Origin of the sequence: Geobacillus sp. B4113_201601 (assembly GCF_001587475.1) — a bacterium.
GTDB classification, from domain to species: Bacteria; Bacillota; Bacilli; order Bacillales; family Anoxybacillaceae; genus Geobacillus; species Geobacillus icigianus.
In genome coordinates this window covers 1-57671 of sequence record NZ_LQYX01000041.1, presented here as the reverse complement: position 1 = coordinate 57671, position 57671 = coordinate 1, and the positions used below count along the sequence as shown (strand labels likewise).

59 protein-coding genes and 1 pseudogene are annotated in these 57671 nt (G+C 52.1%); 52 read left to right on the top strand and 8 right to left on the bottom strand.

Annotated features, from left to right (window positions below; genetic code table 11):
- The first annotated feature begins 311 nt into the window (after positions 1–311).
- The 4 genes from sigK to ytvI all read left to right on the top strand — a co-directional run bounded on the left by sigK (position 312) and on the right by ytvI (position 4603).
- Positions 312–1025, top strand: a complete 714-nt coding sequence (gene sigK, locus B4113_RS06485; RefSeq protein ID WP_033018020.1) for an RNA polymerase sporulation sigma factor SigK — start codon at positions 312–314, stop codon at positions 1023–1025.
- 294 nt (positions 1026–1319) lie between these two features.
- Positions 1320–2588: a glutamate/aspartate:proton symporter GltP gene (gene gltP, locus B4113_RS06480; protein ID WP_061912319.1), complete on the top strand. Its 1269-nt coding sequence runs from the start codon at positions 1320–1322 to the stop codon at positions 2586–2588.
- A 293-nt stretch (positions 2589–2881) separates the two neighbouring features.
- A complete protein-coding gene (locus B4113_RS06475; protein WP_033019286.1) occupies positions 2882–3475 on the top strand; it encodes a DedA family protein in 594 nt (197 codons plus the stop codon).
- Positions 3476–3577: 102 nt separating this feature from the next.
- Positions 3578–4603, top strand: a complete 1026-nt coding sequence (ytvI, locus tag B4113_RS06470; RefSeq protein WP_033844204.1) for a sporulation integral membrane protein YtvI — start codon at positions 3578–3580, stop codon at positions 4601–4603.
- Positions 4604–4931: 328 nt separating this feature from the next.
- Here the strand turns inward: ytvI and motB are convergent, their stop codons facing one another.
- From motB to pssA, 3 genes are all read right to left on the bottom strand, one after another.
- On the bottom strand, positions 4932–5714 hold the full coding sequence (gene motB, locus B4113_RS06460; RefSeq protein WP_033844202.1) for a flagellar motor protein MotB: 783 nt from the start codon (positions 5712–5714) through the stop codon (positions 4932–4934).
- The gene (gene motA, locus B4113_RS06455) at positions 5707–6507 is read right to left on the bottom strand and encodes a flagellar motor stator protein MotA (protein WP_033019279.1); all 801 of its coding nucleotides are present in this window, start codon (positions 6505–6507) and stop codon (positions 5707–5709) included. Before motA ends, motB begins: the two co-directional genes overlap by 8 nt.
- 170 nt (positions 6508–6677) lie before the next feature.
- Entirely contained in the window at positions 6678–7217 is a 540-nt protein-coding gene (pssA, locus tag B4113_RS06450) for a CDP-diacylglycerol--serine O-phosphatidyltransferase (RefSeq protein WP_033019277.1), read from the bottom strand.
- 124 nt (positions 7218–7341) lie between these two features.
- Here pssA and B4113_RS06445 point away from each other — a divergent pair, with 124 nt between their 5' ends.
- Entirely contained in the window at positions 7342–8181 is an 840-nt protein-coding gene (locus B4113_RS06445; protein ID WP_051962724.1) for a phosphatidylserine decarboxylase, read from the top strand.
- A gap of 652 nt (positions 8182–8833) precedes the next feature.
- On the opposite strand, the gene B4113_RS06440 is transcribed toward B4113_RS06445, so the two are convergent.
- The gene (locus B4113_RS06440) at positions 8834–8974 is read right to left on the bottom strand and encodes a sporulation histidine kinase inhibitor Sda (RefSeq protein WP_008879941.1); all 141 of its coding nucleotides are present in this window, start codon (positions 8972–8974) and stop codon (positions 8834–8836) included.
- Positions 8975–9312: 338 nt separating this feature from the next.
- On the opposite strand from B4113_RS06440, the gene B4113_RS06435 reads away from it, so the two are divergent.
- The 15 genes from B4113_RS06435 (at position 9313) to B4113_RS06365 (ending at position 22769) form a co-directional block, all read left to right on the top strand.
- Positions 9313–9828 (top strand): YqeG family HAD IIIA-type phosphatase, encoded by a 516-nt coding sequence (locus B4113_RS06435; RefSeq protein WP_033844201.1) that lies wholly within the window; start codon positions 9313–9315, stop codon positions 9826–9828.
- 2 nt (positions 9829–9830) lie between these two features.
- Positions 9831–10940 carry a ribosome biogenesis GTPase YqeH gene (gene yqeH / locus B4113_RS06430; protein WP_033844969.1) on the top strand — a complete coding sequence of 370 codons (1110 nt, stop codon included), beginning with the start codon at positions 9831–9833 and terminating at the stop codon, positions 10938–10940.
- Positions 10941–10962: 22 nt separating this feature from the next.
- Entirely contained in the window at positions 10963–11793 is an 831-nt protein-coding gene (gene aroE / locus B4113_RS06425) for a shikimate dehydrogenase (RefSeq protein ID WP_033844200.1), read from the top strand.
- 3 nt (positions 11794–11796) lie between these two features.
- Entirely contained in the window at positions 11797–12090 is a 294-nt protein-coding gene (yhbY, locus tag B4113_RS06420; protein WP_033844199.1) for a ribosome assembly RNA-binding protein YhbY, read from the top strand.
- Positions 12091–12274: 184 nt separating this feature from the next.
- Positions 12275–12925 carry a nicotinate-nucleotide adenylyltransferase gene (locus B4113_RS06415; protein WP_033844198.1) on the top strand — a complete coding sequence of 217 codons (651 nt, stop codon included), beginning with the start codon at positions 12275–12277 and terminating at the stop codon, positions 12923–12925.
- A complete protein-coding gene (yqeK, locus tag B4113_RS06410) occupies positions 12834–13403 on the top strand; it encodes a bis(5'-nucleosyl)-tetraphosphatase (symmetrical) YqeK (RefSeq protein WP_033844197.1) in 570 nt (189 codons plus the stop codon). Before B4113_RS06415 ends, yqeK begins: the two co-directional genes overlap by 92 nt.
- Before the next feature lie 5 nt (positions 13404–13408).
- Positions 13409–13765, top strand: a complete 357-nt coding sequence (rsfS, locus tag B4113_RS06405; protein WP_033844967.1) for a ribosome silencing factor — start codon at positions 13409–13411, stop codon at positions 13763–13765.
- On the top strand, positions 13762–14505 hold the full coding sequence (locus B4113_RS06400) for a class I SAM-dependent methyltransferase (RefSeq protein WP_033844196.1): 744 nt from the start codon (positions 13762–13764) through the stop codon (positions 14503–14505). The genes rsfS and B4113_RS06400 overlap by 4 nt, the downstream gene beginning before the upstream one ends.
- A gap of 593 nt (positions 14506–15098) precedes the next feature.
- Complete coding sequence (locus tag B4113_RS06395) at positions 15099–16217, top strand: ABC transporter permease (protein WP_033844195.1); 1119 nt, start codon at positions 15099–15101, stop codon at positions 16215–16217.
- A gap of 174 nt (positions 16218–16391) precedes the next feature.
- On the top strand, positions 16392–17528 hold the full coding sequence (locus tag B4113_RS06390) for an ABC transporter permease (protein ID WP_235597966.1): 1137 nt from the start codon (positions 16392–16394) through the stop codon (positions 17526–17528).
- A 2-nt stretch (positions 17529–17530) separates the two neighbouring features.
- Complete coding sequence (locus tag B4113_RS06385) at positions 17531–18220, top strand: ABC transporter ATP-binding protein (RefSeq protein ID WP_033844193.1); 690 nt, start codon at positions 17531–17533, stop codon at positions 18218–18220.
- Positions 18217–18627 (top strand): hypothetical protein, encoded by a 411-nt coding sequence (locus tag B4113_RS06380; RefSeq protein WP_033844192.1) that lies wholly within the window; start codon positions 18217–18219, stop codon positions 18625–18627. The genes B4113_RS06385 and B4113_RS06380 overlap by 4 nt, the downstream gene beginning before the upstream one ends.
- A gap of 711 nt (positions 18628–19338) precedes the next feature.
- Positions 19339–21270 carry a hypothetical protein gene (locus B4113_RS06375; protein ID WP_153017135.1) on the top strand — a complete coding sequence of 644 codons (1932 nt, stop codon included), beginning with the start codon at positions 19339–19341 and terminating at the stop codon, positions 21268–21270.
- Positions 21271–22134, top strand: a complete 864-nt coding sequence (locus B4113_RS06370; protein ID WP_033844190.1) for an ABC transporter ATP-binding protein — start codon at positions 21271–21273, stop codon at positions 22132–22134. It abuts the gene before it with no gap.
- Positions 22131–22769 (top strand): hypothetical protein, encoded by a 639-nt coding sequence (locus B4113_RS06365; RefSeq protein WP_033844189.1) that lies wholly within the window; start codon positions 22131–22133, stop codon positions 22767–22769. Before B4113_RS06370 ends, B4113_RS06365 begins: the two co-directional genes overlap by 4 nt.
- Before the next feature lie 416 nt (positions 22770–23185).
- Here the strand turns inward: B4113_RS06365 and comER are convergent, their stop codons facing one another.
- Positions 23186–24007 (bottom strand): late competence protein ComER, encoded by an 822-nt coding sequence (gene comER / locus B4113_RS06360; RefSeq protein ID WP_033018904.1) that lies wholly within the window; start codon positions 24005–24007, stop codon positions 23186–23188.
- Positions 24008–24120: 113 nt separating this feature from the next.
- Between comER and B4113_RS06355 the strand changes: the two genes are divergently transcribed.
- The 5 genes and pseudogenes from B4113_RS06355 (at position 24121) to B4113_RS06340 (ending at position 29516) form a co-directional block, all read left to right on the top strand.
- Positions 24121–24738: a helix-hairpin-helix domain-containing protein gene (locus B4113_RS06355; RefSeq protein ID WP_172418797.1), complete on the top strand. Its 618-nt coding sequence runs from the start codon at positions 24121–24123 to the stop codon at positions 24736–24738.
- A 400-nt stretch (positions 24739–25138) separates the two neighbouring features.
- Positions 25139–25347, top strand: a pseudogene (locus B4113_RS18595) (IS607 family transposase); the annotation flags it as partial.
- 83 nt (positions 25348–25430) lie between these two features.
- Positions 25431–26615 carry an RNA-guided endonuclease TnpB family protein gene (locus tag B4113_RS06350; RefSeq protein ID WP_033844188.1) on the top strand — a complete coding sequence of 395 codons (1185 nt, stop codon included), beginning with the start codon at positions 25431–25433 and terminating at the stop codon, positions 26613–26615.
- A 184-nt stretch (positions 26616–26799) separates the two neighbouring features.
- On the top strand, positions 26800–27270 hold the full coding sequence (locus B4113_RS06345) for a ComE operon protein 2 (protein WP_033018905.1): 471 nt from the start codon (positions 26800–26802) through the stop codon (positions 27268–27270).
- Complete coding sequence (locus B4113_RS06340) at positions 27267–29516, top strand: DNA internalization-related competence protein ComEC/Rec2 (protein ID WP_033018906.1); 2250 nt, start codon at positions 27267–27269, stop codon at positions 29514–29516. The genes B4113_RS06345 and B4113_RS06340 overlap by 4 nt, the downstream gene beginning before the upstream one ends.
- Positions 29517–29598: 82 nt before the next feature.
- On the opposite strand, the gene B4113_RS18590 is transcribed toward B4113_RS06340, so the two are convergent.
- Entirely contained in the window at positions 29599–29733 is a 135-nt protein-coding gene (locus tag B4113_RS18590; RefSeq protein WP_011231993.1) for a YqzM family protein, read from the bottom strand.
- A 286-nt stretch (positions 29734–30019) separates the two neighbouring features.
- Between B4113_RS18590 and holA the strand changes: the two genes are divergently transcribed.
- The gene (holA, locus tag B4113_RS06335; protein WP_033018907.1) at positions 30020–31060 is read left to right on the top strand and encodes a DNA polymerase III subunit delta; all 1041 of its coding nucleotides are present in this window, start codon (positions 30020–30022) and stop codon (positions 31058–31060) included.
- Between the two features lie 51 nt (positions 31061–31111).
- Here holA and rpsT read toward each other — a convergent pair whose 3' ends face one another.
- Positions 31112–31381 (bottom strand): 30S ribosomal protein S20, encoded by a 270-nt coding sequence (gene rpsT / locus B4113_RS06330; RefSeq protein WP_011231991.1) that lies wholly within the window; start codon positions 31379–31381, stop codon positions 31112–31114.
- A gap of 178 nt (positions 31382–31559) precedes the next feature.
- Here rpsT and gpr point away from each other — a divergent pair, with 178 nt between their 5' ends.
- The 13 genes from gpr (at position 31560) to deoC (ending at position 47056) form a co-directional block, all read left to right on the top strand.
- Positions 31560–32678 (top strand): GPR endopeptidase, encoded by a 1119-nt coding sequence (gene gpr / locus B4113_RS06325; RefSeq protein WP_033018908.1) that lies wholly within the window; start codon positions 31560–31562, stop codon positions 32676–32678.
- Positions 32679–32751: 73 nt separating this feature from the next.
- The gene (gene spoIIP / locus B4113_RS06320) at positions 32752–33951 is read left to right on the top strand and encodes a stage II sporulation protein P (protein WP_033018910.1); all 1200 of its coding nucleotides are present in this window, start codon (positions 32752–32754) and stop codon (positions 33949–33951) included.
- Positions 33952–33963: 12 nt separating this feature from the next.
- Positions 33964–34302, top strand: a complete 339-nt coding sequence (locus B4113_RS06315; protein WP_033018911.1) for a DUF3679 domain-containing protein — start codon at positions 33964–33966, stop codon at positions 34300–34302.
- A 256-nt stretch (positions 34303–34558) separates the two neighbouring features.
- Positions 34559–36388, top strand: coding sequence for a translation elongation factor 4 (lepA, locus tag B4113_RS06310; RefSeq protein ID WP_033018913.1), 1830 nt, complete (start codon positions 34559–34561; stop codon positions 36386–36388).
- Between the two features lie 67 nt (positions 36389–36455).
- Positions 36456–37595 (top strand): radical SAM family heme chaperone HemW, encoded by a 1140-nt coding sequence (hemW, locus tag B4113_RS06305; RefSeq protein WP_033018914.1) that lies wholly within the window; start codon positions 36456–36458, stop codon positions 37593–37595.
- A gap of 83 nt (positions 37596–37678) precedes the next feature.
- Entirely contained in the window at positions 37679–38713 is a 1035-nt protein-coding gene (gene hrcA, locus B4113_RS06300; protein WP_033018915.1) for a heat-inducible transcriptional repressor HrcA, read from the top strand.
- Positions 38714–38899: 186 nt separating this feature from the next.
- Complete coding sequence (grpE, locus tag B4113_RS06295) at positions 38900–39553, top strand: nucleotide exchange factor GrpE (protein ID WP_033018916.1); 654 nt, start codon at positions 38900–38902, stop codon at positions 39551–39553.
- Between the two features lie 23 nt (positions 39554–39576).
- Entirely contained in the window at positions 39577–41382 is a 1806-nt protein-coding gene (dnaK, locus tag B4113_RS06290; RefSeq protein WP_033018917.1) for a molecular chaperone DnaK, read from the top strand.
- A gap of 132 nt (positions 41383–41514) precedes the next feature.
- On the top strand, positions 41515–42678 hold the full coding sequence (dnaJ, locus tag B4113_RS06285; protein ID WP_033018918.1) for a molecular chaperone DnaJ: 1164 nt from the start codon (positions 41515–41517) through the stop codon (positions 42676–42678).
- A gap of 5 nt (positions 42679–42683) precedes the next feature.
- The gene (gene prmA / locus B4113_RS06280) at positions 42684–43622 is read left to right on the top strand and encodes a 50S ribosomal protein L11 methyltransferase (protein WP_033018919.1); all 939 of its coding nucleotides are present in this window, start codon (positions 42684–42686) and stop codon (positions 43620–43622) included.
- An 81-nt stretch (positions 43623–43703) separates the two neighbouring features.
- Positions 43704–44456 (top strand): 16S rRNA (uracil(1498)-N(3))-methyltransferase, encoded by a 753-nt coding sequence (locus B4113_RS06275; protein WP_033018920.1) that lies wholly within the window; start codon positions 43704–43706, stop codon positions 44454–44456.
- Positions 44457–44531: 75 nt separating this feature from the next.
- Positions 44532–45881 carry a tRNA (N(6)-L-threonylcarbamoyladenosine(37)-C(2))-methylthiotransferase MtaB gene (gene mtaB / locus B4113_RS06270; protein WP_033018921.1) on the top strand — a complete coding sequence of 450 codons (1350 nt, stop codon included), beginning with the start codon at positions 44532–44534 and terminating at the stop codon, positions 45879–45881.
- A 503-nt stretch (positions 45882–46384) separates the two neighbouring features.
- A complete protein-coding gene (gene deoC, locus B4113_RS06265) occupies positions 46385–47056 on the top strand; it encodes a deoxyribose-phosphate aldolase (RefSeq protein WP_033018922.1) in 672 nt (223 codons plus the stop codon).
- Positions 47057–47125: 69 nt separating this feature from the next.
- Here deoC and B4113_RS06260 read toward each other — a convergent pair whose 3' ends face one another.
- Complete coding sequence (locus B4113_RS06260; RefSeq protein ID WP_033018924.1) at positions 47126–48055, bottom strand: Na/Pi symporter; 930 nt, start codon at positions 48053–48055, stop codon at positions 47126–47128.
- Positions 48056–48223: 168 nt separating this feature from the next.
- On the opposite strand from B4113_RS06260, the gene rpsU reads away from it, so the two are divergent.
- From rpsU to B4113_RS06200, 13 genes are all read left to right on the top strand, one after another.
- Positions 48224–48397 (top strand): 30S ribosomal protein S21, encoded by a 174-nt coding sequence (gene rpsU / locus B4113_RS06255; protein WP_008879912.1) that lies wholly within the window; start codon positions 48224–48226, stop codon positions 48395–48397.
- A 29-nt stretch (positions 48398–48426) separates the two neighbouring features.
- Complete coding sequence (locus tag B4113_RS06250; RefSeq protein WP_033018926.1) at positions 48427–48873, top strand: GatB/YqeY domain-containing protein; 447 nt, start codon at positions 48427–48429, stop codon at positions 48871–48873.
- Between the two features lie 104 nt (positions 48874–48977).
- Positions 48978–49262, top strand: a complete 285-nt coding sequence (gene yqfC / locus B4113_RS06245; RefSeq protein WP_033018927.1) for a sporulation protein YqfC — start codon at positions 48978–48980, stop codon at positions 49260–49262.
- Between the two features lie 15 nt (positions 49263–49277).
- Complete coding sequence (gene yqfD / locus B4113_RS06240) at positions 49278–50465, top strand: sporulation protein YqfD (RefSeq protein ID WP_033018929.1); 1188 nt, start codon at positions 49278–49280, stop codon at positions 50463–50465.
- Between the two features lie 2 nt (positions 50466–50467).
- The gene (locus tag B4113_RS06235; RefSeq protein WP_033018930.1) at positions 50468–51430 is read left to right on the top strand and encodes a PhoH family protein; all 963 of its coding nucleotides are present in this window, start codon (positions 50468–50470) and stop codon (positions 51428–51430) included.
- A 51-nt stretch (positions 51431–51481) separates the two neighbouring features.
- Entirely contained in the window at positions 51482–53584 is a 2103-nt protein-coding gene (locus tag B4113_RS06230) for an HD family phosphohydrolase (protein ID WP_033018931.1), read from the top strand.
- On the top strand, positions 53581–54051 hold the full coding sequence (gene ybeY / locus B4113_RS06225) for an rRNA maturation RNase YbeY (protein WP_033018932.1): 471 nt from the start codon (positions 53581–53583) through the stop codon (positions 54049–54051). The genes B4113_RS06230 and ybeY overlap by 4 nt, the downstream gene beginning before the upstream one ends.
- Before the next feature lie 2 nt (positions 54052–54053).
- Positions 54054–54407, top strand: coding sequence for a diacylglycerol kinase family protein (locus B4113_RS06220; RefSeq protein ID WP_033018934.1), 354 nt, complete (start codon positions 54054–54056; stop codon positions 54405–54407).
- Positions 54408–54532: 125 nt separating this feature from the next.
- Positions 54533–54931: a cytidine deaminase gene (locus tag B4113_RS06215; protein ID WP_033018936.1), complete on the top strand. Its 399-nt coding sequence runs from the start codon at positions 54533–54535 to the stop codon at positions 54929–54931.
- Positions 54924–55832, top strand: coding sequence for a GTPase Era (era, locus tag B4113_RS06210; protein WP_033018938.1), 909 nt, complete (start codon positions 54924–54926; stop codon positions 55830–55832). Before B4113_RS06215 ends, era begins: the two co-directional genes overlap by 8 nt.
- A gap of 100 nt (positions 55833–55932) precedes the next feature.
- The gene (locus B4113_RS18585) at positions 55933–56076 is read left to right on the top strand and encodes a YqzL family protein (RefSeq protein ID WP_081897238.1); all 144 of its coding nucleotides are present in this window, start codon (positions 55933–55935) and stop codon (positions 56074–56076) included.
- A 31-nt stretch (positions 56077–56107) separates the two neighbouring features.
- Positions 56108–56896, top strand: coding sequence for a DNA repair protein RecO (gene recO / locus B4113_RS06205; RefSeq protein WP_033844186.1), 789 nt, complete (start codon positions 56108–56110; stop codon positions 56894–56896).
- Positions 56897–56966: 70 nt separating this feature from the next.
- A complete protein-coding gene (locus B4113_RS06200) occupies positions 56967–57593 on the top strand; it encodes a helix-turn-helix transcriptional regulator (RefSeq protein WP_255358701.1) in 627 nt (208 codons plus the stop codon).
- The last annotated feature ends 78 nt before the right edge of the window (positions 57594–57671 follow it).

The window sequence follows — 57671 nt, the reverse complement described above, 5'->3', positions numbered from 1 at the left end:
TGGCGCAAGCGTTCCTCGTTTCCTTTGGTAAAATAAAAACAAACGAGTCAAGGAGGGAACGGGGATGTTCACCATCGTCATGGCAGTGGTGATTACAGTGTCCATCGCGCTCGTCATCGCTGCGGAAGTGAGCGTCGAGGCGGAGGCTTAAGCGGACGGTTGGTTCGTTCAGCGCCTAGAGCGGTGTTCCACGAGTGCCGGCTTGTTTTAAGAGCCGGCGCTATTTTTTTGTCCAGACACGGACAACGTCGCTCCCGCATATACATCATCATAGACGGTTTCCGTCAATGACAGCAGGCAGGGGTGAGAGCATGTCCGGCATTGTTTCGGTGTTTGCGTTTTTGCTGAAAGAGCTGACGTTTCTTGTTTCGTATATTAAAAACAATGCATTTCCCCAGCCGTTAAGCGCTAAAGAAGAGGAAAACTATTTGGCACTGATGGCGAAAGGCGACGAACAAGCTCGCAACCGGCTCATCGAACATAACTTGCGCCTTGTCGCCCATATTGTGAAAAAGTTTGAAAATACCGGTGAAGAAGTGGATGATTTGATTTCGATTGGCACGATCGGCCTCATTAAAGCCATTGAGAGCTATTCGCCGGGAAAAGGGACGAAACTGGCAACGTACGCTGCCCGCTGCATCGAAAATGAAATCCTTATGCACTTGCGCTCGTTGAAAAAAACGCGCAAAGATGTCTCGCTGCATGAACCGATCGGCCAGGACAAGGAAGGAAACGAAATCAGCCTGCTTGATATTTTAAAGTCCGAAGGCCAAGATATTGCCGACGAAATTCAGCTGAACATGGAGATCGAACAGGTGAAAAAATATATCGAGGTGCTCGATGAGCGCGAAAAAGAAGTGATCATCAGCCGGTTTGGCCTCGGCCGCCAGCGCGAGAAAACGCAGCGGGAAATCGCCAAAGAGCTCGGCATCTCAAGAAGCTACGTTTCGCGCATCGAAAAGCGGGCCTTGATGAAAATGTTTCATGAGTTTTACCGTCAGGAAAAAGAAAAGCGACGGACATAGAGGGCTGGATATGGCTTTACCATTTCCTTTTTCAATTAGAAAAACCTTGTTACATCGTTCCCGATTTTCACACGTTCCCCACTGATAAGGGGAATCATCGGTTTTTCCCCAGCCGGATCGAGGGAAGCGCTGTTTCGTTCGGCAGCGCTTTTTTTATTTTAAGAAAATTATAAAATAACAATGAACCTTGGAGTAAAGCGAATTCATTCAATGATATTGACATTTTTTATTTTTAATAGTAAAATAATTTTGTCGCTTTTTGTCTAATTTTGTCTAAAGGAGGCGAAACAGATCGTGAAAAAAATCGGGTTGGCATGGCAGATTTTTATCGGCCTGATTCTCGGGATTGTCGTAGGGGCTCTGTTTTACGGAAACCCGAAAGTCGCGGTGTATTTGCAGCCAATTGGAGACATTTTTCTCCGTTTAATTAAGATGATCGTCATTCCGATCGTCGTGTCAAGCTTAATCGTCGGCGTCGCCAATGTCGGTGACGTGAAAAAACTCGGGAAGCTCGGTGTCAAAACGATCATTTACTTTGAAATCATCACGACGATCGCTATTGTTGTTGGGCTTTTAGCGGCGAATATTTTCCAGCCGGGCACCGGCGTCAATATGAAGTCGCTCGAGAAAACGGATATTCAGTCGTACATTGATACGACGAACGAAGTGCAGCACCATTCGATGGCGGAAACGTTTGTCAACATTGTGCCGAAAAACGTGTTTGAGGCGCTGTCAACAGGGAATATGCTGCCGATTATTTTCTTCTCCGTGATGTTTGGTTTGGGAGTGGCGGCGATCGGGGAAAAAGGGCAGCCGGTGCTACGCTTTTTCCAAGGCACCGCGGAAGCGATGTTTTATGTGACGAACCAAATCATGAAATTCGCGCCGTTTGGTGTGTTTGCTCTCATTGGGATGACGGTGTCCAAATTTGGTGTCGCGTCGCTGCAGCCGCTCAGCAAGCTTGTCATTCTCGTCTATGCAGTGATGGCGTTTTTCGTCGTTGTCGTGCTCGGCATCACCGCGAAATTGGTAGGAATCAATATTTTCCATATCATAAAAATTTTAAAAGACGAACTCGTGTTGGCGTACAGCACGTCCAGTTCGGAAACGGTATTGCCAAAAATCATGGAAAAAATGGAGAAGTTCGGCTGTCCGAAAGCGGTCACATCGTTTGTCATTCCAACCGGCTATTCCTTTAACCTTGATGGATCAACGCTGTATCAGGCGCTGGCGGCGATTTTTATCGCCCAGCTGTATGGCATCGATATGCCGCTGTCCCAGCAAATTTCGCTAGTGCTCGTGTTGATGGTGACGTCAAAAGGCATCGCTGGCGTTCCGGGCGTTTCGTTCGTCGTCTTATTGGCGACGCTCGGCACGGTCGGCATTCCGGTTGAAGGATTGGCGTTTATCGCTGGCATCGACCGCATTTTGGACATGGCGCGCACGGCCGTCAATGTCGTAGGCAACTCGCTGGCGGCAGTGGTCATGTCGAAATGGGAAGGGCAGTATGACGAAGAGAAAGGGAAACGATACATGGCGGAGCTACAGAAGCAAAGCGCTTAACCGAAAAGCGGCTGACGAGGCAGCCGCTTTTTCTTTTGATCGCTAGCCATGTGTAGTATAATAAAATAGATTGGAAGGCTCGGAAAACCGCATCCACGAGTCAATCACCGGCCCCCTAGATGGGGAAAACAACGCCATATCAAATTATGAGCCAAAAAAATATCGGCGCGCTTCCGGTTGAGATGGGGAAAACAACGCCATATCCCGTCTTTGGACAAATCGGGGTGGTGACACGAAAAGCGGACAATGCCATGTGAAGCAATACAGCCACTTCATAGCAAGGAGGGACAACGGTGCACGAAGCCATTCAATCGCTGTTTTCATTTTTGGTCGGTTTAGGCTATGCCGGTATCGCTCTGGCCTTGATGGTCGAGGTGATTCCTAGCGAGATCGTGCTCGCTTATGCCGGCTATTTGGTGGCTCGGGGCGAGATCACCTTTGCCGGGGCGGTGGCGGCTGGAACCTTCGGCGGCGCGGTGGCGCAGCTGTTTTTATATTGGATGGGGGTTTACGGCGGCAGGCCGTTTTTAGACCGATACGGGAAATATATTGGCATTCAGAAAAAACATTTGGATGTGGCAGAACGTTGGTTTGCGAAATTCGGCCCTGGCGTCATTTTCAGCGCCCGCTTCATACCGGTCGTCCGCCATGCGATTTCCATCCCCGCTGGCATCGCCCGAATGAAGTGGCTGCCGTTTCTCATTTACACGGTGCTGGCCATCGTTCCATGGTCCATCTTGTTTATTTGGCTCGGGGAGCAGCTGGGCCGCCGCTGGCGGCAGATTGATGAAATGGCGGCCCCGTACGTTCAGCCGGCGATCGCAGCGGCAGCGGTGGCAACAGTGATTTACATCGTTTGGAAATGGCGGCGCCGCGCTGCCGAATAAAAACCGAGCGCGTCAAATAGTTGCTCGTTTTGTATGCGGTCCGCTATAGTTATACATGAGCCCATCGCGTGGCTCAAATTTGATAAAAAATGAGGGAAGAACGTGAAACGTTGGCTTTTGATCGTGCTGCTGCTCGCTGTGGGGATATGGCTTGTGCCATACAGCGTACCGCTTCTGTTGGCGCTCGCTACGGCGCTGTTGCTCGAGCCGTCCATCCGCCGCTTGCAACAAACGTATCGGCTGAAGCGCGTTCATGCCGTTACGGCCATTTTTTCGCTGTTTATCGTCATCGTCGGTGTTTTGCTTTATGTCCTCATTGTCATTTTTGTCGAGCAGGTGATGGCGCTCTCGCAAAAGCTGCCTGCCTTCCTCAGCGAAGCGACGAAAGTGTTGGATCGTCTCATTCAAACATGGCAGTCGTATTCGAGCTCGATTCCGCGTGAAATCATTGAATCGTTAGAGCGCGGCGTCAATACGGTGCAACAAATGTTGCTGTCGTTTGCGAGCAGTTTGACGCAGTCGCTCGTTCATTATATTGCCGCAGTACCTGCGTTTTTGATTCATTTTTTGGTGTATATCGTCGCTTTGTTTCTCATTTGCCTCGATTTGCCGCGGCTGAAGCAAGGGGTGCGCCGCCATTTATCGGAGCGCACGGAACAGCGGCTGGGAATGATCGTCACCCAGCTCAGCAAAGCGGCGGTCGGTTTTATCAAAGCGCAGTTTCTGCTCAGCGTCATCACGTTTTTCCTCGCCTTGGCCGGCTTGGTGGTGCTAGGGATTGATTACGCCGCCCTTATGGCGCTCGTCATTGTGATTGTCGATATTTTGCCGATTTTGGGAACCGGGTCGGTATTGGTGCCGTGGGGGATCATCAGCATAGCGAACGGGGATAAAGCGCTCGGCATCGGTCTGATCGTGTTGTTTGTCGTCATTACGGTGGTGCGGCGGATCATCGAGCCAAAAGTGTTTTCGACCAATTTGGGCATTTCCCCGCTTGCGGCGTTAGTCAGCGTTTATCTCGGCTTTCAGCTGCTCGGCTTCATCGGGCTGTTTGTTGGGCCGGTCGTTGTCATTTTGGTCGAGGCGCTTGCCAAAGCTGGGGTTATTCGATGGACGATCAAACTTTGAGGAACGAAAAACGGGGTTGGCAACGGATCGTCTCAGCAACGGGGGCGGGAACGGCCGCCAAAAAAACGAGGGTGTCCAAGAAAGCGGGACACCCTCGTTCCTGTGTCAAGCGCTGTGCGCCTGCGATCTCGGTTTGCGCCACAGCGGGCGATTTGGGGCTGACCTCGAGGCCGGCGAAAAGGACGATGTCATAAAGCGGCCGCCTCTTGTGTGTCGAGAAAAGCAGCATTGGTAAAGGTCGTGAACTGCTCCCACTTAGCTTTGCTTGAAGTGGGAGACTTCTTTTCGGAATGATGTCAAATGGCAAAAGCGAGATGAGCCTTGCCGGTCAGCGAGCGGATGCCGATGACGGAGAAGTGTCAGAGCGCGGCAAAATCAAAATTTCCACGCGCCGGTTTTTCATCCGCCCGGCGGCCGTCGCGTTGGAAGCGATCGGTTTGTATTCGCCGTACCCTTTCGCGCTGAAGCGGCGCGGGTCCAACTGTTTGTTTTCGAGCAGCACTTTCATGAAGTTCACGGCGCGCATCACGCTCAGCTCCCAGTTGGAAGCGAATTGGGCGTTGTGGATCGGCACGTTGTCCGTGTGACCGCTGATAATGATATCGCGCGGCGGGTTCATGACGAGCAGCTTGGAGATTTCTGCCGCCAAACGCCGATCTTTAATGCGCACATCGGCGCTGCCGGAGTCAAACAAAATGTCGTCTAAGATCGTGATGGCGAGTCCTTCATCGTCCAGTGATGTCTGCAGCTTTCCCCCGAGTTCGTTTTGGCGGATGTAGGCATCGATTTTCGCTTTGATTTCCGCCAGTTCTTCTTTTTCCTGTCCGCTGACCGAACGCGAAGGGGAGGATGGTCGCTCTTGCCCTTTTTCATTTTGGTCGGGCGGTGCGATCGGCTGCACAGGGCTCTGAAAGTCGAGCACCCCGGTTCCGCCGGCGAAGGCGGTGTTGAACGAGCGAGCGATTTCCTGAAATTTTTTCTGATCGATTTGGCTGCTGGCGAACAAAACGATGAACAAGGCAAGCAGCAACGTCAACAAATCTGCGTACGGAATAAGCCATGATTCATTGATATGTTCCTCATGGCCGCCCTTTTTTTTCTTGTTAGCCATTGACGGCTTCCCCTTCGTTTTGCGGTTCGATCAAGTGCTCCCGTTCGCTCTCCGACAAATACGAAGCGAGCTTTTGTTCGATCGTCCGCGGGGCTTGTCCTTCCAAAATGGACAACACGCCCTCAATCATGATGTAGCGCACCTTCGCCTCTTCTTTCGATTTTCGCCGCAGCTTATTGGCAAACGGATGCCAAAGAACATAACCGGTAAAAATCCCGAGCATTGTCGCCACGAACGCCGCGCTGATGGCATGGCCCAGCTCGGCGATATTTTCTAAGTTGCCGAGCGCAGCGATCAAACCGATAACGGCGCCAAGCACTCCGAGCGTCGGCGCATACGTGCCCGCTTGGGTGAAAATAGCGGCGTTCGCTTCGTGGCGCTCTTCCATCGCCGCAACTTCTTCTGTCATGACGTCGCGGATGAATTCTTGCGTTTGGCCGTCAATCGCCATGCTGAGCCCGTTGCGCAAAAACGGGTCATCAACATCATCCAATTTGGCCTCAAGCGCCAGCAGCCCTTCGCGGCGGGCGATGTTGGCCCACTCGACAAAAAGCGGGATCAATTGCTCCACCGTCGGCGTGGACGATTCAGTAAAAATAATTTTCAATAGCTTCGGCACTTTTTTAATTTCGCGCGTTGGGAAGGCGATGGTAACGGCAGCGGCCGTTCCGACAAGAATGATGAGAATGGCGGCCGGATTGATTAACACAGCCGGCGACACACCCTTAAAATACATTCCTAATCCAATGCCGATGATCCCAAGAATGAGACCGATGATCGATGTTTTGTCCAACTGGATCCCCCCGTTTTTTCTCCAACGATCTATGCTATGGGCGTTTGATGAAGAAACCATATTTATCATATACTGAATAGAGAAGGTTGAAAAGGGAAAATGGTGTGACTTTGGGCATAAAAAAAGCCGCCCAGTCGATAGGCCATCGGCAAGGGGCAGCCATGACATGGTCAGATTTTTTTCAACTTAAACGTTCCAACCATTAAAAACGATAACATGAGCGCCAAAAACATGAACGACTGCGGCGGAACGTACGGGATGGCCAAATAGCCGAGCGTCATCAGCACACCGGCGGCTGTGATCGGCAGTCCGGAGAAATAGCCGTTGTTTTCCGTGATGTTAAAGCGGGCGAGCCGGAAGGCCCCGCAGGCGACATACAAAATCGTGAACACCGCCCCAGGCGCGCCGAATTCATGGAACAATCCTTGATACATCAATAAGGCCGGCGCAACGCCGAACGAAATGATGTCGCTCATCGAGTCGAGCTGCTTGCCGAGCTCGGATTCGATGTTCAGCCGGCGGGCGACCGCGCCGTCAAAACGGTCGACAAAGGCGGCCAAAAAAATGAGAAGCACGCTCATATGCAGCTGACCTTTGAGCGTAGCGAGCACGGAAAAGCCGCCAAGCGATAAGTTCGTCAACGTCAAAATATTGGCCACGTTGGCTTTCAACTTTTTTAGCGTATAATCCAAATAATCCGATAAGAACAATTCTCCTCACTCCTTTTCCAGCCAAAAGCGCCAAAAGAAAATTCTACTACCATTATACTCGTTTTGACGGTAATATGGAAGGTAGTAACGACCTAGCAACGTTGCGTAACTGGAGGGAATCTGTTTGCGAAAATGGCTGTATCGTTTGTTCATTGAATTGACCAATCATTGGCTTTCTTCCAAGCTGCTTGCTTCGTTTGCCAAATCGCGCCTGAGTGCGCTGTTGATTCCATCCTATGCAAAAGTTTATCATATTAACCAAGAAGAGATGGAAAAAAGTTTAAAAAATTATAAGACGCTGCAGCAGCTGTTCATCCGCCGGCTGAAGGCGGGAACGAGGCCCATCGACGCCGATGAGCGGGCCGTGGTCAGCCCCGTGGACGCCGTGATTGAAGCGATGGGAATCATCGAAGAACCGTGGGAAATGACCGTGAAAGGAAAGCGGTATTCCATCGCGGAAATGCTCGGCGGCGAAGAAGCGGCGCAGCCGTACGTGAACGGGTTCTTTTTTATTCTGTATTTGAGCCCGAGCCATTATCACCGCATTCACAGCCCAATATCTGGCGTGATCGAAAAACAGTGGACGCTTGGCCGCAAGTCGTATCCGGTCAATCGGCTTGGCTTAAAATATGGAAGGCGGCCGCTCGAAAAAAATTACCGTCTTATTACGGAAGTCAAGGCTGATGGCAAGCGCTTGGCGATCGTGAAAATCGGCGCCATGTTTGTCAACAGCATCGAATTGACACATGAGGGCGACCAATTGATCAAAGGCGAAGAAATGGCGTACTTTTCGTTTGGGTCAACGGTCGTTTTGCTGTTTGAGCGCGGCAGCTTTACTCCTGATCCGAACGTTGCGGCGCCGATGCCGATCAAAGTCGGTGAACGGCTCGGCTACTGGTGCCAACAGTCGGATGGAAAGGGAAACGAAGGCGGTCGCGGCCGCCGGAACCTGTCTACCCTTTAGAAACGTTCCAAGGACAGGTGATACACTAACTGGAATTGTGAAAAAGTATGGAAGTCTATCCTTATAAAAATGTTCCAAGGACAGCCCGGTTCCCGGATCTAGGGATGAAAATGACCGCTTGACGACGGGATTGCCACGGTAAGTTCCGTGGGCAGCGGTCTTCCCTTCCCCCGGGGATAAGCGTCTAGCGTGAGTTTGGCATTGTTCACGGCAAGTTCCGTGGGCAGCGTGATCGGCCCTCCACCCGGGGATGAACATCCGCGCCAAGTCGGCATGTTTACGGAAGAGGAGGAAAAACAGAGGCTTTCTCGAAAGCACGGGCGGGCGTGTAAAAAGAAGCATCAATAGTCGCAAGGCTTCTCTACATGCGAAATAAGGCCGGAAAGCAGCACGCGTTCGATCGGCGCCCCTCTAGGGAGCTGGTGATTTAAGGTGCAAGCTATTGATCAAGCCTGTTTCTCAAATAGAAAATCCTGTTTCATCAGTATTGTTCAGGAGAAACAACCAATTGGCTCGATTGGGGAGAAGTCACAAGGAATGAAATGATGACGTTGCAACGTTTTTTGGTTTGGGAACACTGTCGGAGAGCAGTATTTCTCCTTAAATCACCGGCCTTCTAGGGAAAAAACAAAAAAAGCCCGAAGGCCTTCGGTTAGGATGACAACTTGATTTTATGAGTCAACGACCGGCGCTGAATTTCCTTTTCGATGAGCTCGATGAATTCGGGGCTTAAATTGAGTTCTTTCGCCTTGAAGTACGACTCGATGAGCAATTCATCGGACAGATGCTTCATCGGGAAGCCTCCTTTTTTTGATGGAATATAACGAGCCATCCATACATATACTGGTAGGTTACTTTCACTGTACCACGATTTGCAAAAGAGAACAACCGTTCTGTTATCCACAGACATCCGTGGATAACGTGTGGAAAAGGTGTTTATAACCTAGCTAGGACCTTGTCACTAGCATGTGTATAATGTGGGCAATAGTTATCCACAATCGGCAGGGGCGCAAAATTTGTCGAAAATTTTTTCGCTTGGCCAGTTCAACCGATGACTGGCAAACTTTGTTTTGAAACGAAAGGGAAAATCCGCTATGATGGGAAAAGCAGAGCGAAAGGCAGGTGGACGATATGCTTCATTACTTTTTGCCTAGCCAGTTTGTCAAGCGGGTGATCGACATTGCTCCTGATGAGCTGAAGGAAAAAGGGGTGAAAGGGATCATCACCGACTTGGACAATACGCTCGTTGAATGGGATCGGCCGAGCGCCACCCCGGAGCTAGCCGCTTGGTTTGATGCCATGAAGCAAGCGGGCATTAAGGTCGTCATCGTATCCAATAATAATAAACGACGTGTCCAGTCGTTTGCCGAGCCGCTCGGCATTCCGTTCATTTTCGAAGCGCGCAAACCGTTGACGCGCGCGTTTTTGCGGGCGCTGCACATGATGGGGCTGAACAAGGAGGAGGTCGTCGTCATCGGCGATCAGCTGTTGACCGATGTGCTCGGTGGCAATCGCCTTGGCTTGAACACGATTTTAGTCGTCCCAGTTTCGGAAACGGACGGTTGGTGGACGCGGTTCAATCGAAAAATGGAACGGAGAATTTTAAACGCCATGCGGAAAAAAGGGATGATTTACTGGGAGGAATGATCGTGGAGCCACAACTGCGTTGCATCGGCTGCGGGGCCGCCATTCAGGTGGAAGATCCAAAAAAAGCGGGCTACGCCCCGAAAAGCGTGCTTGAAAAAGAGGCGGAAGGAATCGTTTGCCAACGTTGCTTTCGTCTGAAACATTATAATGAGGTGCAAGACGTGCCGCTTGATGACAGCGACTTTGTCAACATGCTGCACCGCATCGGGGAATCGAAGGCACTTGTCGTGTACATCGTCGACATTTTTGATTTCAACGGCAGCTGGATTCCGGGATTGCCGCGGTTTGCCGCTGACAATCCGATTTTGCTTGTCGGCAATAAGGCCGATTTATTGCCGCGTTCGGTTAACTATTTGAAACTGGTGCAATGGATGCGGCGGATGGCGGAAGAGCTCGGGCTGCGCCCGGTCGATGTCTGTCTCGTCAGCGCGGCGAAAGGGATTGGCATGGGGAAGGTAATGGAGGCGATGGAGCGCTTTCGCAAGGGCGGCGATGTCTATGTGGTCGGCTGCACGAATGTCGGCAAATCGACGTTCATCAACCGGGTGATCGAAGAAGCGACGGGCAAAGGAAATGTCATTACAACATCGTATTTCCCGGGAACGACGCTGGATATGATTGAGATTCCGCTTGAAGGCGGCTCATCGTTGTATGATACGCCCGGGATCATCAACCATCATCAGATGGCACATTTCGTGGATGCGCGCGATTTGAAAATCATCACACCAAAGCGGGAAATCCATCCGCGCGTGTACCAGCTCAATGAAGGGCAGACGCTCTTTTTCGGCGGTTTGGCCCGCCTCGATTACGTCAAAGGTGGGCGCCGCTCGTTCGTCTGCTATATGGCCAACGAGCTGACGATCCACCGGACGAAGCGGGAAAAGGCGGATTCCTTGTACGCCAGCCAGCTCGGCCAGTTGCTATCGCCGCCAAACAAGCGATACGCCGCTGACTTTCCGCCGCTTGTGCCCCGGACGCTGTCGGTGAAAGAGCGGAAGACGGACATTGTCTTTTCCGGGCTCGGCTGGGTGACGTGCAACGACCCCGGCGCTCAGCTCGTCGTTTATGCGCCGAAAGGAGTCGACGTGTTGATTCGCCAGTCGCTGATTTGAGAGAAGCGGGAGGGGAAGAACGATGGAAAACGTATACGGGCTGTTCGGTTTTCCGGTCGAGCATTCGCTGTCGCCGCTCATGCACAACGATGCGTTTGCCTGTTTGGGCATTCCGGCGCGCTATCATTTGTTTCCCGTCAAACCGGGGCAAGTCGGCGCGGCCCTCGCCGGCGTGCGGGCGCTTGGCATCGCCGGGGTGAACGTGACGATTCCGCATAAAATGGCGGTCATGCCGTTTTTGGATGAAATCGATGACCACGCGCGCCGCATCGGGGCGGTCAACACGATCGTCAACCGGGATGGCCGGCTCGTCGGCTACAATACGGACGGGCCTGGTTATGTCCGCGCCTTGGAAGAGGAACTCGACGTTTCGTTTGCCGGAAAGCGGATTTTAGTGATCGGCGCGGGCGGCGGAGCGCGCGGCATTTATTTTTCGCTGCTTTCGACCGCGGCCGCGCGCATTGATATGGCCAACCGGACGATCGAGAAAGCGGCGCAGCTTGTGGGGGAGGGGAAGGACGACCGCTCCGCTTTTTTCTCGCTCGCCGAGGCTGAAAAACGGCTGGCTGAATATGATATCGTGATCAATACAACGGCGGCCGGCATGCATCCGCAAGAGGAAGAACAGCCGCTTTCGCTCGAGCGGCTGCGGCCGGGAACGATCGTTTCCGACATCATTTACAACCCGTTGGAAACGAAGTGGTTAAAAGAAGCGAAAGCGCGCGGCGCCCGCACGCAAAACGGCGTTGGCATGCTCGTCTATCAAGGGGCGCTGGCGTTTGAAAAATGGACCGGCCAATGGCCGGATGTCAAGCGTATGAAACAGCTTGTCATCGAAGCGTTGAGGAGGTAACATATGTTAACTGGGAAACAAAAACGGTTTTTGCGCGCCCAAGCCCATCATTTGAAACCGATTTTTCAAGTCGGCAAAGGCGGGGTGACGGAAGCGATGACCGAACAAATCGCTGCCGCGCTCGAAGCGCGTGAACTGCTGAAAGTCAGCGTCTTGCAAAACTGTGAGGACGACCGCGACACCGTCGCCGAACAGCTAGCGGCGGGAACGGGGGCAGAAATCGTGCAAGTGATCGGCAACACGATCGTCTTGTATAAAGAGTCAAACGAACATAAGCGCATCGTCTTGCCTAAGTAACCGCCGGCATGGTTGAGGCGGGCGCATCAAGCGGTTGCCACGATGGGTTTGCTTGTTTGATGGCAGAGGGCGGGATCGAGGCGAGCGCTTCGTTTCTCGCTAAGCGTTCCGGGCGAGGCCGATCTGATTGGTCGTCCGCCTTTAGCAAGCAACATCCTAGGACAGAGCGGCGGGAGGAAGGAAGATGAGGAAAATTGGGATTTTGGGCGGCACGTTCGATCCCCCCCATTGCGGGCATTTACTGATGGCCGATGAAGTGCTGGATGCTTTAGAGCTGTCACAAATTTGGTTTTTGCCCAACCGCATTCCTCCCCATAAGCAGCATGAGCAAGTGACAAGAAGCGAAGACCGGCTGCGCATGCTCGAGCTGGCGATCGCCGGACATCCGCGCTTTCGCATTGAGACGATCGAGCTTGAACGCAAAGGGCCGTCGTATACGTACGATACGCTCCGCCAGCTCACCGCGGCGCACCCAGACGATGAATTTTATTTTATCATCGGCGCCGATATGGTCGAATATTTGCCGAATTGGCACCGCATCGATGAGCTCGTCCAATTGGTGACGTTCGTCGGCGTCAAGCGGCCGGGATTTTCGCTGGAAACGCCGTATCCGGTCATCGAAGTGGAAGCGCCGCAGTTTGCCGTCTCGTCCTCGCTCATCCGCGAGCGGGTGCGGCGCGGGCAGACGATTCGCTACCTCGTGCCGGAAGCAGTAAGACTTTATATTGAGGAGAAGGGGTTATATGGAACGGGAACAAGCGTTGCAAATCGTGAAACAGCAGCTGACCGAGACGCGCTACGAGCACACGCTTGGCGTTGTCGCGACCGCCGTTAAGCTCGCTAAACAATACGGCGCTGACGCGAAAAAGGCGGAACTGGCTGCGATTTTCCACGACTATGCGAAATTCCGCCCCGTCGAGGAAATGAAACAAATCATTTTGGCGCAAAATATGCCCAACGATTTGCTTGCGTATAACAGTGAATTATGGCATGCGCCCGTTGGCGCGTATTTGGTGCAGGCAGAAGTCGGCCTTGACGACCCGGAAGTGCTCGATGCCATCCGTTACCACACGTCTGGCCGCGCCGGCATGACGTTGCTGGAAAAAATTATTTATTTGGCCGACTACATTGAACCAGGGCGGCGCTTCCCGGGCGTCGATGACGTGCGGCGCTTGGCGGAAGAAGATCTTAACCGGGCGCTTTGGCAGGCGGTGAAAAACACGATCGCCTTTTTGCTTGAGAAGCGCCAGCTCATCTATCCGGACACGATTCACGCATACAATTCGCTCTTGCGCGAGGTGAAGGGGGAATGAAGCCGGTGAATGAACAAGAAGCATTGCAGCTTGTCGTCCGCGCCGCGGATGACAAAAAAGCGGAAAACATTGTTGTCTTAAATATGAAAGGCATTTCGCTTGTGGCTGATTATTTTGTCATCTGCCATGGCAATTCGGACAAACAAGTGCAGGCGATCGCCCACGAAATTCAAGACCAAGCCGAGGAACACGGTCTGGCGGTCAAACGGATCGAAGGATTTCACGAGGCAAAATGGGTGCTTGTTGATTTGGGGGATATCGTCGCTCACGTGTTTGCGAAAGAGGAGCGTGACTATTACGGCCTTGAGCGGCTTTGGGGGGACGCCCCGACGGAAGACGTCGCGGCCGTGTTGCAGCCATGACGTACGGACGGTTTGCCGATTGGTATGATGTGCTGATGGCTGACGCGCCGTACGGCGAGTGGCAGTCGTTTGTCGAGCGCTCCTTCGACCGCTACGCCCGACGGCCGGGGCGGCGGGTCATCGATATCGGCTGCGGGACAGGAGAGCTGGCCATCCGTCTTGCGAAGGACGGGTGGCAAGTCGCGGGTGTTGATTTGTCCGCGCAGATGCTCTCCATCGCCCAAGAGAAAGCGGAGGCAGCTGGCGTTCATGTGCCGCTGTTTGAACAAAACATGGCCGAACTCGACGGGTTTTCAGACCTTGACGGCGCGCTGGTGTTTTGCGACGCCCTCAATTACCTCATGAATGAGGAGGACGTCCAAACCACCTTCGCCGCCGTTTCCCGCGCCCTTGGCGCCGGCGGCTTGCTTTTGTTTGACGTCCATTCCGTTTATAAAATGGACGTTTTGTTTCGTGACGCCGTGTTTGCTGACCAAGGAGAGGACATCAGCTACATATGGACGTGCCATCCGCTCGATTGGCCGCACAGCGTCGGGCATGAACTGACGTTTTTCGTCCGCCGCGGCGATCGGTACGAACGTTTCGACGAATGGCATGAGCAGCGCACGTTCGAGCAAGCCGTTTACGAACAGTGGCTCGATGCCGCCGGCTTCGAGGTGCTTGAAGTGACCGCCGATTTCACCGATGCCCCGCCGACCGAGACGGCCGAGCGGCTGTTTTTCGTCGCGCGGAAGCGGTGAGGCACATGGTCTGCATGTAGAGAGAACGTGCCGCTCGTTCCCCTGTTATCAGCAAAAAACGGAATCACAAGTTCCCATTCTCCATTGATACCACGCATTGGCGAGATGTTCGCCATCCCTATGGATGGCTAAGATCTCGTCATTTTTTGCTGTTCACCCCCGCACTCGATAGATTGGACGCTGCTGAAACGTCAAAACAACATGTTTTTTCAGACCACCGTCCTCGTTGATATAGCATTTATTCAATTAATATATTTTTGGTATTTAATAAAAAAAATAGAAAATTACCCTTTCTTTCGTTTGGTTGTTGTGATATACTAGTTTCGAATCGGCCGGCCGTCAATTTTACTATTTTGAAAAAATCAGAGAATGACGGCTATGTCCCTAGCGGGGCGGTGATTTCGTACGAAATCGTGCCGTTCCATCTGTTTCTCAGTTAGAGAGCGAAATCAGTCTTCTTTTTTGGAAAAATGCGGTTCATTTGCTCTAGCCGTTTACCGGCCTCTTAGGAATAGGGTTCCCTTTATTGGCTGGTGCTAATATATTGCGGCGACTCAACTAGGTACTTTCGTGTTATGAGAGAAGGTGTCCCATTGATTTTTTCTTCGATCAAAAATCAGATCAAAGCCCATCCTATTACCACTTTTTTTATTGTATTAGGGTTGTCGTTGTCGGTGTTGATGATTTCGGTGGGGATTTCTAGCATGAATTATTCAAAGCTCCTTGAGCAAGAACAAGAACATTATCAGCCGCGGCACGCCGTCAGCGTAGGCATCACCTTTGCCGAAGAGCCGAATTGGCAGCGGGTGTTAGGATTATTTAAAAATATCCATGCCCAAACGGGGGTGATTTTGGAAGAGGTGACATTGTCACATGGCGATGCGATGATGGCGGTTACGCCAGAATATTGGACAAAAAAAGTGGTCGAGCGCTTTCCGCTAGTGGAAGGGCGATATTTTACCATCAACGAAATACAAGAAGGAAAAAAAGTGGCGCTTGTTGGAAAAGATAGAATGAAAGATGTTCGCGTTGAAGGCAGTGATCGATATTTGACAATGGGACATGACCGGTACAAGGTCATCGGAATCATTGGGGTCAAAGGAAAACGAACGAGGGTGATCGATTACCAAGTGGTTATTCCAATGACCTCTCTTCCTGTTGCTGCAATCAATAAACTGACCAGTGCGAAGCAGCTACATTTCACTATTCATAATCCAGTGAAGGATCCGTATGAGGATGAAAAAATGATTCGGCAGAATATGGAACGGTTGTTTCCTGCCGCACAAATGGATGTTTCTCCTTATACGAGTAACATCATGCTTCATGTTGATTTCGGCGAACAGCTCGCGTTGATGATCATGATCTATTTGTTAGCTATTGTCAATGCCGTTAACCTTACTTCATATTGGATTCAAGAAAGAACGTATGAAATTGGGATCAAAAAGGCATTTGGCTATAGCAATTATGATATTGTCTTCATGCTCTTTTGTGAGATGTGTCTCATTTCCGCTGTCTCTGTTTTGATCGGCTTTGCGTTGCAGCTGCTATGTAACCGCATGATTGAACAATGGATCGACTATCCGATTCATCTCTCCATCACTCATCTGTCGACAGCAGTTGTGTTTGTGGTGCTTTCAGCTGCACTCACAATCATTATTCCAGCAATGAAAGCGATTCGAGTACAACCTGTTGATGTGATGAATCGAAGATAAGGCGGTAGAACCATGAGATATGCGACGATAACGTTTTCATCCATCCGAAAGCGAAAACGATCGATGTTGTTGATGGCCCTTCAGCTTGTCGTCTCATTTTGGATGATAAACCATGCGCTCATTACGTTAGACACGCTCCACTATCAAGAAAAACAGCTTTTTTCTGTTTCTAACATGGATGAATATAAAACAGTGAAGTTGACGATGCCCGACGGAGACGATTCACAGTGGTTTGCCGAGCGGTTTCAGCAATTGGAAACATACATAAAAAGGTTGCCAGAGGTTGAAGGATACGGATCGTTCAACACGACAAGCATCGCGCCTGAAGATTTTGCTAGGAAGCAGGCATACGAGCAGCGCAATCGACAATTGTATGCCGGGACAAGAAGAGAAGAGGAGACGGAAAGTTCAAGCATCATTTATTTCGACTATGATATATACCGACTGTTCACCAAATTTCGTGTTAGCAAGGGAAGGACGTTAGAAAAAGCAGATTTTCAAAAAGAAAACAACGATGTGATTCCCGTTTTGGTCGGATACGATTACCGCGATGTTTTTCGCATTGGCGATCGTTTTAAAGCGGAAGCCGGCGCCGGGGAAAGCACCATGAAAGTGACGTATGAAGTGGTCGGGATTTTGGAAAAGGGAAGCCGGTGGCTGTCAGGGAATGATTATTTGATCAACCGTGCGGACAACTTGGATCATTTTTTTGTTGCTCCGTTTTTTCCCGAGCAAAGAGAGGGACGGCCGATCAGCGTGGCAGTACGGTTGCACAATACATTCCTTCAGCTTCGTTCGGAAAAGCAATTGCAAGCTGTAAGCGCAGCCCTCAGAAAGAAAGGAAATGAATTAGGAATTTCTCCTGTGTTGCGAACAGTCAGGCAAGATGTCGATGCTTATCAAGCAAATACCGGCAAAAGCTATGACTATGCTTTAGCCATAGGGGTATTTTTCCTTGTGGTGACCTTGATCGGTGTGATTTCTGTCACCATTTCAGCGATTCGGGCGCGCAAATATGAATTGGGTGTCATGATGGTAACAGGGGCTAGCAAGCGAGATATTTCGGTTATGGTGATCGTGGAACTGTTTTTCTTAGTAGGGATTTCGGCGGTCATCGGTGTGATTGTCAACTATTGGACTGAAGTCAACCATGATTTTTTCGGTGACAACATTCGGTTAGAGGCCTTTACATGGTCGTTGTATGGGAAAGTGGCGATTATCGCCATCGCCATTATTCTGCTCTCCGCCCTGATTCCATTATGGAACATTAAAAACCTAGAATTAAGAGAGTTAGTGGAAGGGAGGGAGTAACAATGGCTCTGATTGAACTGGAAAACATTTATAAAACCTATGGGGAAGACGAGTATACTACCGTCGCGTTAAAAGGCGTCGATTTAACGGTGGACAATGGCGAATTCATTTCGATCATGGGGCCTTCCGGATCAGGCAAATCCACGCTGTTAAATATTATTGGTTGTATGGACGTGCCGACGCAAGGAGTATACCGTCTTGATGGAGTGAACGTAACTACACTGCGCGATAAAGAGCTGAGCCGGATTCGAAACCAAAAAATCAGTTTTGTTTTTCAACACTTTGCGCTCATGCATCATTTCACCGTGTTTGAAAACGTCGCTCTCCCCCTATGGAAGCGGGAGCTAAGCAAAAAGGAGATAAAAGAAAAAGTCGATCATTATTTAGAGAAACTAGGCATTGCCCATTTAAAAAAGAAAAATGTTTCGAAGCTGTCAGGAGGGCAAAAGCAGCGCGTGGCTATTGCGCGAGCAATGGTGGCAGAAACCGATATCGTGCTTGCCGATGAACCAACTGGTGCTTTGGATCAAGAAAATGGCGCAAGATTGATGGAACTTTTTTGCCAAATGAACGAAGAAGGGAAATGCATTATTGTCATTACCCACGATGAAAAAGTGGCTTCGTATACGAAGCGAATCGTTCGAATTGTCGATGGACAAATTCACTCAGACACGAAAGGGGAAAGACAATGAGCAAAAGAGGAATTTGGTCTGTCATCGCGGTGGTTGTCATAGCGATGATCCTTGGTGGAGGATATTATGTTTTTTTCTACAAGCAAAATTTTGAATCATCCGCTGAAGGGACTTTTCTTCCAGAAGAGTACGAAGAACAATATTCGGTCTTTAAAACTACCATCGATGTGAATAAAACGAAATTTGATCAACTGCTGATCGAACAACGCATCGATTTGCGGGGAGGAAGTCTGAAGTACGAATTATACAACCCTAACGGCCAATTGATTGAGAAAGGAGAAGTAAAGGCGGGTGCTCCTTTTGAAAAAACACTGAAGGTGAAACCGATCAAAGGAGAATGGATGGCCAAGTACTACATTAATAAGGAAACCGATGGACATTACGTTTTGAAAATGAAAAGCAGCTAAACTTTCGTGATGGCTAGCGTCCACCGATCGTGCTTATGAAGGGAATGGAGACGGTGCGGTTAACTGTTTGATGTTTGCCCCTGTCAAGCTGATTGGCGGGCGCTTTTTTTATGCATATGGATAAAAAAGAAGAAATACATGGCCGCGTAGCCAATGTCATTGGAACGCCCAGCAATAAAAAATATTGGTTCATCACCACAATGTGTGTACTTGACAGACGGTGCACTTCTCTGAACAGGTGTAGGCAAAAAATGATTGGTTTCCCGTTCTTTCGTGGATGCATAAGTAAGATGTGGGATGAAAAAATCAAGTACAACTTTTGGTGAAGAGCCAAAATATTAGAAGTTTAGAAGGAAAATGACGATATTGGTCGAACTATACAAGCGGATACTTAGAAAATCGACGGAATTAATTGGGGGCTTTTTTATCAATTTTTTCATTAAAAAAATTGTGGAAAATACGGATGTTTTTTCTTATCCATTTTGATACAGTAAGGGTGAGTCGGCCGGCTTACTATGAAAATAAAGGTGATCGTTAAGAATGAGGTGTACTATTATGAAGGTTTTCAATTCTATGAACGTCATGTGGATCCTTTTTCGGAGAAGTCCGCTTTTTTGGATTTTGCTAGTTTGTTTTCTTGTGTATGTGTACTGCGGTTTTCATTTTTATTCTACGGGATATAACTTTTCTCCTGGGGAAGCATTAGTAAGGATGAGTTTTGCAGTACAAGGGGGAATGCTTGCTTTTTTATTTTTTGGGGTTTTATTGATTAGACTGGAAGAAAATAATCATTTGCACGATATATTTTCATCGATCCCAAATGCAATTTTTTCTAAGTTTATGGGGAAATTGCTCTTTTTTTTAATCCTTGTGTTATTGGTTTGTTTATTTGTATTTTCCATCTATGTCTTTTTGTTTTTGCCAAAGGGTATATCTTTTCTTTCTTTCTATTATGATGCGTTTCTTTATATTGTCCTATACTGGGGGATTTCCTTCTTTTTATCCGTGCTAATAGGAGCTTTGTTGGCATCTTGGTTTAAGGGAAAAATCATTTACCCTCTTATTCTTTTTGTTTGGGTGTTAATGGGGCCAGCAAATTCTTATTTTTTTGGTACAGCCGTATCCAAAACGATGTTCTCTGCTTTTCTTGTGTGGATCAATCTTGGGGAACCAAACCCTTATGCGTTATTTAACGATTTATATGGATTTGAACTTTCTCTTTACCATTGGATGAAACGATTATTTATGTTGCTATGTATCAGTTTTCTTTTTCTTTTCACCCATTTTTTAAGAAAACGAGGCAATATAGAAAAACGGTTTTCTATGTATGTTGCGGTATGTATAGGGAGTATAGGAGTTTTGATTTATTACTTTACCTTAGACAGACAAATTTATATTAGCAATTCTCTACTGGCAGGGACAAGGGAGCGTGTCGATGAAACGTACTATCGAGCTTTGTCTCATGAGAATTCTTTACAGCATCAAGTGATTGCGATTTCAAAGTATAATGTCCATATGAAGGTAAAACGGCTAGTAGAGATCGATGCCGCTATTACAATAGTGAACAATCAAAAACATCCGTTAGACTATATATCCTTGTCTTTGTACCATGGATTTAAAGTGATAGACGTTTCGAACAGCCATAAAAAATTGTCATTCCAGCAAAAAAACGATCTTTTAAACATTGAGCTGCCAAGCGAATTGCCACCTAAGCAAAGTTGTCAGCTTTCCATTTCTTATCAAGGATTGAGTTCGCCGTTGTTCTTCGCTAATTCACGCGCAGTATATTTGCCGTATTATTTTCCATGGCTGCCATCGAGCAATGTAGAACCTGCTTTTCAATATACGAAAATGGGGCTGATTAGAAATAATCATCAGTGGAACAATGATGCCGAAATTACATTAACTTATGACGGTCCTACTCCTTTATATACGAATATAAAAAAGGTTGGAAGTAAGAAATGGCATGGAAGATCTTCATTTGGATTATCGGTAGTGGTTGGTAAGATAGCGGAGATGAATAGGAAGAACGATGGTACGCGATTTGTGCAACCGATGACTTGGGAGAAGAATATGTACCAATATCCTGAATTTAAAGAGCGCACTAGTCATGTTATGGAAACCATTTCACGCAACTTTCATATTTCATATGAAGGGTTTCCGAAATTGGTTGTTTTTGTCCCCATTCTTTCCATTAATGATTTCGCTGCTGAGGAGTACATATGGTTTGCCTCCGATCATTTTATTTATGGGACATCATTGCAGTATCAGGCAACGATTCTTCCGCAAGATGAGGCCAGTTATACGTATATGCTCGTTCCTGCTCTTACTTGGAAATACAAAGGGATTCCGATAAAAGATATGGAGTATCTCCATTTATTCGATTCCGTTTATGCTTACGTCTATAACCAACAATACGGTATTCCAGATGACGGCAGTTTTTTGCCTCGTATGGACGCGATAAAATCGGAAAACGATCAAATTAAAAGCAGTATCGTCCAGTGGATAAAGAGGGAAGAAGACGTGGAAATGAAAAATCGCTTTTGCCAAAAGTGGTTCCAGCTTATTGAAAGTGGAAGCCAAGATTGGAACGAATTAAAGGAGCTTATAGAGCAATATATCGTCATCAAGGAGGATTTATAAGTGTCTGTACTAGAAATTCGAAATGTGAAAAAACGGTATAAAAACAAGGTTGTATTAAATAATATTTCATTGAATATCAAGGGAACTTATGGTTTGCTCGGTCCTAACGGGGCTGGAAAAACAACCTTAATGAAGATCATAGCAACTTTGCTTCCTTTGGAAGAAGGGGCAATTTCTTTCGGCGATATTTCATGGGAAAACCCTCAAAAAGTGAAACCGTTAATTGGCTATTTGCCGCAGTATTTCTCCGCTTATAAAACGATGAAGGTTTATGAAGTGCTTGATCATTTTGCTGTTTTAAAAGGAATTATTAATAAAGAACGCCGAATATCGGAGCTTGATGCAGTGCTGGAAAATGTGAATCTTTATGAACAAAGAAACGAAAAAATGAAGGATTTGTCAGGTGGAATGATCAGAAGAGTTGGGATTGCCCAAGCTTTATTGGGCAATCCGAAAATTGTGATTGTAGATGAACCTACTGCTGGATTGGACATTCAAGAAAGGGTAAGGTTTCGCAATTTGCTTCGGAAAATCTCCGTCAACCGAACTATTATTATTTCTTCCCATATTGTCGAGGATTTAGAAACAACATGCGATTATGTTGCTATGATGAATAAGGGGACAATTCTGTTCGAAGGATCAAGACAGGAAGTGTTGAAAATAGTAGACGGACTCGTGTGGGAAAAAGACGTTAATTCACGCGACTTAGAGCAAATTCCCGAATCGAAAATTATTTCGGTGAAAGAAGCTGGGGATCGCTATATTGTTAGAATGTTATCGCAGGAAAGCATAAAAGAGGCGAGACGTGTTCATCCGACATTGGAAGATGCTTACCTTTATATGATGAAGGGGGATAACCATTGAAAAAGATAAATTTTGTTTTTGAAATAAAATCAATGGGATGGTCATTTTTTCTCCCTCTTATTGTCTTTCTGTTGTTAATGTATCAATTGGCTACATATCAAGGTTTTTCTTTATATATTTATAATACGATTGAATTTCTTGTTGCTCCTCTTGCGTGCTGGTGGATCATTCACTTATATGATGAATATTTTGAGGGAGGATTGCATGAACTTCTTCCCAGCTATCCATTATCGAGATGGTATCATGGGATATACCGTGTATTGCCGTTTATACTCATGTATGTATTGCTGTTGATAGGAAGTTTATGGATGGTGCATTCTGTAGTGGAAAATCAAGATTATGCCCCACTGCTTGTTTATATTGGAACACTAAGCTTGCTATTTGCGACAGTCGGTTTTTTGTTAGTTGCGATTTTTCGGAATGTCATGGTGTCGATCGTTATGATTGCTACTTATGTAGTAACGGAGTATTTAACGAATGGAGAAGTAATGCCATGGTATCATGCGATGGCTTTTGTCTCAAGCCCTTTTTCCTTTCGTGACGTAATGTCAAAAGCGATAGTCAATGGGGGGCTCGCTGGTTTCTTTTTATTATTGGGCCAGACCGTGCTGTCGATGGTTTTGACTAAACGATGAACGATATACATAAATGGGCGTATTAAGCAAAAAGATTCTTAAGCGTGAAAGTTGTTATAGCGGTGGCATGCTATATACATGCTTATTAAAAAATGAATGGCTTCTTCTGCAACGGGCTTTCTCTCCGAGGGCTCAGCTTTGTAGGTTGAGTCACAGGATCATTGGAACAAAAGGATGCAGCGCTTATGGTGTGCAGGATAACGGAGAGGTTAACTCTTTATGTTGCATGTATATAGTTGCACCCAGCCAAAAGGCTGGGTGAGGATTGAAACTTTGGTAAAAAGGTGCGTGCAACAGGAAACGGTTCTGTCGCGAACAAATCAACTGACAAATGGCCGCTAGTCCTAAGTGGGAATGTGAGGGGAGATTTTTTGTCGGATAAAGAAGGAATTGGTTGTTTGATGTCGAATGAGTTTTTATGACGAGAACTGTTGCCTCACCTTCTCCACGTCTTCTCGAAACTTCTCATGCGTTTTGGCCAGCACTTCTTCAAAAACGCCGTCGAGCCGCCGCTCGAGGACGGCGATGCCTTCCCCGGTGATTCCGCCTTTGACGCATACTTTTTCCTGCAAAGTTTGAAGCGTATACAAGTCCCGCCTCAGCAATTCCCCGAGGCCGATGATCATGTCGGTTGCCAGCATCGTCGCTTGCTCGGTCGAGATGGCGGTCTTCGCTGCTGCGGCTTCGATAAAGCGCCGCAGCAAATAGCTAAAAAACGCCGGGCCGCAGCTTGCGATGTCCGATGCGACGCGGGTGATGGCCTCATCGATGGAAACGGGCGAAGCGATGCGCCGAAAAAGAGCGTCGATCGTTTGCCGACAGGCGGCCGAACAGCGAGACCCGAAGGTGACAAGGATGCTGCCGGAGAGCGCGCGATTGGCGATGCTCGGAATGGCGCGCACCACTTGACAAGGGACGGCCGCTTCTAGCTGCTCGACGCTGATCGGACTGGTGATTGACACAAGGCAATGCTCCCTTGTCCAGTGCGGAGCCAGCTGTTGCAGCAGCGGATGAATGTCAAACGGTTTGACGCATAACATGACGATGCCGCATCGTTGGACGACTTCAGCCGCATCAGCAGCCACTGTGATGCCGGGGTGCGCCCGTTGTATCGCGAACGCTTTCGCAAGCGTACGGTTCGTGATGACGAGTTGATCCGCTTGAACGGCGCCGGAGTCGAGGAACGCTTCGATTAAGATGGTGCCCATATTCCCCGTGCCGATGACGCCGATGTTCATGTGTGGTCCCCCCTCCCGGTTGAGTTGACCGGAACTCTCTTTTCGATATGTATGATACCAGCGCTTCGTTTATGACTTTTTCCAAGGAAAGGATGGCGATGATGTGGGAGAATGTGTGGAAGTTTGTGCGGGAGCTTGGGAAAAATCATTGGAAATGGGGAGCTGTTTTGTTGGTGGCCGCGGCTGCGGGGATGTGGGTGGTCCGTCATCCAGCGGATGAGCAGCCAACCGTGTCCTTGCCGGCTGCGGCTGAAACAGATGCCGCTCGTTCCGAATCCCAAACGGACGAAGCGCGCAAAACCGCTGTGGTCGATGTCAAAGGGGCGGTTGTGAAACCCGGGGTGTACGAGGTGGCGGCGGATGCCCGCGTCCGCGATGTCATCGCCTTAGCCGGCGGACTGACGGATGAGGCGGATGAAACGAAAGTCAATCTGGCGGCCAAAGTGCGCGATGAGATGATGATCTACGTGCCGGCCAAAGGCGAAGCGGCACCGAACCCGGTTGAGGCGGCTCCTGAAGCCGAGGGAAAAAACGGTCCGCAAGTGGCGATCAATACGGCGACCGAAGAGGAGCTGATGCAGCTGCCCGGCATCGGGCTGGCAAAGGCGAAAGCGATCATCGCTTATCGCGAAGAACACGGGCCGTTTCAGCGTCCAGAAGATTTGTTGAATGTGGCTGGAATTGGGGAAAAAACGTTGGAGAAATTGAAACCGTATTTGCTTGTCCCGTAAACGGTGCGGCACGTAGGCTAAGCTCGCGGTTGCCGCCGGCGCCCGGCAAGGGGAAGGCTGCTTCACTTTCCGCGTTGGAGGGGTGAGGCGGAAACCGGTCGAATGCTCGGCAGCATCGGACGGTTTCACTTTCGGCGTTGACGGGGTCGGGGTTCGGCAAGTAGACTAAAACTATGAATAGGAGCGGAGGTGACAAACAGTTGAAATAAATTTATAAAATTTCTTAAAAATCTATATACAATTTGCAAAAACTATTATACAAATTGTGTATATATAGGTTGCAATAAAGAATTTCCGATCTCCATGTCCCGTCTTTATCACCTGACAAGCTGGTACGGTGACAAGAAGAGTAAACAATGCCATGTAAAACAAAATTGCAACTTATATAGATGTGATGATGATGAAATATTACAGTATGGACAATTTGCCAAACTGATAGGGAAAACGGAACAAACGTTAAGAAATTAGGATAAATCTGGTGTATGAAAACCTGCATATGTTTCTCCATCGGGGTTCAGGTATGATTCACAAGAGCAACTTAATCATTTTCTTGGTATAAAAAATAGGAAACGCGAGAGAAAAATTGTAGGCTATTGCAGAGTGTCAAGCGGTTCAAATCATCACATTATGTTGTAAATTGCAGGGGAAAAGAGCAAATAAAGCCAAGAAAATGATTCAGGAGTTGGTAAAAGATGATCAAGACTTATAAAGTCATGCTTTTACCAAACAATAAGCAAAGAACAAAGTTATTTGAGTGTGCAGGCGTATCCCGATGGGCATACAATTGGGCATTGGCTACACAACAAGAAAACGACAAAAATGGTGGAACGTTTTTAAACGATCGTGAATTGAGAAAAATCTTGACGCAATTAAAAAAGCAAAAAGAATATGCTTGGCTTAACCATTATTCCAATAATATAACAAAACAAGCGATTAAAGATGCCTGTCAAGCGTACAAAAACTTCTTTGAAGGCAGGGCAAAGTTTCCAACATTTAAGTCAAAAAAGAGAAGCAAACCAAGTTTTTATCAAGATACGGTAAAAATCAAAATCACAAAAACGCATGTAAAATTGGAAAAGCTGACTACTTCGAAGAAAAAGAATAGGCAGAAATTTAATTATGTTAAGTTGGCTGAAAAAGGCAGAATCCCAACAGGGGATAACATCAAATATGTTAATCCAGGAGTCACATTCGACGGAGTAAATTGGTGGTTTAGTATTGGAGTTGAAGAAGTTGAAAACAAAAACCAAAATTATACTGACGGCATAGGCATTGATTTAGGGGTAAAAGATTTAGCTGTCGTTAGCAACGGGCAGAAGTTTCCCAATATAAACAAATCAAACAAAGTGAAGAAGCTGGAGAAAAGGCTGAAACGGTTACAACGTGAGTTATCAAGGAAATATGAGAAAAACAAAATAAAAACAGAAGGAGGTGAATTCCGTTACAGAAAAACAAACAATATAAAGAAGTTGGAATTCCTTGTTCGAAAGACGTACCGAAGGCTGAAACACATCAGGCACCATTATATTCATCAAATCACTACATCTTTGGTGAAAACCAAGCCAGAGTATGTAGTCATGGAGAGCTTACATACTCATGGAATGCTAAAGAACAGAAAGCTATCGAAAGCCGTCCAAGAACAAACATTCCACCAGTTGAAAAGGCAAATGGAATATAAGTGTGCTTGGAATGGGATCAAGTTGATACTTGCCGATCGATTCTTCCCTTCGTCTAAAACGTGTAGCCATTGTGGGGCTGTAAAAGAGAAACTTTCTTTATCAGAAAGAACGTTTGTATGCGATGAATGTGGAAATCAAATAGACAGGGATGTGAACGCAAGTAGAAACTTAAAAAAATATGGTGAGTCAATAGCCTAGCACGAAAAGCGGTGATTGACATGTACCCATTCGTTAGTGGGGAATTGAAGCCTTCGGAGCACCACATCCAACGAGAGTAGCTTTGGCGAAATCGGGTGCGATGAACAAGGAAAGAAACATAGGTCTTTATAAGATGTTTAACTATCTTATAAAGCCTTATAAGTTTTCTGTAACGGGACAACGAATGGAACGGATTACGTGGGATCAATATTTTATGGCGCAAAGCCATCTGCTGGCGCTGCGCAGCACGTGCACGCGGTTGGCGGTGGGGGCGACGATTGTGCGCGACAAGCGCATTATCGCCGGCGGATATAACGGTTCGATCGCCGGCGGCGCGCATTGCATCGATGAAGGGTGCTACGTCATTGACGGCCATTGTGTGCGGACGATTCACGCGGAAATGAATGCGATTTTGCAATGCGCCAAGTTTGGCGTCCCGACCGAGGGGGCGGAGATGTACGTCACCCACTTTCCGTGCCTGCAGTGCTGCAAAGCCATCATTCAAAGCGGCATTCGCGCCGTCTATTACGCCCAAGACTACAAAAACCATCCGTATGCTTTGGAACTGTTTGCCCAAGCTGGCGTCCGGCTCGTGCAAGTGCCGCTGAAGACCGATGTGTTCGCGTTGCTTTCCGGCGGTGAAGGCGAAGCATGAGAGGGCAAACCGTCTATCTCGCCGCGGCGGCGCTCTTGGCCGTGGCGGCCGCCTCACCGTCCCCCACAGCATGGTGTTTCCTCATCGTTTATCTCCTTCTTCTTTTCATCCGCCGGCCGCCTGTTTTTCTTCCCGCTTTTTTGACGGCTCTCTTCTTTTTTGCATATTTCCTGATCGTGGACCATGACAATGAAACGTCTTTGTCCGGCGGGCGCCGCACGTTGAACGTCCGTTTTACTGCGCCGCCCGCTTTTGACGGTGACCGGATGCAAGGATTGGTGGAGATCAACGGCGAGCGCGTGCAGCTTCGTTATGTGATGAGGACGAGGGCGGAAAAGGAAGCGCTGCAGGCCTACTTGACACCCGGCACGGTTTGCCGCATCTTGGGCACGCTTGAGCGGCCGCAGTCGGCGAGCAATCCGTACGCGTTTGACTACCGCCGGTATTTGCGTTTTCAGCGCGTTCATTGGCTGTTTCTTCCTGAGTCTGTCGATCGTTCCGTTTGTGCGCGCGCCCGTCCGACCGTCGCTGAACGGCTTCTTTCCTTGCGCGAGGCGGGCGTCCGCCGCATCGAAGCCCATCTTCCACCGGAAGCCGCCGGCATTGCGGCCGCCCTCATTTATGGCGAGCGCCGCCAGCTCGATGAAGAGGTGCTTGCTGGTTACCAGCAGCTCGGGCTGATTCATTTGCTGGCCATTTCCGGCGGTCATGTCACCTTGCTCGTCAGCGCGGCGTTCGCCCTTGCCATCCGGTTTATGACGCGCGAGGTGGCCGTGCTTGCCCTATTGGTCTTGCTTCCGGTGTACGCCGTGCTCGCCGGCGCCTCGCCGTCCGTGCTGCGCGCTTGTGCGACGGGGATGATCGTGCTCGCCGTCGCCTGGAAAAAAGGAGCGATTCACCCGCTTGATGCGTTAAGCTGGACGGCGCTCGTGCTGTTGGTTTTCGATCCGTACATGGTGTGGGATGTCGGTTTCCAGCTGTCGTTTGTCGTCACGTTCGCCCTTCTTGTTCATTTTCCAGCGCTGTCTGCTGTTCGTTCGCTGGGCGGGCGGCTGCTGCAAACCGCTCTTGTCGCCCAACTGGCGGCGCTGCCGCTCTTGCTTTATCACTTTTACGAAATTTCTGTTTGGAGTGTCGTTCTTAACGTCTTGTTTGTTCCTCTGTATTCATGGATCCTCTTGCCGCTGGCTTTGCTCGTGGCTGCTGTTCCGTTCGCTCCGTTCGTTTGGCTGTTTTGCCGCCTCGTTGTCTTCACCAATGCCATCGTTCGGTTCTTTTCCACCGATCATGGCCTGACGCTTGTGCTCGGCCGCCCGAGTCCATGGGGTTTGGCCTTGTGTGTCGCCGCAGTGGTCGCGGCGTTTCTCCTTTGGGAGCGCGGCCGGCTGCAAAGGGGATTGGCGGCGGTGGCGGCGGCGCTGGCCGTGCAGTTTGCCGCTCCGTATATGAATGCGAACGGGGAAGTGACCGTACTGGACGTCGGGCAGGGGGACTGTACGGTGATTGAACTTCCCGGTCGAAAAGCGGTCTATTTGCTTGACACGGGCGGAACGTTAGACATCGCGCGCGAGCCGTGGCGGAAGCGGGCGCGTCCGTTTTCCGTCGGCCGCGATGTGGTCGTGCCGTTTTTAAAGGCCAAAGGAATTCGAACGATCGACAAGCTGATTCTCACTCATGACGACGCCGACCATATCGGCGCGGCTCCCGATGTGCTGCGGGCCGTGCGGGTCAAAGAAATCGTGACGAGCCCACACGCGTTGCCGACCGTTCGTCAGATGGCGCGTCCGTTTTCGGTGCCGGTTGCGGCTGCCTCACGCGGGCAGCGATGGCAAGAGGGCGGAGCGGCCTTTGCGATTTTGCATCCGGAAGCGGGAAACCGTGAAGACAATAACGGTTCGCTTGTTTTGTTCGCCCGCCTTGGCGGCTTGACGTGGCTGTTTGCCGCTGACATTGAGAAGGAAGCGGAGCAAGATCTCGTCCGCGCTTACCCACACTTGCGCGCCGATGTGTTAAAAGTCGCCCATCACGGCAGCGCCACGTCGACGACCGAGCCGTTTTTGCGGACGGTAAAGCCGCGGGTGGCGCTGATTTCGGTCGGTCGTCACAACCGTTACGGCCATCCAGCTCGGGAGGTGCTTGTCCGGCTCAAGCAACAGGGAGCGATCATCTGGAGGACGGATCAAAACGGGGCCATTCGGTATGTATACAGCGAAAAAAGTGGAACCTTTCAACCGATGAAGCCATAAAATGAAGTGCGCAACGGGAAAGCGAACCGCATCCGGCGGTCGCCGATAGAGAAAAAAAGGATTGCTGGAGAAAGCAATCCCTTTACCGGCCGAAAAATTCGATCAGCGTCGCGATGATGAACATGGTCGCGAAAAAGCCAAACGATACGATGAATCCAACGGCGGAATCGACAGCATCATTCCGCTGGCTTTGCACTTCCTTTTCGAAGACGTTCATCGCTTTTTCCCTCCTCTTTGCAATCATTATTTAGTATAGACGAAAACGCGGAAAAAATCTACCATCGCCCGCCCCGTTTCCTTCCTTGACAACAGTTGTCACAAATACTTTCCAACGCCCGGGAAAACATAAAAATAACCCGCTGGACGATAAGGTCCTAGGACTTATCAGCCGGCGTTTATATAAAGGGGAACCGGTTTTTTCCGACCGCCGGTTCCCTTGTAAAATGGCGAAAAACGGTGTATCTTTCTAGCAGGGAATCCTGCGATAGAATGGAGAAGGGAACATGTTGGAACGCGTATGGGGAAACATTGAAAAACGACGGTTTTCTCCCCTTTATTTATTATATGGCAGCGAGCCGTTTTTATTAACAGAAACGTATGAGCGGATCGTGAAGGCGGCGCTTGATGAAGGGGAGCGAGAGTGGAACTTCGCCGTGTATGACTGCGAGGAAACGCCGGTCGAGATGGCGCTCGAGGAGGCGGAAACGGTGCCGTTTTTCGGCGAGCGTCGCGTGGTCGTCGTGAAGCATCCGTATTTTTTTACGTCGGAAAAAGAGAAGGAGATCGAGCATAATTTGGCGAAGCTGGAGGCGTACGTCAACGCGCCGGCTCCGTTTTCGATCGTTATCTTTTTTGCCCCGTACGACAAGCTCGATGAGCGAAAAAAAATCACCAAGCTTGCCAAAGAGCGCTGCGAAGTCGTCGTTGCTTCCTCGCTGGGCGAGGCGGAACTGCGCGCTTGGGTGCGGCGGCGCATCGAGAGCGAAGGCCCGTCGATCAGCGAAGAGGCCATCGATGTCCTTTTGCGGCGGGCGGGGACGCAGCTTTCCGTGCTGGCGAACGAAACGGAAAAGTTGGCGCTGTTCGCCGGACCGGGCGGGGTGGTGGAAGCTGCCGCGGTGGAGCGGCTCGTCGCCCGCGCGCCGGAGGAGAACGTGTTTGTTCTCGTCGAGCAGGTGGCGAAGCGCGATATTCCCGGCGCCTTGCGGACGCTTGTCGATTTGCTTGGCCATCAAGAGGAGCCGATCAAAATGTTGGCGCTGCTCGCTTCCCATTTCCGCTTGCTGTCGCAAGTGAAATGGCTCGCGCAAACGGGGTATGGGCAGACGCAAATCGCCTCCGCGCTTAACGTTCATCCGTTTCGCGTCAAGCTCGCCCTTGCTCAAGCGGCGCGGTTTTCCGAGCAAGAGCTTGTCGAAGCGATCAATGATCTGGCCGATGTCGATCATCAGGTGAAAAGCGGGGCGATGGATCGCCGGCTGGCGCTCGAGCTTTTGCTGATGCGATGGGGCGCCCGGCCGGAAGAGGAACGCAGCCGGCGATGAGAGCGGGCGAGAGCGTTATAAAAAAACGACCTGGCGCCAGGTCGTTTTTCATTAGGAAGCTTGGATGCTGTTTAATTTTTTCGCTAAGCGCGATTTTTGCCGGCTGGCGGCGTTTTTATGGATAAGGCCTTTGCTTGCGGCTTTGTCTAATTTTTTCGACGCGATAATGAACGCTTCGCGCGCTTTTTCCACGTCTTTCAGTTCGACGAGCGCCTCAAACTTTTTAATGGCGGTGCGCATCGCCGATTTCATCGAAGCGTTGTGTGCGCGGCGTTTTTCGCTCGTTTTTGCCCGTTTGATTGCCGATTTGATGTTAGCCACATCCATTCACCTCCGTTACGATGCGAATTTTTGCTGTGAACAGCAGGAAGAACAAATGTTATTCTATCAAACGCCTGTTGATTATGCAAGAGTGTGCAAGCAAAAATCCTTTACGAAATGTGAATGACGTTGCCTCATTGCGGTGACAATAAAAGAAAACGGCATGAGGAGGAACGCCATGGAACAGCCGCTCGATTTACGTCCGTATTCCGTGCGCACCGATTTGGCCATTGAAGCGCATGAGATTGCTGTGGAGGAGCGCCTGCAGCAAAAAAAAGAAAGCGGGGCCCCGATCGAAGGGGTCATCATCCGCGACCAAGAGATCGATGGCATCAAACTGTCACATGTGCATGTCACTGAGCAAGGAGCGGCTTCAATCGGAAAAAAGCCGGGCCATTATGTGACGATTGAAGCGCAAGGAATCCGCGAGCAAAACAAAGAGCTGCAGCAAAGCGTGCAGCGCGTATTCTCCGAGCAGCTCAGCGCCTTTTTGAAGCGGCTTCGCATTCCGGATGAGGCCAGCTGCCTGATCGTTGGGCTTGGCAACCAAAACGTCACCCCCGATGCGCTCGGGCCGCTGACGGTGGAAAACGTGCTGGTGACCCGCCATTTGTTCCAGTTGCAGCCGGAAAGCGTCGCCGAAGGGTTCCGGCCGGTCAGCGCCCTCGCCCCGGGAGTGATGGGGACAACGGGGATTGAAACGAGCGATATCATCGACGGGGTCGTCCAAAAAACGAAGCCGGATTTTGTCATTGTCATTGACGCCTTGGCCGCCCGTTCGATTGAGCGCGTCAACGCAACGATTCAAATTTCCGACACCGGCATTCATCCTGGTTCCGGAGTCGGCAACAAGCGCAAAGAGCTGAGCCGCGAGACGCTCGGCATCCCGGTCATTTCGATCGGCGTCCCGACCGTTGTCGATGCCGTCTCGATCACAAGCGACACGATTGACTTTATTTTGAAACATTTCGGCCGCGAAATGCGCCAAGGTCAGCGGCCTTCAAGCGCTCTCGCCCCGGCCGGCTGGACGTTCGGGCGCAAAAAGAAGCTGACGGAACAAGATATGCCGTCGCCGCAAGAACGGTCGACGTTTCTCGGCATGGTTGGCACGCTCGGCGATGAGGAAAAGCGGCGCTTGATTTATGAAGTGCTCGCCCCGCTCGGCCATAATTTGATGGTGACGCCAAAGGAAGTCGATTCGTTTATCAGCGATATGGCGAACGTATTGGCCGGCGGTTTGAACAGAGCGCTGCATCGGCAAGTGAATCAAGACAACGTCGGTTCTTACACGCAGTAGGAAAAAGCGGTTCTATCTTTCCCTGCTTGGCCATAGGTTAAAGTGAGGAGACAAGCCGGGAAAGGGTGGAAGTATGAAACGATGGCGCCCGCCACATGTGATGATCGCTGTTCCAGGAGCTAGCTTAAAAAAGTTGTTGATGCTCGTCGTTGTAGGATGCATGATGATGGTGATGCTCATCGGGGCGCTCACGTCGCTGCGGCCGGAATATCGTCCGTCATCCTCGTCCATTAACGATATGGCGGCCCATTTTCCACAAGAGGCGTTCGTCCGCTTGTTTGCGTTGGAAAACGGGTATTTTGCCCAACTGCTGCCGAAAGAGCGGCAGCGGACAAACTATTCGTCGCTGCTGTTTCGCCTAGCGACGAGCATCAATCCTGATGATCCGCGCAGTTTGCTAGGCAGCGAGCTGCCGGGCTTTGCACTGTATGACAGCAAAATTTTAATCGCCGGCGAAGGGACGGATTATACGAACATTCCGTATGAATCGGCGCCTCCGCTTGAGGTGATGCTGGCGGAACGGCAGGCATCGGTCGAAGAGCTTGAACAAGCCGAGCAGACGGAGGATGAAAAGCCGTTGCCGCCGCCAAGGCAGACGACTGAGGGCAGAAAAGTCGTTTACATTTATCACACTCATACGCGCGAGTCGTATTTGCCGGCTTTAAAAGGGGTGACCGACCCGAATTTGGCGTTTCACCGGAGCGTCAATGTCACGAAAGTCGGCGAGAAACTGATGGAAGAGTTGGAGAAGCGGGGCATCGGCGCGCAAGTGAACAAAACCGACATCGAAGCGGAGCTGCTGAAAAAAGGGATGAACTACAGCCAAGCCTATGACATGTCGCGGCAAACGGTCGTCGCGGCGATGAAACAAAACCGCGATTTGCAATATTTGATCGACATTCACCGCGATGCCCACCGGCGCAACTATACGACGACGACGATCAACGGCGCTACGTATGCCCGGGTGGCGTTTATTGTCGGCGGCGAGAACGCCGAATATGAGAAAAATTTGCAGCTGGCTACGGAATTGCACCATTTGATGCAAAAGAAATATCCGGGGCTGAGCCGCGGGGTGATCAAGAAGCAAGGGGCTGGCACCGATGGCAAATTCAATCAAGATTTATCGGGCAACGCGATATTGATTGAAATCGGTGGCGTTGACAATACGTTTGCCGAACTGTTCCGCTCGGCTGCTGCGTTTGCCGATGTGTTTAGCGAGTATTATTGGCAGGCCGAGAAAGTTCAAGCGCCGACCCCGCCCGAGAAAAAGTAAAGGGGTGTTGCTATGGCGAAATGGCTGATTCAATTTGGATTGATGCTGTTTCTATTGTTTTTTGGCGTGCTGTTTGGCATGCAGCAGGCGCACAACGGAATGGAGCGGATGCGCGGCTACGCGGATCCAGCATTTCCGTCCGTCGTTGAAATGAAGCGAAACGACAGCGGAGAGGTGGAGGCGGCGGTGTTTGGTGAGACCGTCACCGCGGCCGATTGGCAAAAAAAGCAGGAAACGATGCGCGAGTTGACATCGTTCAACGTTTTTTCCGAGCTTGGTCGTCGACTCGCTGACGCCGCCACCGCGCTCATGAACACGCTTCTTTCCCTCATCGGCCGGGTATTGGAGTAACTCGGCCGGTTGGTTGTATCATCCGTCAAGGCATTCGCTCAAGCTTGGCGGATTTTTTGTTGCCGTCACGGCGATGAGGCCTCATTTCCGGTGCGCCGCTGATCGGCGTGATGGCCCAAACGGAGAACGAAGCAAAAAAGCAAGGCTAGGGAGAAAGCATCTCAAGCGGTCCGCGCAGTTCACCATTGAATCTTCTTGACGCTGTTGCTATAATCAAAGCTAGTGCAGTTTTGCGAAGAAGCAGGAGTGAGAGACAATGAACCGGGAAGAACGGTTGAAGCGGCAAGAACGGATTCGCAATTTTTCGATTATCGCCCATATCGACCACGGAAAATCGACGCTGGCCGACCGCATTTTAGAGAAAACCGGCGCGCTGTCAGAGCGCGAACTGCGCGAGCAGACGCTCGATATGATGGATCTTGAGCGCGAACGCGGCATCACGATTAAATTGAACGCGGTGCAGTTGACATACAAAGCGAAAAATGGCGAAGAGTATATTTTCCATTTGATCGACACGCCGGGCCACGTCGATTTTACGTACGAAGTATCGCGCAGTTTGGCTGCTTGTGAAGGGGCGATTTTAGTCGTCGATGCGGCGCAAGGCATCGAAGCGCAGACGCTCGCCAACGTGTACTTGGCGATTGACAATAATTTGGAGATTTTGCCTGTGATCAATAAAATCGATTTGCCAAGCGCCGAACCGGAGCGGGTGCGCCAAGAAATTGAGGATGTGATCGGCCTTGACGCCTCTGATGCCGTGCTTGCGTCGGCCAAAGTCGGCATCGGCATCGAGGAGATTTTAGAAAAGATCGTCGCGAAAATTCCGGCTCCTTCGGGCGATCCGGATGCGCCGCTGAAGGCGCTCATCTTTGATTCGCTTTATGACCCGTATCGCGGCGTCGTCGCTTACGTCCGCATCGTTGACGGAACGGTGAAGCCAGGCCAGCGCATCAAAATGATGTCGACCGGCAAAGAATTTGAAGTGACGGAAGTCGGCGTGTTCACCCCGAAGCAAAAAGTTGTCAACGAATTGACGGTCGGTGATGTCGGCTATTTGACCGCCTCCATTAAAAACGTGAAAGACACGCGCGTCGGGGATACGATCACCGATGCCGAACGGCCGGCGGCCGAGCCGCTCCCCGGCTACCGGAAGCTCAACCCGATGGTGTTTTGCGGCATGTACCCGATCGATACGGCGCGCTACAACGATTTGCGCGAGGCGCTTGAGAAGCTGCAGCTCAACGATGCGGCGCTCCAGTTTGAGCCGGAGACGTCGCAGGCGCTTGGGTTTGGCTTCCGCTGCGGATTTCTCGGCTTGCTTCATATGGAAATCATCCAAGAGCGGCTCGAGCGCGAATTTCATATCGATTTGATCACGACCGCGCCGAGCGTCGTTTACAAGGTGCATTTGACCGATGGAACCGAAGTTAACGTCGACAACCCGACGAACATGCCCGATCCGCAAAAAATCGACCGCATTGAAGAGCCGTACGTGAAAGCGACGATCATGGTGCCGAACGACTACGTGGGGCCGGTCATGGAGCTGTGTCAAGGGAAGCGGGGCACGTTTGTCGATATGCAATATTTGGATGAAAAGCGCGTCATGCTCATTTACGATATTCCGCTTTCTGAAATTGTCTACGACTTTTTCGATGCCTTAAAATCGAACACGAAAGGGTACGCGTCGTTCGACTATGAGTTGATCGGCTATCGGCCGTCCAACCTCGTCAAGATGGATATTTTGCTTAACGGCGAAAAAATCGATGCGTTGTCGTTTATCGTCCATCGCGATTCCGCCTATGAGCGCGGCAAAGTGATCGTGGAAAAGCTGAAAGATTTGATTCCGCGCCAGCAGTTTGAAGTGCCGGTGCAAGCGGCGATCGGCAACAAAATCATCGCCCGTTCGACGATCAAGGCGCTGCGCAAAAACGTGCTCGCCAAATGTTACGGGGGCGACGTATCGCGGAAGCGGAAGCTGCTTGAGAAACAAAAAGAAGGAAAGAAGCGGATGAAACAAATCGGATCGGTCGAAGTGCCGCAGGAAGCGTTTATGGCCGTTTTGAAAATCGATGACCAGAAAAAATAAGCGGACAAGGCTGTCTCCTTGGGGGATAGCCTTGTTTCGTTCGCGCTGTTGGAAAGGAGGAGCACGATTGGCCATTTCCGCCTATTTTCACATCCCTTTTTGTGCCCATATTTGTCATTATTGCGACTTTAACAAAGTGTTCGCCGCCGGCCAACCGATCGACGATTACTTGCGGGCGATGGACAAGGAAATGGCGTGGACGGCCGCTGAGTTTGGCCGCCGGCTCCAAACGCTGTTTATCGGCGGCGGCACGCCGACGGTGCTTGAACCGGCGCAGCTCGGCCGCCTGTTTGAAAGCATTCACCGCCATTTTCAGTTTGACCGATCAACAGCCGAGTTCACCGTCGAAGCGAATCCGGACGGATTGACGAGCGAAAAGCTCGCCATTTTGCGCGCTGCCGGCGTCAATCGCCTCAGCATCGGAGTGCAGACGTTTGATCCCGAGCTGCTTTGTGCCATCGGCCGGACGCATCGGCGTGAAGATGTCGTTCGGGCGGTGGAGATGGCACGAGAAGCTGGGTTTGTCAATATCAGCGTCGATTTGATGTACGGATTGCCGGGACAAACGTTGGCGCTGTTTTTGGCCGACCTCGAGGCAGCGCTGTCGCTCGAAGTCGCTCATCTGTCCGTCTATTCTTTGATGGTTGAACCGAAAACGATGTTTTACAACGAGTGGCGGAAGGGGCGCCTTCGCCTTCCCGGCGAAGAAGCGGAAGCGGAAATGTACGAAGCGGCCATGGATCGCCTGCCGGCCGGCGGCTACCGGCAATACGAAATCAGCAACTATGCTTTGCCGGGGCGGGAAAGCCGGCACAACTTGACCTACTGGAACAACGAGGAGTACTACGGCATCGGCGCCGGGGCGCACAGCTATATCGACGGTGTGCGGCGTGAGAACATCGGCCCGGTTCGGCATTACATCGCCGCCATCGAGCGCGGCGAATGGCCGCATCGCGCTGTGCGCCGCCTCACCGTCCGCGAACAGATGGAAGAGGAACTTTTTTTAGGGCTGCGCAAGACGGAAGGGGTATCCAAGGCCCGCTTCCGGCAAAAGTTTGGGTGCGAGATGGACGATGTGTTTGGTGCCGCGATTCGCCGCGAGCTCGCATGCGGACGTCTTGAGGAGACGAACGGTCACCTCCGCCTGACCAAGCGCGGCCGCTTGCTCGGCAATGAGGTGTTCGCCGCGTTCCTCGGCGAGATGTAAACATTGACATTTGCTCGCTGATTTGCTACCCTAATAGTAGATTTAGCACTCAAATTGTTTGAGTGCTAACAGAGGTGAGACACTTGCTAACGGACCGCCAACTGTTGATTTTGCAGGTGATTATCGACGATTTCATTCGTTCAGGGCAGCCTGTCGGTTCGCGGACGTTATCGAAAAAGCATCAGATTGCGTTCAGCTCAGCGACGATCCGCAATGAGATGGCGGATTTGGAAGAGCTTGGTTACATCGAAAAAACGCACGTTTCGTCCGGCCGCGTGCCGTCGGAAAAAGGATACCGATACTATGTCGACCATCTGCTGCCGCCGCAGCGGCTGACGCGGGCGGACTTGCAAAAAATCCGCTCCGTGTTCGCTGAGCGCATCTGCGAGCTAGAGAAATTGATGCAAAAGTCGGCACAGATTTTGTCCGATTTGACGAATTATACATCGATCGCTCTTGGCCCGGCGTTTAAAGAAAGCAAGCTGAAGCGGATGCAAATCGTCCCGCTCAATGAACAGACGGCGGTGGCCATCATCGTGACGGACACCGGCCATGTCGAAAACCGGGTCGTGACGATTCCGTCATCCATGGATGCGGGCGATCTCGAAAAAATGATCAACATTTTCAACGAGCGCTTAAACGGCGTCCCGCTCGTCGATTTGAAAGAGAAAATGGAGACGGAAGTGGCCGACGTCCTGCGCCGGCACATCCGCAACTACGACAGCGTGCTGAACACGCTCGTTGAGACGATCGATGTTCCCGAAGACGAAAAAGTGTTTTTCGCCGGCAAGGCGAACATGCTCAACCAGCCGGAGTTCAGCGACATTCAAAAAGTGCGCCCGCTTCTGAACATCATTGAGCAAGAAAAAGACATTTACCGTCTGCTCCGCAAGCAAAACCAAAAAGGGGTGCGGGTGTCGATCGGACACGAAAACGAGCTGCGCGGCATGGAAAACTGCAGTTTGATTACGGCGACGTACACGGTCGGCGATGAGCCGCTTGGAGCGATTGCGATTTTAGGGCCGACGCGCATGGAATATTCGCGCGTCATCACGGTCTTAAACCGCGTCGCCTCCGATTTGTCGGCCGCGCTGACGAAATGGTATCAAAGCCAATAAGAATGGCCATATTGGATAACGGATGGATCGCGCATCCATCCTTTCCTTGTGGCCATTGATACATAAACAAGGAAGGGCCCGGGGGGACGGCAAACGGTTGATCAAGACGCTAGGAGCGACCATCGAGAGACGGATTCGCTTTTGCCTAACATCCGGCAAGGGGCCCGGGCAGGGAGGTGAAAATCGATGGAACAAGGAGAAAAACAAGCCATGGAACAAGCTACATACGCTGAACCGGAGCGGGAGAGAGCGGGTGAGGAAGAATCCGCCGCGCCGCTTGGCGGAGAATCGAACGCTGCTTTGCATGAGGAAGAAAGCGAACAAGCCGATCGGGAGGAAGCGGCGGAACCGATGGAAACGGCGCCAACAGCCGAAGAGCTGGCAGCGGCCAAGGCGCAGATCGCTGAATTGGAAGCGAAATTGGCCGAGATGGAAAACCGGTATCTCCGCCTGTACGCCGATTTCGAAAACTTCCGCCGTCGGACGCGCCAAGAGATGGAAGCGGCGGAAAAATACCGCGCGCAAAGTTTGGCCAATGATTTGCTTCCGGTTCTCGACAACTTTGAACGCGCCTTGAACATTGAGGCGGACAGCGAACAGGCGAAGTCGATTTTGCAAGGGATGGAAATGGTGTACCGGTCGCTTGTCGATGCCTTGAAGAAAGAAGGGGTTGAGGCGATCGAGGCGGTCGGCAAGCCGTTCGATCCCCATTGGCATCAAGCGGTCATGCAAGCGGAAGCCGAGGGGTATGAGCCGAACACGGTCGTGGAAGAGCTGCAAAAAGGCTACCGGCTGAAAGACCGCGTGCTGCGCCCCGCCATGGTCAAAGTGAGTCAGTAAACGGAAACGGAGGGTGATAGGCGATGAGCAAAATTATCGGTATCGACTTAGGAACGACGAACTCTTGCGTCGCCGTGTTGGAAGGCGGCGAAGCGAAAGTCATTCCGAACCCGGAAGGAAACCGCACGACCCCATCGGTCGTGGCGTTTAAAAACGGCGAGCGCCTCGTCGGCGAAGTCGCCAAACGGCAAGCGATCACGAACCCGAACACGATCATCTCGATCAAGCGCCATATGGGCACCGATTACAAAGTCGAAATTGAAGGAAAGCAATATACACCGCAAGAAATTTCAGCGATCATTTTGCAATACTTGAAATCGTACGCCGAAGACTATTTAGGTGAGCCGGTGACGCGCGCCGTCATCACCGTGCCGGCCTATTTCAACGATGCCCAACGCCAAGCGACGAAAGACGCTGGCCGCATCGCCGGCTTGCAAGTCGAACGCATCATCAACGAGCCGACGGCGGCGGCGCTCGCTTACGGTTTAGATAAAGAAGAAGACCAAACGATTCTCGTCTACGACTTGGGCGGCGGGACGTTTGACGTCTCGATTTTGGAGCTTGGCGACGGCGTGTTTGAAGTGAAGGCGACCGCCGGCGACAACCATTTGGGCGGCGACGACTTTGACCAAGTGATCATCGATTATTTGGTCAATCAGTTCAAGCAAGAGCACGGCATCGATTTGTCCAAAGACAAAATGGCGCTCCAGCGCTTAAAAGATGCGGCGGAAAAAGCGAAAAAAGAGCTGTCCGGCGTGACGCAGACGCAAATTTCGCTGCCGTTTATCAGCGCGAACGAAAACGGCCCGCTCCATCTTGAGACGACGCTCACCCGCGCCAAGTTTGAAGAATTGTCGGCCCACCTCGTCGAGCGGACGATGGGACCGGTCCGCCAAGCGTTGCAAGACGCCGGTTTGACGCCAGCCGACATCGACAAAATCATTTTGGTCGGCGGTTCGACGCGCATTCCGGCCGTGCAAGAAGCGATCAAGCGCGAACTCGGCAAAGAGCCGCACAAAGGCGTCAACCCGGATGAAGTCGTGGCGATCGGCGCGGCGATCCAAGGCGGCGTCATCGCCGGCGAGGTCAAAGATGTCGTCCTGCTTGACGTCACCCCGCTGTCGCTCGGCATTGAAACGATGGGCGGCGTGTTTACGAAATTGATCGAGCGGAATACGACGATTCCGACGAGCAAATCGCAAGTGTTTACAACCGCGGCCGACAACCAGACGACCGTTGACATTCACGTCTTGCAAGGGGAGCGTCCGATGGCGGCCGACAACAAAACGCTGGGCCGCTTCCAGCTGACCGGCATCCCGCCGGCGCCGCGCGGCGTGCCGCAAATTGAAGTCACGTTCGATATCGACGCCAACGGCATCGTTCACGTGCGCGCCAAAGATTTAGGAACGAACAAAGAGCAATCGATTACGATCAAATCGTCGTCCGGTTTGTCGGAAGAGGAAATTCAGCGCATGATTAAAGAAGCGGAAGAAAACGCCGAAGCCGACCGGAAGCGGAAAGAAGCGGCCGAGCTGCGCAACGAGGCCGACCAGCTCCTTTTCATGACTGACAAAACGTTAAAAGAAGTCGAAGGAAAAGTGAGCGCCGATGACATCAAGAAAGCCGAAGCGGCGAAGGAAGCGTTGAAGGCGGCGCTCGAGAAAAACGATCTCGATGACATTCGCAAGAAAAAAGAAGCGCTGCAAGAAGCGGTGCAGCAGCTGTCGATCAAACTGTATGAGCAGGCGGCGAAACAGGCGCAAACGGGCGCGGCCAACCAAGACAACGTCGTGGATGCGGAGTTTAAAGAAGTCAATGACGATAAATAAGGGAAAAAGAAAAAGTCAAAGTCAGGCCTGCCTTGGCTTTGACTTTTTTTCTAGCATTCACATATTGCCATAAAGCAAAGGAAAATGATAAAATAACCTTTATGTGAATGAATCGGGAGTGGATGATCAACGATGGCGAAGCGCGACTATTACGAGATTCTCGGCGTCAGCAAAAACGCGACGAAAGACGAGATCAAAAAAGCGTACCGGAAGCTTTCGAAACAGTATCATCCAGACATTAACAAAGCGCCGGACGCCGCCGAGAAGTTCAAGGAGATCAAAGAGGCGTACGAAGTGCTGAGCGATGATGAAAAGCGGGCCCGCTACGACCAATTCGGGCATGTCGATCCGAACGAAACGTTTGGCGGCGGATTTCAAGGCGGCTTTGATTTCGGCGGTTTTAGCGGCTTTGGCGGCTTTGAAGATATTTTTGAGACGTTTTTCGGCGCCGGTCCGCGCCGGCGGGCGAGCGGGCCGCGCCGGCGGGCGAGCGGGCCGCGCAAAGGAGCCGACCTCGAATATATGATGACGCTCACGTTTGAGGAAGCGGCGTTCGGAAAAGAAACGGAAATCGAAGTTCCCCGAGAAGAGGAGTGCGACACGTGCCGCGGCAGCGGGGCAAAACCGGGCACAAGCCCGCAATCGTGCCCGCACTGCCACGGCAGCGGGCAAGTGACAAGCGAACAAGCAACGCCGTTTGGCCGCATCGTCAACCGCCGGACGTGCCCGGTCTGCGCCGGCACGGGCCGCTACATTCCGGAAAAATGCCCAACGTGCGGGGGCACGGGGCGCGTGAAACGGCGGAAAAAAATTCACGTCAAAATTCCGGCCGGTGTCGACGACGGACAGCAGCTGCGCGTCGCCGGTCAAGGGGAACCGGGGATCAACGGCGGGCCGCCGGGGGATTTGTACATCGTCTTCCATGTCGAACCGCATGAGTTTTTTAAGCGCGACGGCGACGATATTTATTGCGAGGTGCCGCTGTCGTTCGCCCAAGCGGCGCTTGGCGATGAAATGGAAGTGCCGACGCTTCATGGCCCCGTTAAGCTGAAAATCCCAGCCGGCACGCAAACGGGCACGCGCTTTCGCTTGAAGGGAAAAGGGGTGCCGAACGTGCGCGGCTACGGCCAAGGCGACCAGCACGTCATCGTCCGCGTTGTGACGCCGACGCGGTTGACGGAAAAGCAAAAACAGCTGTTGCGCGAGTTTGATCGGCTCGGTGGAGAGACGATGCATGACGGGCCGCATACCCGTTTTTTTGAAAAAGTCAAAAAGGCGTTCAAAGGAGAAGCGTAAGCGCGATGAAATGGTCAGAAATCAGCATCCATACGACGCACGAAGCGGTCGAAGCGATTTCGAACATTTTGCATGAAGCCGGCGCCGGCGGCGTGGTCATTGAGGACTCGTACGACCTTGTCAAAGACCGCGACGATTGGTACGGAGAGATCGTCGAGCTCAATCCCGACGATTATCCGGAAGAAGGGGTCATCATTAAGGCATATTTGCCGGTCAACAGCTTTCTTGGCGAAACGGTGGAACAAATTAAGCAGGCGATTAACAATTTATGGCTATACGATATTGACCTTGGCAAAAATAAAATTACGTTGAGCGAAGTGAATGAGGAAGAATGGGCGACGGCGTGGAAAAAGCATTACCACCCGGTCAAAGTATCGGAAAAGTTTACGGTCGTGCCAACGTGGGAGACGTATGAACCGGCTTCCGACGACGAGCTGATCATCGAAATGGACCCGGGCATGGCGTTTGGCACCGGCACGCACCCGACGACGGTCATGTGCCTGCAGGCGCTTGAAAAATACGTGCGCCCTGGCGACGAGGTCATTGATGTTGGCACCGGCTCCGGCATTTTAAGCATCGCCGCGGCGATGCTCGGCGCCCGGTCGGTGCGGGCGCTCGATTTGGATCCGGTGGCGGTCGACAGCGCGCGGCTGAACGTGAAGCTCAATAAGGTGCAGCATATCGTAACGGTCTCACAAAACAATTTGCTTGACCATATCGAGGAACCGGCTGACGTGATCGTCGCCAACATTTTGGCGGAAATCATTTTGCGCTTTGCCGGCGACGCCTACCGGCTGTTGAAGCCGGGCGGCCGCTTGATCGTCTCGGGCATCATTCAGGCGAAAAAACAAGAGGTCCAAAACGAATTGCTCGCTTTAGGATTTGCGATCGCCGATACGAAGGTGATGGAAGATTGGGTGGCGTTGGTCGCCGCGAAACCGTAAGCAAACAGGAGGCGGCCTTCGACGAAACCGTTTTGTTGCGATCGTTGTTTCACGAAACCGTAAGCAAAGAAGGGATGTCGGTTGCAGCGCTATTTCGTTTCCGAACAGGCACGGCGCGGGGAAATCGTCGCGATCAGCGGCGATGACGCCCATCATATCGCTCGCGTCATGCGCATGAAACCGGGCGCGGCGATTGCCTGCGTGTTTCCGGACGGGCGCACGGCGGTTTGCCAAATTGAACAAATTGCCAATGAGCAAGTGCAAGCCCGTATTGTACAATGGAAAGAGGAGCGGCGTGAACTGCCGGTGCGCATTTATATCGCGCAAGGGCTGCCGAAAGGGGACAAATGGGAGCTTGTCATCCAAAAAGGGACGGAGCTCGGGGCGGCCGGTTTTTTGCCGTTTGCTGCCGCTCGTTCGCTCGTCAAATGGGAGGACAAAAAAGCGGAGAAAAAGGTGGAGCGGTGGAAAAAAATCGCCAAAGAGGCGGCTGAACAGGCCGAGCGAACCGTGGTGCCGGACGTGCGGGCGCCGCTTTCGTTGGCCGAGCTCGTTGCGTTTGGCGAAACGGTTGACGTTCGGCTGTTCGCTTATGAGGAGGAAGCGCGCCGAGGGCGGCACGCTTCGCTCCCGGCCCTTTTGACCGACCTAGCGCCCGGAGGCTCGCTTTTGGCCGTCTTTGGGCCGGAGGGAGGATTCAGCGCGGAAGAAGCGGAACGACTCGAACAGCACGGCTTTTTGCCGTGCAGCCTCGGGCCGCGCATTTTGCGGACGGAGACGGCGCCACTTTATTTGCTTGCCGCTGCTTCCTATGAGTGGGAGCTGCGAAGGTAGCCTGCGGATAAGCGATCCGCGGACGACCGAAATCCCCCCTGCGACCGAGCGGGGGAATAGAGTGAGGTGAATGCGATGCCAACAGTGGCTTTTCATACATTGGGCTGCAAAGTCAATCACTATGAAACGGAAGCGATCTGGCAGCTGTTTAAACAGGCCGGCTACGAACGGAAAGAGTTTGAAAGCCGCGCCGATGTTTATGTGATCAATACGTGCACGGTGACGAACACCGGCGACAAAAAAAGCCGTCAAGTCATCCGCCGCGCGGTGCGCCGCAATCCGGACGCCGTCGTTTGCGTGACCGGCTGCTACGCGCAAACATCGCCGGCTGAGGTGATGGCCATTCCGGGTGTTGATATTGTCATCGGCACGCAAGACCGCCATAAAATGTTAGAGTACATTGAGCAGTTTCAGCGCGAACGGCAGCCGATCAATGCCGTCCATAATATCATGAAAACGCGCGTCTTTGAGGAGATGGATGTGCCGGAATTCACCGACCGGACGCGGGCGTCGCTGAAAATCCAAGAAGGGTGCAACAACTTTTGCACGTTTTGCATCATTCCATGGGCGCGCGGCTTAATGCGCTCGCGCGACCCGCAGGAGATCATCCGTCAGGCGCGCCAGCTCGTCGCCGCCGGCTACAAAGAAATCGTGCTGACCGGCATTCACACCGGCGGTTATGGCACCGATCTGAAAGACTATAATTTTGCCGCCTTGTTGCGCGATTTGGACGAGCAAGTGCCGGGGCTGAAGCGGCTCCGCATTTCATCCATCGAGGCGAGCCAGCTGACCGATGAAGTCATCGAAGTTTTGCGGCGGTCGGACAAAATCGTCCGCCACTTGCACATCCCGCTCCAATCGGGGTCGAATACGGTGCTGAAGCGGATGCGCCGCAAATATACGGTGGAATTTTACGCCGAGCGGCTCACCCGGCTGCGCGACGTGTTTCCGGAACTGGCGGTGACCTCAGATGTCATCGTCGGCTTCCCTGGTGAAACGGAAGAGGAATTTATGGAGACGTACAACTTTATTCGCGAGCAGCGGTTTTCCGAGCTTCACGTTTTCCCGTATTCGAAGCGGACCGGCACGCCGGCGGCGCGCATGCCGGATCAAATTGATGAAGAGACGAAGCACGACCGCGTCCGCCGCTTGATCGCCCTTTCCGACCAGCTGGCGAAAGAATACGCCTCGCAGTTTGAAGGGCAAGTGCTTGAAGTCATCCCGGAAGAGCGCGACAAAGAAGAGCCGCACTTGTACGTTGGTTACACCGATAATTACTTGAAAGTCCGTTTTCCAGCGTCCGACGAGCTGATTGGCGAACTGGTGAAAGTGAAGATCACCAAAGCCGGCTACCCGTATAACGAAGGCGAGTTTGTCCGCGTTGTGCCGGATGAGGCCGTCCGATCGGTAAAATTAAGTTCCTAATCCCAATGGCCGATTTAGGCTAAGCGCGTCCGCCTCATACTTCCCAGCCTTTAGGCTGGGTTTTTGTTTTCGGTGAAAATAGCGAACTGACATGGATTTTCATCCTTGGGTGGAGGGCGGATCGTGCTGCTCATGGAACTTCTCTGCGAAAATCCCGTCAGCAAGCGGTCACTTTCATCCTTGGGTCGCTGTTACATCGCTCCCCATGAAAATGCCGAACTGACGCGGATTTTCATCCCCGGGTGAAGGGCGGATCGCCGTCCATGGATCTTTCCGTAAAAATCCCGTGCCCGCAGGCGGTGATGTTCATCTCTGAGCGGAGGGCGGACCGCTGCCCATGGATCTTTTTCCGTCCATTTCTCTCGAGCAGGCTAACAAGCTCGCCGGAAGATGAAATGGGAGACGATACGGATGGCGGCTAGTTTTTATGGTAACGACATGGTATGATGGTAGACGTCAGACCTTTCATTTTTTGCAGTAGCAGGAGAAAGGAGCGATGTTCCATGACAGAGAATATGGCCAAAATGATCGATCATACGCTGCTCAAGCCAGAGGCGACGGAAGAACAAATCATTCAACTATGCCGCGAAGCGAAACAATACGGCTTCGCCTCCGTCTGTGTCAACCCGGCGTGGGTGAAAGCGGCGGCGCGCGAGCTTTCCGGCACCGATGTCCGCGTTTGCACCGTCATCGGTTTTCCGCTGGGGGCGACAACGCCGGAAACAAAGGCGTTTGAAACGAATAACGCCATCGAAAACGGCGCCGGCGAGGTGGATATGGTGATCAACATCGGCGCGTTAAAAAGCGGCGATGATGAGCTTGTTGAGCGCGACATTCGCGCTGTCGTCGAGGCGGCGGCCGGAAAAGCGCTGGTGAAAGTGATTATCGAAACGGCTTTGCTGACCGATGAAGAAAAAGTGCGCGCCTGCCAATTGGCGGTGAAGGCGGGGGCCGATTACGTGAAAACGTCGACCGGATTCTCCGGCGGCGGCGCGACGGTCGAGGACGTGGCGCTCATGCGGCGGACGGTCGGTGACAAAGCGGGCGTCAAAGCGTCCGGCGGCGTGCGCGATCGGGAAACGGCCGAAGCGATGATCGCAGCCGGGGCGACGCGCATCGGGACGAGCTCCGGGGTGGCGATTGTCCGCGGGCAAACGGGCGGCGCCGGCTATTAAGCTCGACGGCCGCCTAGCGCTTCGTTCGAAGGAAACATCGCCGCCGTCCACCGATGTCTTCCACTAAGCTCAGCGGCTGCCGTGCAAACGGATCATGGCCCGCTCAATGGCGCCGACAAACGGCAACGCGGCGACGGAACAAACAACGTTAAACACGACGCTGACATGGGCGAGCTGCACGTCCGGGGCCGGGCTGAGCAAAGCGGCGAAGCGGGCGAGCGGAGCGGTGAAAAAGGCAAACACGGCGACGCCGGCGACGTTCAGCCACAGATGGGTGTAGGCGGTCAGCCGCGCCTCCTTGCCGGCCCCGATCGACGCCAGCAGGCCGGTGATGCACGTCCCGATGTTCGCGCCAAGCAAAATGGCAATGGCAGCTGGCAGCGTCAACAATTGTTCGTTTACAAACCCCATGGCGATGCCGATCGTCGCTGCACTGGAATGGACGAGCGCGGTCAAGGCGATGCCGACAAGCAAACCGGCGGCCGTCGAGCGGTTCGTCTCCTGAAGCCAGACGTTGACAAACGGATAGGCGGCCAGCGGCCTCGCCAAGCTTGAAAAACCGTCCATGGCAAACAGCAAGACGGCCAGACCGGCGACCGCCATGCCGATGCCGTAAAGGAACCGACGGCGGCCGAGAAAAACGAGCAGCGCGCCCCCCAAAAGAAGCGGAATGGCGCCCTCGCCGAGATCGAGCGTCATCAGCTCCGTCGTGAGCGTCGAACCGATGTTGCTGCCTAAGATGATGCCGATGGACTGCCGGAACGATAAGTAGCCGGTGGCGACCAAGCCGACGGTCATCACCATCACGGCCGAACTACTTTGCACAAGCGCGGTTGTCGCCAAGCCGGTGAGAAACGATTGCCAAGGTTTGGCCGTAAAGCGCATCAGCCATTCGTTCATTCGGTCGCCGGACAACGTGTAAAGCCCCGCCCGCATCATCAACATGCCGAGAAGAAAAATAGCGGTGTAAACGGCCAACAGCACAAAGAGTGAACCCATCGGCGCTCTCTCCCTTCATCCTATATGTATGGGCCTTGTCCGTCGGCAATGACCGCTTTTTCGGAAGACGAACGCCGCGCGCTTTTTGTATTGACCTTTTCGATCGGCATGTATTATAATTGACAAGTACAATATGCAATGGTTGGTGTTCGGAGGGAGGGAAGCAGGATGTCCAAAACGATCGTGCGCAAAAACGAGTCGATCGATGACGCTCTTCGTCGCTTTAAGCGTGCCGTTTCGAAAACAGGCACTTTGCAAGAAGTGAGAAAGCGTGAATTTTACGAAAAGCCAAGCGTCAGACGGAAGAAAAAATCTGAAGCGGCGAGAAAGCGCAAGCACTAAGAGCACGCATTAAAGAGGGTGTATAGTCGGTGAGTCTTCTCGATCGTTTGAATAACGATATGAAGCAGGCGATGAAAAGCAAGGAGAAAGAAAAGCTGTCCGTTCTCCGCATGCTGAAGGCGGCGCTGCAAAACGAAGCGATCAAGCTCGGCAAAAGCGCGCTGTCCGAGGACGAAGAGCTGACGGTTCTTTCCCGTGAACTGAAGCAGCGTAAAGACTCCCTCCACGAATTTGAAAACGCTGGCCGTTCAGATCTAGTCGAAAAGGCAAAAACCGAAATTGAAATCGTTCAGTCGTATATGCCGAAGCCGCTGACGGAAGAGGAGCTCCGCGAACTGATCGCAGAGACGATCAAAGAAGTCGGCGCTTCTTCGAAAGCGGATATGGGAAAAGTGATGAGCGCGATCATGCCGAAGGTGAAAGGGAAAGCAGATGGTTCGCTCGTCAATCAACTCGTGCGACAACAGTTGTCATAATGGGCGATGGGCCTTGCCGGACAGGCGGGCCCATCGTTTTTGAAAAGCGGTGCTAGAACCCCCTTTTGTCTCATACATATGAGATGAAAGGGGGTTCTTTTTTGATGGTGAAAAGGTGGCGCCAGCAGGTGAAGCGGTGGATGGCGGAAACGCTCGAGCTTCCCGCCGACATTATGATGGATTTGCCTCGCATTACGATGATTGGCCAAATCCATATTTACATTGAAAACCACCGCGGGCTGCTCGCCTTCAGCGATAAAGAGCTCCGCTTGTTGCTGCGAAACGGCCAGCTTATTGTCCGCGGCGAACAATTTGTCATTAAAACGATATTGCCGGAGGAAATTTTGTTGGAAGGAAAAATTAACCAAGTAACGTATATCGATAAATAGCGAGGAGGAACGGGGATGAAGAACGAATGGGTCGACACGCTTGCCGGCAGCGTGCGGGTCAAAGTGAGAGGAAAAGGGATCGAACGATTGATCAACGCCTGCGTCCGCCAAGGGATGGCTGTTTGGAACGTGAAAAAGCATAGCGCGGATACCGTGACGTTCTTCATTAGGCTCAGCGATGTAAAACAGCTGCGCCATATCGCCCGGAAAAGCGGATGCAAACTCTCGTTTGTCGGCCGAACCGGCTTGCCGTTTTTTTGGCGCCGGGTTTGGCGAAACAGCGGGTTTTGGCTTGGCCTGCTCGTTTTTCTAGCGGGGGTGTTTTTGCTGTCGAACGTCGTGTGGAACATCGACATCGAGGGGGCGACGCCGGAGACCGAGCATCAAATCATCCGCGAGCTGAAGCGGATGGGAGTGGAGCGCGGCGCATTCCAATTTTTGCTCGACGACCCGGAAACGCTACAAAAAAAGTTGACGGAACGAATTCGCGACATTACGTGGGTCGGGGTGGAATGGAAAGGGACATCGCTTCATTTTCAAGTGGTGGAAAAGGAAATTCCCGAACCGAAACAACCGCTTCCGCCGCGCCATTTGGTCGCGAAAAAAGAGGCGGTGGTGGTGGACTTATTCGTTGAAGAAGGACAACCGCTCGTTTCCGTCAACGATTACGTGCAAAAAGGGCAGCTGCTCGTCTCGGGCATCATCGGCGCCGAAGGGCGAACGAAATTTGTGCCGGCTAACGGGAAGGTGTTTGGCGAAACATGGTACAAGTCTACCGTTGTCCTGCCGCTGGAGACGACGTTTCATGTGTTGACGGGAAAAGCGATGGCGCGCCATTATATCGGGATCGGCCGACTGTCCATCCCGGTCTGGGGATGGGAGAAGCCGCCGTTTTCCCATATGGTTGTTGAAAGAGAAAAGCGGCCGTTTCGCTTTTGGAAATGGGACTTGCCTTTTTATTATGAACGTGTCATCATCCGCGAGGCGGAAGCGGTGAAGCGGAGCTACACGTGGGAAGAAGCGTTCGCGGAAGCAAGGCGCATCGCCCGCCGCGAACTGCGGGCCAAACTGCCGGAGGAGGCGGCCATCCGCGGCGAAAAAGTTTTGCATCAGGAGAAAGAGAATGGTAAAGTAAGGGTAGAATTGCATTATGAAGTCATTGAAAACATTGCTGTACCACAACCCATTGTTCAAGGAGATTGAGAATGTCAGAGCAGTTCGTTACGATCAGCCAACACGTGCGAAATCAACAGGAAGCGGCTGCGCTCTTTGGCGTCCATGATGCCCACTTGAAACGGATGGAAGAAGAGCTTGGCGTCTCCATTGTGACGCGCGGGGAAACGGTCAACGTTTCCGGCCCGCCCCAGCAAGTCCAGCTTGTCGATGAGCTTTTGCGCCATTTGCTCATCGTCATTCGCAAAGGGGTGGCGGTCGGGGAGCGCGATGTGATGTATGCGATCCAGCTGGCGAAAAAGGGGGCGCTTGACGGCCTCGTTCAGCTGTATGACCAAGAGATCGTGAAAAACGCCAAAGGAAAGCCGATCCGCGTCAAAACATTGGGGCAGCGCTATTATGTGGCTGCGATCGAACAGCACGATTTGACGTTCGGCATCGGCCCGGCTGGCACCGGGAAAACGTATTTGGCGGTCGTTATGGCCGTCAAGGCGCTGAAAGCCGGAAGCGTCAAGCGCATCATCCTCACCCGCCCGGCGGTCGAGGCGGGAGAAAGCCTTGGCTTTTTGCCCGGCGATTTGAAAGAGAAAGTCGATCCGTATTTGCGGCCGCTCTATGATGCGTTGCATGATGTGCTCGGCGTTGAGCAGACGCAGCGGCTCATTGAGCGAGGGACGATCGAAATCGCCCCGCTCGCCTACATGCGCGGGAGAACGTTGGACGATGCCTTCGTCATTCTAGATGAGGCGCAAAACACCACGCCGGCGCAAATGAAAATGTTTCTGACCCGGCTTGGCTTCGGATCGAAAATGGTGATTACAGGCGATATTTCCCAAGTCGACTTGCCGCGGGGAGTCGAATCAGGCCTCTCCGTCGCCAAGCGCCTTCTGGCTTCGATCAGCGGCATCGCCTTCGTATTTTTAGAACAGTCGGATGTCGTCCGCCATCCGCTCGTTGCCAAAATCATTGACGCTTATGGCGAGGCCGGCTTATAAAAAACTGCGCAACGGGCGGCCGCGCCTTTTTGAAAAGCGAGGGGAAAACCGGTGGGAAGGCTTCGTTTTTTTCTTGAGCGGACAAAAACGGTCCGTTTCGTCCGCTTCTGTCTGTTTTTGTTTTTGGCCGTTCTGTTGTTTGCTGTTTTGTACTGGCAAGTCAAGCCGCGCCAATATGAACTGCGCCTGTTTGACGTCGCCAAGGAAACGATTCGCTCCCCGGTGACGGTGGAAGATAAAGAGGCGACCGCCCAGCTGAAGGAAGAGGCGGCGGCGAAAGTAGCGGATGTTTACACGTTGAAAAAAGAATACGCTGAAAACCGGGTCGACCTTCTTTCCTCGCTGTTTGCGGCGATTGAGAGCGTGCAAAAGGAGGCCGAATCGGACCGCGCGGCGGGCGGGATGGCGGCCAAACTCGAGGAGCGGTTGCCGCCGGAATGGTTCGCCTATTTGTCGGCAGAGGAATGGCAGCGCCTGCTCAGCGCCGCGCCTTCAGAGCTGAAGACGGCGAAGGAGGCGGCGCTCACCGCCGTTCATGCGGCCATGAGCGAACGCATTTCACAAAACGATTTGGAGGCCGCCCGCGAACAGGCGGCCAACGAGATTGAATACGCCGCTCTGCCGCCGGCGCTTCGCGAACCGGTTGCCAAGCTTTGCCGGCGAGCGGTGATCCCGAACGTCGTCTACGATCGGACGGCGACCGAGGAGAAACGGCGTCAGGCGATGGATGAAGTGAAGCCGGTGAAAATTTTGCAAGGACAAGTGATCGTGGAAGAAGGGCAATTCATTACAAGCGATATTTATCGGCGGCTTGAGCTCGTCGGCTTGCTTGAAAGCGACCGTCCATCCTTTACGGCCGCCGGGTTGGGAATGTTTGTGCTCCTCTTGCTCGCCCCGCTCATGTACTATTTTCGCCACGAGCCGACGAATGAGAAGCTGTCGCTTTATACCGCCGTTTTGACGGGGATGATGGCGGCGATGGTTTTGATTCGCCTGTTGCCTTCCGGAAGCGCCGTCCCGGTCGGCTATTTGGTGCCGGCGGCGTTCGGCCCGATGTTGGTGCGCCTTTTGCTTGGCGAGCGGCTTTCGGTCATGACGGCCATCATCGGGGCGGTGTGCGGGAGCTTGCTGTTCAACGAAGAAATGGGAGCTGCCGGAACGATGTCCGTATCGTTGGCCGTGTATTTGCTCGCCGGCGGTTTGGCCGGAACGTTTGGCCTGCCGAAGGAGCTGGCGAAGGCGAACATTTGGCGGACCGGGGTGCTGGTCGCTTTCGTTCAAACGGTTTCGCTTTTATCGCTCCTGCTTTTGAAAAACGGCCGTTATTCGCTGACGGAAATCGGTTTGATGGCGCTGATGGCCGCGGCCTCAAGCGTGTTTTCCGTCATTTTGACGATCGGCCTTCTGCCGGTGCTGGAGGCGGCGTTCGGCATTTTGTCGCCGCTGCGGCTCATCGAGCTGTCGAACCCGAACCATCCGCTTTTGCGCAAATTGCTTACCGAAGCGCCGGGGACGTATCACCATAGCATCATGGTCGCCAATCTGGCCGAAGCGGCGTGCGAGGCGATCGGCGCCAACGGCCTGCTGGCGCGCGTCGCCTGCTACTACCATGACATCGGCAAGACGAAGCGGCCTCGGTATTTCATCGAAAATCAAATGGGCGGCAATCCACATGATCATTTGTCGCCGCAGCTGAGCAAAAATATTATTATCGCCCACGTCGCCGACGGCGTCGCCTTGCTCCGCAGGCACCGACTGCCAAAGGAAATCATCGACATCGCCGAACAGCATCACGGCACAACGCTGCTGAAATACTTTTACCATAAGGCGTGCGAGCAGAGCGAATGGGTTTCGGAAGCAGAGTTTCGTTATCCCGGACCGAAGCCGCAGACGAAAGAGGCGGCGGTCATCAACATCGCCGACAGCGTCGAAGCCGCGGTCCGTTCGCTCGCCAACCCATCGCCGGAAAAAATCGAGAAGGTGGTGCGCTCGATCATTGCTGACCGTCTGCAAGACAATCAGTTGAACGAATGCGACATCACCCTCAAAGAGTTGGAGCTTGTCGCCCGTTCGCTTTGCGAGACGCTAAACGGTGTGTTCCACTCGCGCATTGAATATCCGGAAGTACAGAAAGAAAAGGTGAAACATGCATGACGATTCACATTGATTTTATTGACGAAACGAATGAAATGACCCGCGAGCAGCTTGAGACGATCGAGCGGCTGCTCGCGGAGGCCGCCGCCGTGGAAAACGTGCCGGACGGGGCCGAAGTGTGCGTTTCATTCGTCGACAACGAGCGCATTCGCGTCATGAACCGCGATTACCGGGGAAAAGATGCGCCAACCGACGTGCTCTCGTTCGCCTTGGAAGAGGAAGGGGAAGGGGAGATTGGCATCACCGGCGCCGATTTGCCGCTGGCGCTTGGCGACATCGTCATTTCAGTGCCGAGGGCAAAGGAGCAGGCGGCCGAATACGGCCATTCGCTCATGCGTGAGCTCGGATTTTTGGCTGTCCACGGCTTTTTGCATCTGCTTGGCTATGATCATGAAACAGAAGAAGAGGAGCGCGTCATGTTTGCCAAGCAAGAAGAGATATTGACGCGGCTTGGATTGACGAGATAGCCATGCGCTTGCGGCGGGAGCGGGATCGTTTCGCGTGGGCGTGGGCGGGAATGAAGGTGGCGGTCAAAGAGGAGGCCCATCTGCGCTTCCACTTAGCGGCCGCCGTTGCCGCCTGTATTGCCGGTTGGGCCGTCGGATTGTCGCGCTGGGAATGGGTCGTGCTCGTGTTGGCGGCGGGCGCGGTCATCACGTTGGAGCTGGTCAATACGGCCATTGAACGCGTTGTTGATTTGGCGACGGACAAGTTCCATCCGCTCGCCAAAGCAGCGAAAGACATCGCCGCGGCCGCGGTGCTAGTCGCGTCCGGGTTCGCTGTCGTCATCGCGGTGCTCTTGTTTTGGCCGCATCTTCGTTGAGCGAAGGAAAGAGAAAATTCTAATTTTTCTGTTACATTTTGATTTCAAATGATGAAATTCAAACGTGTTTTTTGTAAAATAAAAGAAAGCAGCGTGGATTGCCCGCAGGAAAGGAAGAGTCACCCGTGAACATCGAATCGCTTATTGCTGAAGCGAAACAAGCGCGCGAACTCGCTTATGTCCCTTACTCCAAATTCAAAGTCGGCGCCGCGCTCTTGACCGAAAGCGGCGCCGTCTACCGCGGCTGCAATATTGAAAATGCCGCTTACAGCTTGTGCAACTGCGCCGAGCGAACGGCGCTGTTCAAAGCGTATTCGGAAGGGGAACGGGAATTTGTGGCGTTGGCGGTCATTGCCGACGCGCCCCGCCCAGTGCCGCCGTGCGGCGCCTGCCGCCAAGTGATCGCCGAACTTTGCCCGAGTGGGATGAACGTCATTTTAGCGAACTTAAAAGGCGATGTAAAAATTGTAACGGTCAGCGAATTGCTGCCGGAAGCTTTTGCAGCGGAGGATATGCATGAATAAAGAAGGATACAAATCAGGATTCGTCGCGATCATCGGAAGACCAAACGTAGGCAAATCGACGTTTTTAAACCGCGTCATCGGGCAAAAAATCGCCATTATGAGCGATAAGCCGCAGACGACGCGCAACAAAATCCAAGGCATTTACACGGATGATGACGCGCAAATCATCTTTATCGACACTCCTGGGGTGCACAAGCCGAAGCATAAACTCGGCGATTTTATGATGAAAGTGGCGCTCAACGCGCTGCGCGAGGTCGATGTCATCCTGTTCATGGTCAACGCCGAGGAAGGGTTTGGCCGCGGGGAGGCGTTCATTATCGAGCGCCTAAAGGAAGTCGACACCCCGGTGTTTTTAGTCATCAACAAAATCGACCGCGTCCATCCGGATGAATTGCTGCCGCTCATTGAGCAGTACCGCGGGTTGTACCCGTTTGCAGAAATTGTGCCGATTTCCGCGCTCGAAGGAAACAATGTCGAACGCTTGATTGAACAGATTAAACAGCGGCTGCCGGAAGGTCCGCAATATTATCCGCCCGATCAAATTACCGACCACCCCGAACAGTTTATCATCGCTGAGCTCATTCGCGAGAAAGCGCTTCATTTGACGCGCGAGGAGGTTCCGCATTCGATCGCCGTCGTCATCGAACGGATCGAGCGGCGCGAGGAGACGGGCGTGGTCTACATTGGCGCCGTCATCATTGTGGAGCGCGATTCGCAAAAGGGCATTATCATCGGCAAACAAGGCCGCATGCTGAAAGAAATCGGGCAGCGGGCGCGCGCCGACATTGAAGCGCTGCTTGGGTCGAGAGTGTTTTTGGAGCTGTGGGTGAAAGTGCAGAAAGACTGGCGCAACCGGCTGGCGCAGCTGCGTGACTTTGGATTTCGCGAAGAGGAGTATTGACGCTAGAAAAATTTACGCGACATAAACCGTTTTGGCCCGAGCCACCCTATAAACACAAGGCCAATACGCCATGCCTGCAGGCGGAAAGAGGTGTCATTCCATGCTTGAGTTTACGTGGAAGCTGTTTAGCCAAACAGGCAATATCGATACGTACCTTTTGTTTAAAGAACTAGAGCGGGAGCAAAAGCTGTACGGCGAAGAACAACATGCCGAACAGGAAGAAATCGATCAGCCGATCTCATAGCATCGTCATGGATGGAAGCGGTGGTGATGAGATGTACGAAACGTGCGAAGCGATCGTCATGCGGACGGTCGACTACGGGGAAACGAACAAAATTGTGACCTTGTTTACGCGAGAATGGGGAAAGGTGGCTGCCATGGCAAGGGGCGCAAAAAAGCCAAGCAGCCGCCTTTCTGCTGTAACGCAGCCGCTCTGTTACGGGCGCTACGTCGTGCGCCGCAGCCGCGGGGTCGGCGTTCTCCAGCAAGGGGAGCTGATCGATTCGATGCGGATGTTGCGCGAGGATTTGTTTGCCGCGGCATATGCCGCCTACCTTGTCGAGCTCACCGATAAAGGGACGGAAGAGCAAAAGAGCAACCCGCACTTGTTTGCCTTGCTGCTGCAGACGTTGCGCTATATGAGCGAAGGGCGCGATGCCGAGATTTTAACCTTCATTTATGAGATGAAGATGCTCTCCGTGCTTGGCGTGCCGCCGCTGCTCGACCGCTGCGCCCGCTGCGGGGCGACCGTCGGGCGCTTTTCCTTCTCGATCAAGGAGGCGGGCTTTCTTTGCCATCGCTGTGAAGCGGCGGATCCGCACCGGTTGCCGCTGTCTCCCGCTTCAGTCCGGCTGCTGCGCCTCTTTTCCCGCTTTGACCTCAGCCGACTGGGTGCCGTTTCCGTTAAAGCAAGCACAAGAGCGGAGCTGAAAGCGGTCTTGTCTGCCTATTACGAGGAGTATACGGGCCTCACGCTCAAAACGAAGCGTTTTTTGGCGCAGATCGACGAGCTGCGGGACAAGCTTGGCCCGAGCGGCGGGCAGGGGGAGCCATTTTCCTTGTAAACGGTTCGTGTAGTATAATATAAATGAGAATGATAGCGTGTGGGACCTTTGGGCAAGGTGGTGAGCGACGATCGAACTGAATAAACGCCAAGAGCAAATTTTGCAAATTGTCAAAGATTACGGGCCGATCACCGGCGAGAGCATTGCCGAAAAGCTGAATTTAACCCGGGCGACGCTGCGGCCGGATTTGGCCATTTTAACGATGGCCGGCTACTTGGAAGCCCGTCCGCGCGTCGGCTATTTTTACACAGGAAAAACAGGCACACAGCTGTTTGCCGATAAAATCAAAAAGATGAAGGTCGAAGACTATCAGTCGATTCCGGTCGTCGTCAATGAAAACGTCAGCGTCTACGACGCGATCGTCACAATGTTTCTCGAAGATGTCGGCACCTTGTTCGTCGTCGATGACGAGTCGCTTCTTGCCGGGGTGTTGTCGCGAAAAGATTTGTTGCGGGCAAGCCTCGGCAAGCAAGAACTGACGGCCATCCCTGTCAATATTATTATGACGCGGATGCCGAATATCGCCGTCTGTTACAAAGATGACTCGCTCATCGATGTAGCCGAACAGCTGATTGAAAAGCAAATCGATGCCATGCCGGTCGTGCGCAAGACGGAAAAGGGATATGAAGTGATCGGCCGCATTACAAAAACGAACATGACGAAAGCATTTGTCTCATTAGCCAAAGATGATGTGTGACGGAAAAAAGGAGCATTCCCGTTAGGAGCTTTTCCGGGGACTTGATCAAAAAAAGCCCTCTTGGTATGATGCAGGGGT

Bases quoted from the DNA above. Each gene is read 5' to 3' on its own strand.
- sigK (WP_033018020.1), top strand. From the start codon at position 312: ATGTCCGGCATTGTTTCGGTGTTTGCGTTTTTGCTGAAAGAGCTGACG.
- motB (WP_033844202.1), bottom strand. From the start codon at position 5,714: ATGGCTAACAAGAAAAAAAAGGGCGGCCATGAGGAACATATCAATGAA.
- B4113_RS06440 (WP_008879941.1), bottom strand. From the start codon at position 8,974: ATGAAGCATCTGTCCGATGAATTGCTCATCGAGTCGTACTTCAAGGCG.
- B4113_RS06435 (WP_033844201.1), top strand. From the start codon at position 9,313: ATGCTTCATTACTTTTTGCCTAGCCAGTTTGTCAAGCGGGTGATCGAC.
- aroE (WP_033844200.1), top strand. From the start codon at position 10,963: ATGGAAAACGTATACGGGCTGTTCGGTTTTCCGGTCGAGCATTCGCTG.
- yhbY (WP_033844199.1), top strand. From the start codon at position 11,797: ATGTTAACTGGGAAACAAAAACGGTTTTTGCGCGCCCAAGCCCATCAT.
- B4113_RS06415 (WP_033844198.1), top strand. From the start codon at position 12,275: ATGAGGAAAATTGGGATTTTGGGCGGCACGTTCGATCCCCCCCATTGC.
- yqeK (WP_033844197.1), top strand. From the start codon at position 12,834: ATGGAACGGGAACAAGCGTTGCAAATCGTGAAACAGCAGCTGACCGAG.
- B4113_RS06400 (WP_033844196.1), top strand. From the start codon at position 13,762: ATGACGTACGGACGGTTTGCCGATTGGTATGATGTGCTGATGGCTGAC.
- B4113_RS06390 (WP_235597966.1), top strand. From the start codon at position 16,392: ATGGATGAATATAAAACAGTGAAGTTGACGATGCCCGACGGAGACGAT.
- B4113_RS06385 (WP_033844193.1), top strand. From the start codon at position 17,531: ATGGCTCTGATTGAACTGGAAAACATTTATAAAACCTATGGGGAAGAC.
- B4113_RS06380 (WP_033844192.1), top strand. From the start codon at position 18,217: ATGAGCAAAAGAGGAATTTGGTCTGTCATCGCGGTGGTTGTCATAGCG.
- B4113_RS06375 (WP_153017135.1), top strand. From the start codon at position 19,339: ATGAGTTTTGCAGTACAAGGGGGAATGCTTGCTTTTTTATTTTTTGGG.
- comER (WP_033018904.1), bottom strand. From the start codon at position 24,007: ATGAACATCGGCGTCATCGGCACGGGGAATATGGGCACCATCTTAATC.
- B4113_RS06350 (WP_033844188.1), top strand. From the start codon at position 25,431: ATGATCAAGACTTATAAAGTCATGCTTTTACCAAACAATAAGCAAAGA.
- B4113_RS06345 (WP_033018905.1), top strand. From the start codon at position 26,800: ATGGAACGGATTACGTGGGATCAATATTTTATGGCGCAAAGCCATCTG.
- B4113_RS06340 (WP_033018906.1), top strand. From the start codon at position 27,267: ATGAGAGGGCAAACCGTCTATCTCGCCGCGGCGGCGCTCTTGGCCGTG.
- B4113_RS18590 (WP_011231993.1), bottom strand. From the start codon at position 29,733: ATGAACGTCTTCGAAAAGGAAGTGCAAAGCCAGCGGAATGATGCTGTC.
- holA (WP_033018907.1), top strand. From the start codon at position 30,020: ATGTTGGAACGCGTATGGGGAAACATTGAAAAACGACGGTTTTCTCCC.
- gpr (WP_033018908.1), top strand. From the start codon at position 31,560: ATGGAACAGCCGCTCGATTTACGTCCGTATTCCGTGCGCACCGATTTG.
- spoIIP (WP_033018910.1), top strand. From the start codon at position 32,752: ATGAAACGATGGCGCCCGCCACATGTGATGATCGCTGTTCCAGGAGCT.
- B4113_RS06315 (WP_033018911.1), top strand. From the start codon at position 33,964: ATGGCGAAATGGCTGATTCAATTTGGATTGATGCTGTTTCTATTGTTT.
- lepA (WP_033018913.1), top strand. From the start codon at position 34,559: ATGAACCGGGAAGAACGGTTGAAGCGGCAAGAACGGATTCGCAATTTT.
- grpE (WP_033018916.1), top strand. From the start codon at position 38,900: ATGGAACAAGGAGAAAAACAAGCCATGGAACAAGCTACATACGCTGAA.
- dnaK (WP_033018917.1), top strand. From the start codon at position 39,577: ATGAGCAAAATTATCGGTATCGACTTAGGAACGACGAACTCTTGCGTC.
- dnaJ (WP_033018918.1), top strand. From the start codon at position 41,515: ATGGCGAAGCGCGACTATTACGAGATTCTCGGCGTCAGCAAAAACGCG.
- prmA (WP_033018919.1), top strand. From the start codon at position 42,684: ATGAAATGGTCAGAAATCAGCATCCATACGACGCACGAAGCGGTCGAA.
- mtaB (WP_033018921.1), top strand. From the start codon at position 44,532: ATGCCAACAGTGGCTTTTCATACATTGGGCTGCAAAGTCAATCACTAT.
- deoC (WP_033018922.1), top strand. From the start codon at position 46,385: ATGACAGAGAATATGGCCAAAATGATCGATCATACGCTGCTCAAGCCA.
- B4113_RS06260 (WP_033018924.1), bottom strand. From the start codon at position 48,055: ATGGGTTCACTCTTTGTGCTGTTGGCCGTTTACACCGCTATTTTTCTT.
- rpsU (WP_008879912.1), top strand. From the start codon at position 48,224: ATGTCCAAAACGATCGTGCGCAAAAACGAGTCGATCGATGACGCTCTT.
- yqfC (WP_033018927.1), top strand. From the start codon at position 48,978: ATGGTGAAAAGGTGGCGCCAGCAGGTGAAGCGGTGGATGGCGGAAACG.
- yqfD (WP_033018929.1), top strand. From the start codon at position 49,278: ATGAAGAACGAATGGGTCGACACGCTTGCCGGCAGCGTGCGGGTCAAA.
- B4113_RS06235 (WP_033018930.1), top strand. From the start codon at position 50,468: ATGTCAGAGCAGTTCGTTACGATCAGCCAACACGTGCGAAATCAACAG.
- ybeY (WP_033018932.1), top strand. From the start codon at position 53,581: ATGACGATTCACATTGATTTTATTGACGAAACGAATGAAATGACCCGC.
- B4113_RS06220 (WP_033018934.1), top strand. From the start codon at position 54,054: ATGCGCTTGCGGCGGGAGCGGGATCGTTTCGCGTGGGCGTGGGCGGGA.
- era (WP_033018938.1), top strand. From the start codon at position 54,924: ATGAATAAAGAAGGATACAAATCAGGATTCGTCGCGATCATCGGAAGA.
- B4113_RS18585 (WP_081897238.1), top strand. From the start codon at position 55,933: ATGCTTGAGTTTACGTGGAAGCTGTTTAGCCAAACAGGCAATATCGAT.
- recO (WP_033844186.1), top strand. From the start codon at position 56,108: ATGTACGAAACGTGCGAAGCGATCGTCATGCGGACGGTCGACTACGGG.